The 57,671-nt window shown below is 56.0% G+C and carries 46 protein-coding genes (2 of these 46 cut by a window edge); 26 read left to right on the plus strand and 20 right to left on the minus strand.

Annotated elements, in window-relative coordinates; all coding sequences use genetic code 11:
• The 7 genes from LOC70_RS16625 to LOC70_RS16655 form a co-directional block, all read left to right on the plus strand.
• A protein-coding gene (locus LOC70_RS16625) for a M16 family metallopeptidase (protein WP_230255115.1) crosses the window boundary here: on the plus strand, positions 1-156 show its 3' portion. It extends 2,661 nt beyond the left edge of the window; the window shows 156 of its 2,817 coding nt (coding positions 2,662-2,817); the start codon falls outside the window, past its left edge; it ends in the stop codon at positions 154-156.
• A 262-nt stretch (positions 157-418) separates the two neighbouring features.
• On the plus strand, positions 419-1,585 hold the full coding sequence (gene gcvT, locus LOC70_RS16630) for a glycine cleavage system aminomethyltransferase GcvT (protein ID WP_230255116.1): 1,167 nt from the start codon (positions 419-421) through the stop codon (positions 1,583-1,585).
• Between the two features lie 108 nt (positions 1,586-1,693).
• Positions 1,694-2,092 (plus strand): glycine cleavage system protein GcvH, encoded by a 399-nt coding sequence (gene gcvH, locus LOC70_RS16635; protein WP_230255117.1) that lies wholly within the window; start codon positions 1,694-1,696, stop codon positions 2,090-2,092.
• Between the two features lie 4 nt (positions 2,093-2,096).
• On the plus strand, positions 2,097-3,500 hold the full coding sequence (gcvPA, locus tag LOC70_RS16640) for an aminomethyl-transferring glycine dehydrogenase subunit GcvPA (protein ID WP_230255118.1): 1,404 nt from the start codon (positions 2,097-2,099) through the stop codon (positions 3,498-3,500).
• A 33-nt stretch (positions 3,501-3,533) separates the two neighbouring features.
• Positions 3,534-5,036, plus strand: coding sequence for an aminomethyl-transferring glycine dehydrogenase subunit GcvPB (gene gcvPB, locus LOC70_RS16645; protein WP_230255119.1), 1,503 nt, complete (start codon positions 3,534-3,536; stop codon positions 5,034-5,036).
• The gene (locus tag LOC70_RS16650; RefSeq protein WP_230255120.1) at positions 5,033-5,887 is read left to right on the plus strand and encodes a lipoate--protein ligase family protein; all 855 of its coding nucleotides are present in this window, start codon (positions 5,033-5,035) and stop codon (positions 5,885-5,887) included. The genes gcvPB and LOC70_RS16650 overlap by 4 nt, the downstream gene beginning before the upstream one ends.
• Positions 5,888-6,080: 193 nt before the next feature.
• Entirely contained in the window at positions 6,081-7,040 is a 960-nt protein-coding gene (locus tag LOC70_RS16655; protein ID WP_230255121.1) for a hypothetical protein, read from the plus strand.
• 9 nt (positions 7,041-7,049) lie between these two features.
• Here LOC70_RS16655 and thiD read toward each other — a convergent pair whose 3' ends face one another.
• From thiD to LOC70_RS24510, 3 genes are all read right to left on the minus strand, one after another.
• Entirely contained in the window at positions 7,050-7,862 is an 813-nt protein-coding gene (thiD, locus tag LOC70_RS16660; protein WP_230255122.1) for a bifunctional hydroxymethylpyrimidine kinase/phosphomethylpyrimidine kinase, read from the minus strand.
• A gap of 51 nt (positions 7,863-7,913) precedes the next feature.
• Positions 7,914-9,371, minus strand: a complete 1,458-nt coding sequence (locus LOC70_RS16665) for a sigma-54-dependent transcriptional regulator (RefSeq protein WP_230255123.1) — start codon at positions 9,369-9,371, stop codon at positions 7,914-7,916.
• A 126-nt stretch (positions 9,372-9,497) separates the two neighbouring features.
• Positions 9,498-9,992 carry a carbon storage regulator gene (locus tag LOC70_RS24510; RefSeq protein ID WP_315857272.1) on the minus strand — a complete coding sequence of 165 codons (495 nt, stop codon included), beginning with the start codon at positions 9,990-9,992 and terminating at the stop codon, positions 9,498-9,500.
• 416 nt (positions 9,993-10,408) lie between these two features.
• On the opposite strand from LOC70_RS24510, the gene LOC70_RS16675 reads away from it, so the two are divergent.
• The 3 genes from LOC70_RS16675 (at position 10,409) to LOC70_RS16685 (ending at position 13,602) form a co-directional block, all read left to right on the plus strand.
• A complete protein-coding gene (locus LOC70_RS16675; RefSeq protein ID WP_230255124.1) occupies positions 10,409-11,251 on the plus strand; it encodes a hypothetical protein in 843 nt (280 codons plus the stop codon).
• A 100-nt stretch (positions 11,252-11,351) separates the two neighbouring features.
• A complete protein-coding gene (locus LOC70_RS16680) occupies positions 11,352-12,128 on the plus strand; it encodes a lysophospholipid acyltransferase family protein (RefSeq protein ID WP_230255125.1) in 777 nt (258 codons plus the stop codon).
• A gap of 184 nt (positions 12,129-12,312) precedes the next feature.
• Positions 12,313-13,602, plus strand: a complete 1,290-nt coding sequence (locus LOC70_RS16685) for a 6-phosphofructokinase (protein ID WP_230256179.1) — start codon at positions 12,313-12,315, stop codon at positions 13,600-13,602.
• A gap of 37 nt (positions 13,603-13,639) precedes the next feature.
• On the opposite strand, the gene mutM is transcribed toward LOC70_RS16685, so the two are convergent.
• Positions 13,640-14,521 carry a bifunctional DNA-formamidopyrimidine glycosylase/DNA-(apurinic or apyrimidinic site) lyase gene (mutM, locus tag LOC70_RS16690; protein WP_230255126.1) on the minus strand — a complete coding sequence of 294 codons (882 nt, stop codon included), beginning with the start codon at positions 14,519-14,521 and terminating at the stop codon, positions 13,640-13,642.
• A gap of 115 nt (positions 14,522-14,636) precedes the next feature.
• On the opposite strand from mutM, the gene LOC70_RS16695 reads away from it, so the two are divergent.
• The gene (locus tag LOC70_RS16695; RefSeq protein ID WP_230255127.1) at positions 14,637-15,923 is read left to right on the plus strand and encodes an acyltransferase family protein; all 1,287 of its coding nucleotides are present in this window, start codon (positions 14,637-14,639) and stop codon (positions 15,921-15,923) included.
• Positions 15,924-15,960: 37 nt separating this feature from the next.
• Here LOC70_RS16695 and LOC70_RS16700 read toward each other — a convergent pair whose 3' ends face one another.
• Positions 15,961-17,142 (minus strand): aminotransferase class V-fold PLP-dependent enzyme, encoded by a 1,182-nt coding sequence (locus LOC70_RS16700; protein ID WP_230255128.1) that lies wholly within the window; start codon positions 17,140-17,142, stop codon positions 15,961-15,963.
• Between the two features lie 135 nt (positions 17,143-17,277).
• Between LOC70_RS16700 and LOC70_RS16705 the strand changes: the two genes are divergently transcribed.
• The 3 genes from LOC70_RS16705 to LOC70_RS16715 all read left to right on the plus strand — a co-directional run bounded on the left by LOC70_RS16705 (position 17,278) and on the right by LOC70_RS16715 (position 19,866).
• Positions 17,278-17,985 (plus strand): alpha/beta hydrolase, encoded by a 708-nt coding sequence (locus tag LOC70_RS16705; RefSeq protein WP_230255129.1) that lies wholly within the window; start codon positions 17,278-17,280, stop codon positions 17,983-17,985.
• Between the two features lie 4 nt (positions 17,986-17,989).
• Positions 17,990-18,253, plus strand: a complete 264-nt coding sequence (locus tag LOC70_RS16710; protein WP_230255130.1) for an alpha/beta hydrolase family protein — start codon at positions 17,990-17,992, stop codon at positions 18,251-18,253.
• Between the two features lie 89 nt (positions 18,254-18,342).
• Positions 18,343-19,866, plus strand: a complete 1,524-nt coding sequence (locus LOC70_RS16715; RefSeq protein ID WP_230255131.1) for a sulfatase family protein — start codon at positions 18,343-18,345, stop codon at positions 19,864-19,866.
• Between the two features lie 26 nt (positions 19,867-19,892).
• On the opposite strand, the gene LOC70_RS16720 is transcribed toward LOC70_RS16715, so the two are convergent.
• The 4 genes from LOC70_RS16720 to LOC70_RS16735 form a co-directional block, all read right to left on the minus strand.
• Positions 19,893-20,369 carry a TadE/TadG family type IV pilus assembly protein gene (locus LOC70_RS16720; protein ID WP_230255132.1) on the minus strand — a complete coding sequence of 159 codons (477 nt, stop codon included), beginning with the start codon at positions 20,367-20,369 and terminating at the stop codon, positions 19,893-19,895.
• On the minus strand, positions 20,366-21,487 hold the full coding sequence (locus LOC70_RS16725; protein WP_230255133.1) for a vWA domain-containing protein: 1,122 nt from the start codon (positions 21,485-21,487) through the stop codon (positions 20,366-20,368). The genes LOC70_RS16720 and LOC70_RS16725 overlap by 4 nt, the downstream gene beginning before the upstream one ends.
• A gap of 66 nt (positions 21,488-21,553) precedes the next feature.
• Positions 21,554-22,018 (minus strand): TadE/TadG family type IV pilus assembly protein, encoded by a 465-nt coding sequence (locus tag LOC70_RS16730; RefSeq protein ID WP_230255134.1) that lies wholly within the window; start codon positions 22,016-22,018, stop codon positions 21,554-21,556.
• A gap of 9 nt (positions 22,019-22,027) precedes the next feature.
• Complete coding sequence (locus LOC70_RS16735; protein WP_230255135.1) at positions 22,028-22,528, minus strand: hypothetical protein; 501 nt, start codon at positions 22,526-22,528, stop codon at positions 22,028-22,030.
• Positions 22,529-22,810: 282 nt separating this feature from the next.
• On the opposite strand from LOC70_RS16735, the gene LOC70_RS16740 reads away from it, so the two are divergent.
• The 3 genes from LOC70_RS16740 (at position 22,811) to LOC70_RS16750 (ending at position 25,269) form a co-directional block, all read left to right on the plus strand.
• Positions 22,811-23,665, plus strand: coding sequence for a phytanoyl-CoA dioxygenase family protein (locus LOC70_RS16740; RefSeq protein WP_230255136.1), 855 nt, complete (start codon positions 22,811-22,813; stop codon positions 23,663-23,665).
• A gap of 216 nt (positions 23,666-23,881) precedes the next feature.
• Positions 23,882-24,739, plus strand: coding sequence for a methylenetetrahydrofolate reductase [NAD(P)H] (metF, locus tag LOC70_RS16745; protein WP_230255137.1), 858 nt, complete (start codon positions 23,882-23,884; stop codon positions 24,737-24,739).
• 338 nt (positions 24,740-25,077) lie between these two features.
• Entirely contained in the window at positions 25,078-25,269 is a 192-nt protein-coding gene (locus tag LOC70_RS16750; protein WP_230255138.1) for a hypothetical protein, read from the plus strand.
• 127 nt (positions 25,270-25,396) lie between these two features.
• On the opposite strand, the gene LOC70_RS16755 is transcribed toward LOC70_RS16750, so the two are convergent.
• From LOC70_RS16755 to LOC70_RS16775, 5 genes are all read right to left on the minus strand, one after another.
• A complete protein-coding gene (locus LOC70_RS16755; protein WP_230255139.1) occupies positions 25,397-27,472 on the minus strand; it encodes an outer membrane protein assembly factor BamB family protein in 2,076 nt (691 codons plus the stop codon).
• A gap of 162 nt (positions 27,473-27,634) precedes the next feature.
• Entirely contained in the window at positions 27,635-29,857 is a 2,223-nt protein-coding gene (locus LOC70_RS16760) for an outer membrane protein assembly factor BamB family protein (protein WP_315857306.1), read from the minus strand.
• Positions 29,858-30,174: 317 nt separating this feature from the next.
• Positions 30,175-30,537: a cupin domain-containing protein gene (locus LOC70_RS16765; RefSeq protein ID WP_230256180.1), complete on the minus strand. Its 363-nt coding sequence runs from the start codon at positions 30,535-30,537 to the stop codon at positions 30,175-30,177.
• A 501-nt stretch (positions 30,538-31,038) separates the two neighbouring features.
• Complete coding sequence (locus LOC70_RS16770) at positions 31,039-31,944, minus strand: hypothetical protein (RefSeq protein WP_230255141.1); 906 nt, start codon at positions 31,942-31,944, stop codon at positions 31,039-31,041.
• Positions 31,945-32,244: 300 nt separating this feature from the next.
• Positions 32,245-34,119, minus strand: coding sequence for a transglutaminase-like domain-containing protein (locus LOC70_RS16775; RefSeq protein ID WP_390889078.1), 1,875 nt, complete (start codon positions 34,117-34,119; stop codon positions 32,245-32,247).
• 516 nt (positions 34,120-34,635) lie between these two features.
• Here LOC70_RS16775 and LOC70_RS16780 point away from each other — a divergent pair.
• On the plus strand, positions 34,636-35,346 hold the full coding sequence (locus LOC70_RS16780) for a hypothetical protein (protein ID WP_230255143.1): 711 nt from the start codon (positions 34,636-34,638) through the stop codon (positions 35,344-35,346).
• 151 nt (positions 35,347-35,497) lie between these two features.
• Here the strand turns inward: LOC70_RS16780 and LOC70_RS16785 are convergent, their stop codons facing one another.
• Positions 35,498-36,298: a sensor histidine kinase gene (locus tag LOC70_RS16785; protein ID WP_230255144.1), complete on the minus strand. Its 801-nt coding sequence runs from the start codon at positions 36,296-36,298 to the stop codon at positions 35,498-35,500.
• 199 nt (positions 36,299-36,497) lie between these two features.
• On the opposite strand from LOC70_RS16785, the gene LOC70_RS16790 reads away from it, so the two are divergent.
• Both LOC70_RS16790 and LOC70_RS16795 read left to right on the plus strand, forming a co-directional pair.
• Positions 36,498-36,782, plus strand: coding sequence for a hypothetical protein (locus tag LOC70_RS16790; protein WP_230255145.1), 285 nt, complete (start codon positions 36,498-36,500; stop codon positions 36,780-36,782).
• 126 nt (positions 36,783-36,908) lie between these two features.
• Positions 36,909-37,964 carry an NAD-dependent epimerase/dehydratase family protein gene (locus tag LOC70_RS16795; protein ID WP_230255146.1) on the plus strand — a complete coding sequence of 352 codons (1,056 nt, stop codon included), beginning with the start codon at positions 36,909-36,911 and terminating at the stop codon, positions 37,962-37,964.
• Between the two features lie 131 nt (positions 37,965-38,095).
• Here the strand turns inward: LOC70_RS16795 and LOC70_RS16800 are convergent, their stop codons facing one another.
• The gene (locus tag LOC70_RS16800; RefSeq protein WP_230255147.1) at positions 38,096-39,673 is read right to left on the minus strand and encodes a sulfatase family protein; all 1,578 of its coding nucleotides are present in this window, start codon (positions 39,671-39,673) and stop codon (positions 38,096-38,098) included.
• Between the two features lie 554 nt (positions 39,674-40,227).
• On the opposite strand from LOC70_RS16800, the gene LOC70_RS16805 reads away from it, so the two are divergent.
• Together LOC70_RS16805 and LOC70_RS16810 are read left to right on the plus strand one after the other, a co-directional pair.
• A complete protein-coding gene (locus LOC70_RS16805; protein WP_230255148.1) occupies positions 40,228-41,412 on the plus strand; it encodes a ThuA domain-containing protein in 1,185 nt (394 codons plus the stop codon).
• A 386-nt stretch (positions 41,413-41,798) separates the two neighbouring features.
• The gene (locus LOC70_RS16810) at positions 41,799-44,240 is read left to right on the plus strand and encodes a PAS domain-containing protein (protein ID WP_230255149.1); all 2,442 of its coding nucleotides are present in this window, start codon (positions 41,799-41,801) and stop codon (positions 44,238-44,240) included.
• Between the two features lie 105 nt (positions 44,241-44,345).
• On the opposite strand, the gene LOC70_RS16815 is transcribed toward LOC70_RS16810, so the two are convergent.
• Positions 44,346-47,102: a hypothetical protein gene (locus LOC70_RS16815; RefSeq protein ID WP_230255150.1), complete on the minus strand. Its 2,757-nt coding sequence runs from the start codon at positions 47,100-47,102 to the stop codon at positions 44,346-44,348.
• Between the two features lie 328 nt (positions 47,103-47,430).
• On the opposite strand from LOC70_RS16815, the gene LOC70_RS16820 reads away from it, so the two are divergent.
• Positions 47,431-48,900, plus strand: coding sequence for a hypothetical protein (locus tag LOC70_RS16820; RefSeq protein ID WP_230255151.1), 1,470 nt, complete (start codon positions 47,431-47,433; stop codon positions 48,898-48,900).
• A gap of 148 nt (positions 48,901-49,048) precedes the next feature.
• Here the strand turns inward: LOC70_RS16820 and folD are convergent, their stop codons facing one another.
• The gene (gene folD / locus LOC70_RS16825) at positions 49,049-49,951 is read right to left on the minus strand and encodes a bifunctional methylenetetrahydrofolate dehydrogenase/methenyltetrahydrofolate cyclohydrolase FolD (protein WP_230256181.1); all 903 of its coding nucleotides are present in this window, start codon (positions 49,949-49,951) and stop codon (positions 49,049-49,051) included.
• A 132-nt stretch (positions 49,952-50,083) separates the two neighbouring features.
• Between folD and LOC70_RS16830 the strand changes: the two genes are divergently transcribed.
• A complete protein-coding gene (locus LOC70_RS16830) occupies positions 50,084-51,865 on the plus strand; it encodes an NADPH-dependent assimilatory sulfite reductase hemoprotein subunit (RefSeq protein ID WP_230255152.1) in 1,782 nt (593 codons plus the stop codon).
• A gap of 188 nt (positions 51,866-52,053) precedes the next feature.
• Here LOC70_RS16830 and LOC70_RS16835 read toward each other — a convergent pair whose 3' ends face one another.
• Positions 52,054-53,916, minus strand: coding sequence for a response regulator (locus LOC70_RS16835; protein ID WP_230255153.1), 1,863 nt, complete (start codon positions 53,914-53,916; stop codon positions 52,054-52,056).
• A gap of 721 nt (positions 53,917-54,637) precedes the next feature.
• Between LOC70_RS16835 and LOC70_RS16840 the strand changes: the two genes are divergently transcribed.
• Positions 54,638-54,784, plus strand: coding sequence for a hypothetical protein (locus LOC70_RS16840; RefSeq protein ID WP_230255154.1), 147 nt, complete (start codon positions 54,638-54,640; stop codon positions 54,782-54,784).
• Entirely contained in the window at positions 54,784-56,919 is a 2,136-nt protein-coding gene (locus LOC70_RS16845) for a hypothetical protein (protein WP_230255155.1), read from the plus strand. Before LOC70_RS16840 ends, LOC70_RS16845 begins: the two co-directional genes overlap by 1 nt.
• A 226-nt stretch (positions 56,920-57,145) precedes the next feature.
• Here the strand turns inward: LOC70_RS16845 and LOC70_RS16850 are convergent, their stop codons facing one another.
• On the minus strand, positions 57,146-57,671 hold the end of the coding sequence (locus LOC70_RS16850) for a cysteine desulfurase family protein (protein WP_230255156.1). It continues 608 nt past the right edge of the window; the window shows 526 of its 1,134 coding nt (coding positions 609-1,134); the start codon falls outside the window, past its right edge; it ends in the stop codon at positions 57,146-57,148.

A 57,671-nucleotide genomic window follows, 5' to 3' on the forward strand; every position in this document is an offset into this window, starting at 1 on the left:
GATCGCACGTTGGAGTTCGTCTCGCAATACGAAGCCCAGATCCAGGCTGCCACGGTGGAATCCGTGAATGCGGCTCTAAGAAAATATGTGGATCTCGATGGGCTGGTGATGGCCGTCGCGGGTGACTTTGCGGCGGTTGAACAGCCAGCAGAGTGAATTCCCCTCGAATGAGTTTGTGATCGATTCACAAAAAATCAACGAAGCCGGATTGGGCGGGTGCCAGGTCCGGCTATTGTCGTTTACACTCGGCACCAACATTGATCTTTTTCATCCGAGTGTTTCGTCCTTGTCCAGGGTACCGATAGGCCGCCAGCGCGCTGTTTAGCCGCCGGCGTGCCCCGTTCGCCGAACATGTTTCGGTTGAAAGAGGATCCCTCCCGATGAGGTTCGTTTTTGCCTGCGTTGTCGAGCGTGCATCATGACAACTTCATCCACCAACGATCCTGTGGGAACTCCCTCCGCCCCGGCGGACTGTCTGCAAACACCGTTGGATGCCTGGCATCGCCAAGCGGGAGCCAAGATGGTTCCCTTTGCCGGCTACTCGATGCCGATTCAATACGAAGGCATCGTCGCGGAACACCAAGCTTGTCGCACGAAAGCGGCCCTGTTCGATGTGTCGCACATGGGACGTTTGCGGTTTGATGGCGACCACGCGGCCGAATTTCTCGATCATGTTTTGACACGCCGTGTGACCGACATGGCTCCTGGCCAAGTTCGTTACGGCATGGTTTGCAATGCCGACGGCGGAATCCTGGACGATGTGCTGGTATCGTTCCTGCAAACTCCGTCAGAGCGACGATTTCATCTGCTGGTCGTCAACGCGTCGAACCGCGAAAAGATTTTGAAGTGGTTTGAGCCGCACTTGGCGGACTTCCCCACGGTGACGATGTCGGACCGGACGGAGTTGACGGCGATGATCGCCATCCAAGGTCCCAAAGCGGTGGAGATCTGCAAACGATTGTTCACCATCGATCCTTCGCGACTGAAGAACTACTCGGCGTTGGTCACGGACCAGTTTTCCAAGCCGGTCATTGTCAGCCGAACAGGTTACACCGGCGAAGACGGTTTGGAGTTGATCGTCCGCGCCGAAGAAGCCCCACGCATTTGGGAAAACGTTTTGCTCGCCGGTCGTGAAGTCGGCTTTGTGCCCGCAGGTTTGGGAGCCCGTGACACGCTTCGTATGGAAGCCGGCATGCCGCTCTACGGTCACGAGTTGGATGAAACCATTGACCCCATCACGGCCGGTTTGAAATTCGGATGCAATTTAAAAGATCGCCACTTCATTGGTGAAGAAGCGTTGCGAATGATTGCCGAGCAGGGCCCCACGCGACGTCGCATTGGATTGTTGCCACAGGGAAAACGTCCCGCACGCGAAGGTTGCCCCGTTTTGAACGCCGATGGCGAAACCATTGGTCAGGTCACCAGTGGTGGTCCCTCGCCGACGTTGGGCGTGCCGATTGCAATGGCCATCGTCGATGCAAAACACGCCGAAGACGTGACATTTCAAATCGACATTCGCGGCAAGACCGTGGAAGCGTTGCCCACCAAATTGCCGTTCTACAAACGACCTGCTGTCGCGAAGTAACGATCGGCAGAGCCGGTGCCGTGTGTCGGCGATTGGTCCGACGCAACTCGTTTTTGATCCAGACATCCACCCGTTTTTATACCTGTTATTTGTTCGTGAGGAGCCCCGATGGCACGAGACCCTTCGACCCTGCGTTATGCCGAGACCCATGAGTGGGTTGATGTTCAAGAAGATGGCGGCGACAAGATCGCAACGATTGGTATCTCCGCGTTTGCCGTCGAGCAACTCAATGACCTGGTCTACATGGACTTGCCCGAAGTCGGTCGCCAATTGGAAATCGGCGAAGAGTTCGGTGAAGTCGAATCCGTGAAAGCGGTCAGTCCGTTGTACAGTCCCGTCGCGGGCGAAGTGGTCGAGGTGCATTCGGATCTTCCCGACAACCTGGACAACTTGAACGAAGACGCGTTCGACTTTGGATGGATTCTGAAAGTGAAATTGTCAGCCGATTTGCCTGAATCGCTGATGGACTATGCCGCTTATCAAAAACAGTGTTCCGAAGCAGGTTGAACGAATGAGTTATCTCTTTCACACCGAAGATGATCGCCGGGAAATGTTGAAGTCCATCGGTGCGGAAAGCATCGATGAAATCATCAACGCTCAGGTCCCTGAAGAAGTTCGTTTGAAACGAGCCCTGGACCTGCCGCCGGCTTGCGATGAATTGACGCTCACCGCCGAGATGACGCGGTTGGCGACTCGCAACGCTTCCGCGGATTCGCACGTGTGCTTTCTTGGCGGCGGTGCCTACGACCACTTCATTCCCGCCGCGGTTGATGAAATCGCTTCGCGGGGTGAGTACTACACGTCGTACACACCGTACCAAGCCGAGGTGAGCCAAGGCAATCTTCAGGTGATGTTTGAGTACGAAACCTTGGTCACGCAGTTGACCGGTTTGGGAGTCAGCAACGCCAGCTTGTACGACGGTGGTTCGGCCGCCACGGAAGCGGTGTTGATGTCACTGGCCATGCAAAAAGGTCGCAAGAAGGTCATCACGTCCGATTTGGTTCACCCGCAGTATCGCGACATTTTGGTCGCTTACTTGGAGAACATCGACGCCGAGTTGGTGGTTGTGCCTTCGGATGAAAACGGCCATTCCAAGCCAATCATGGATGCGGTGGATGACCAAACGGCTTGCGTGCTGATCCAGCATCCAAACTTCGTCGGCGAACTGGAATCGGTCGCGGAGATCGCTGCGGCGGCAAAGCAGGCCGGCGCACTGACCATTCAGGTCTTTGATCCTGTCAGTCTCGGACGTTTGAAACGTCCCGGTGATATGGGTGTCGACATTGCGATCGCCGAAGGGCAAAGCCTGGGCAATCCGCTTGCCTATGGCGGGCCATACCTGGGCATCATGGCATGTCGCGAAGAATTGGTTCGACGTCTGCCCGGCCGCATTGCGGGACAAACCACCGACCGACGTGGAAAACGTTGCTGGGTGCTGACATTGCAAACTCGCGAGCAGCACATTCGTCGCGAGAAAGCGACCAGCAATATCTGCAGCAATCAAACCTTGTTGGCTTTGCGGGCAACGGTTCATCTGTCGTTGATGGGGCCGAAGGGACTGCAAGAAACGGCGGACCACTGCATCGCCAAGACGGCTTACGCGAAAGAAGTCTTGGCTCAATCGGATCGATTCGAAATCGTCGGCGACGGACCTTCGTTGAAAGAATTCGTGGTTCGCGATCAAGCAGCGGATGTTGCCGGTTTGCTCGCCCATGCTCGGGCTCATGGAGTCCTCGCCGGAATCGATTTGAATCCGATGTGTCCCGGTGGCAGCGAAGCTTCCCAAGCATCGATTGCATTGCCATCGCGCTACGAGAATTGTTTCCTCGTCGCGGTGACTGAAAAACGTTCTCGTGCGGAAATCGATCGTTGGGGCAAAGTCCTCTGCGAAGCTCCCGCGATGGCCACGGTTTGATTCAACGACGCTCTTTCTATTCAGTACGCGATCATGCGAAACCAACAAGCAACTCAACTTCTGTTTGAACTCAGCCGCGAAGGTCGTCGGGCTCATCGGCTCGGTGATTTGGACGTGCCGGCCGTGGATGCCAGTGACCTGTTCGACTCATCTGACTTGGCCGAGTCCGCACCGCCTTTGCCCGAATTGGCAGAAGGTGATGTGATCCGTCACTTCGTCGGATTGTCGACGTTGAACATGAGCGTCGACACGCACTTTTATCCATTGGGTTCGTGCACGATGAAGTACAACCCGAAACGCAACGAACGCATCGCGTCGTTGCCCGGGTTCTTGAATGTGCATCCAATGCAGGACGAGTCCGGGCTGCAGGGTTTGCTGCAGCTGTTGTATGAACTGCAAGGCATGTTCGCGGAGATCAGCGGTTTGCCCGGTGTTTCGATGCAACCAGCGGCGGGAGCACATGGCGAGTTGACCGCGTTGTTCGTCGCGGCGGCTTATTTCCGCGAGCAAGGTAGCGATCGAAACGTGGTTTTGACGGCTGACTCGGCTCACGGAACCAACCCAGCTAGCGCTCAAATGGCCGGTTTCAAGACCAAGACGGTGAAGAGCAACTCTGATGGTTTGGTCGATCTCGAAGACTTGAAAGCGAAGCTGGATGACAAGACCGCTGTTTTCATGTTGACCAACCCAAACACGTTGGGATTGTTTGATCGTCAGATCGCAGAGATCAATCGTTTGGTCCACGAAGCCGGAGCGTTGATCTATCTGGATGGCGCGAACATGAATGCGATTTTGGGCATCACCCGACCCGGTGACTTCGGTGCGGATTTGATGCACTACAACCCGCACAAGACTTTCTCAGGACCTCATGGCGGTGGCGGTCCTGGCGCGGGACCCATTTGCGTTCGCGATTTTCTGACCAAGTACCTGCCCGGTCCAATCGTTACGCGTACTGAGAACGATAGCGCGAGCGGCGACGAAGATCGGTACACGTATCATCTGACCCGGCCATCGGAGGACTCCATCGGTCGTGTTCGAAGCTTCTTCGGCAACGTCGGTGTTTTGGTTCGTGCTTATATCTATCTGCGGACCTATGGCGGTGACGGACTTCGCCACGTCAGCGAAGACGCGGTGTTGGGTGCGAACTATTTGCTCAGCAAAGTGAAGCACTTCCTGGATGTGCCGCATGGTGATCGCTGCATGCACGAGTTTGTGGCATCGGCAACTCGGTTGAAGAAAGAGAAGAAACTGTCGGCGATGGACATCGCCAAGCGAATTCTTGATTACGGTTTCCATGCACCGACGGTGTATTTCCCGTTGGTCGTCGATGAAGCCGTCATGGTGGAACCGACGGAGACCGAGAGCAAACAAACGTTGGATGCCTTTGTCGAGGCTCTGTTCCGAATCACGGAAGAAGGCGAAGAGTTGATCCACGAAGCTCCCCACTCGACTCGCATCAGCCGTCCTGACGATGTCACGGCAGCACGCCGTCCAATTCTGAAGTGGTCGGATGCGGCGGGTGAGTCCGCTTCGTGAGCGAAGGCGGGTTGATGGGCGGCGAATCCAACGCTGGGCGTTTGCGAGTCGGGCGGTTGATTGAGTGGCAGCATCATGGTGCCGCAGAAAACATGGCGACGGACGAGGCGTTGCTGCAGAGTGTGGCTGCGGGGGCACCGCCGACGCTTCGTTACTATGGCTGGAGTCGTCCGACGCTGTCACTTGGTTACTTTCAGTCCTTGAGCGAAGCGGAAGCCTGGGCGGCGACGAACCAAGTCACGCTTGGCGAGTCGGGCAACGTGGATCTCGTTCGTCGATCGACCGGAGGTGGTGCGATCTTGCATCACCAAGAACTGACCTTGTCGCTGACCTTGCCGGAAAACACCGCTGACACGGGAGCTCGCGAAGCGACGTACCGCGCGGTGCACACGGCCATCGCAGAGGAGCTGCATGTGATGGGAGTGGTGGCCAAACCCTATCGGACATTGGGCCGGAATCAGGTGTCGCGGTCGATCGATGACACGCCAGCGGAATCCAAGCGAAGACCGAGCGAACCGTTTTTGTGTTTTCAACGCCGGACGGATGAAGATCTAATCGTCAGCGGCTACAAGGTCCTGGGAAGTGCGCAGCGTCGGACCAAGGGTGCGTTGTTGCAGCACGGCAGTTTGCTATGGAGCGTGACGCCGCACGCCAATGTGTTGCCTGGATTGCAGGAGTTGTCCGGTCGAACGTTGTCGATGTCTCGCCTGATCAGTGGCTTGGCTGAACGACTTTCCAGTGTCTTGCAACTGGAATGGAAGCCAGGCGAACTGGATCGATCCGAAAAGGAGGCCGCTGATCAAATCGCCTCGCAGAAGTACGGCAACCAAGCTTGGACGGCAAAACGCTAGTTGTCGTTACTGCGTTGGATCAATGGTGGCTGATTAAAGATGTTGGCTGGTTCGAGATGTTGGCTTGGAGAGAACAGCATCTGATCGTCTGGGGGCATGCGAAAAGTTTGCGGTGGGTGGCGTCCCACGGCGATGGTTCGGGCCGCTAAACTGCGTGGAATCCCCCATCTGTTCCGAGAAGCAAGAGCGACCCATGGCGATTCAATTCAATTGTTCTTCGTGCAACGCGGTGTTGCGAGTCAGTGATGAGTCGGCGGGAAAGTCCGCTCGTTGTCCAACTTGTCAAAGCGTTCAGCCGATCCCCGCGGCTTCAACACCCATCACGCCGGCACCGGCGAGCGGGGAAGACCCATTTGGTGCTTTCAAGTCGGATTTCAATGATCCGGCGGCGGCTCCTTCGTCTAATCCGTACGCATCGCCGGTTTCAGGGGGCACAGCTCCCGCAGTCGCTTCAGGGGGCTATCAGCCGACGGCGGCTGATTTCGGCGAGGTGTTCTCGCATTCTTGGCAAGCTTTCAAACCCAACGTTTGGATTTTGGTCGGTGCGACTGTGATCGTGTTTGGGCTTTCGTTCGCCTTCAGTTTTGTCGGCGGAATCATCAATGCGGTGGCGGAGCAAAATAATCAAACCGAACTGTTTTTGGTTTCTGGTCTGATCAGTTTGTTGAGCAACTTGGTCAACATCTTTGTCGGAATCGGAATGGCGAGAATCTGTCTCGCTGCGGCTCGCTTCCAACCGACAAGCATTGGCATGCTGTTTGGCGGCGGGGATGTTTTCTTGCCCGTGCTTGGAGCCAGCATTCTGTTCGGGATCGGATTGGTGTTTGGCTTCTTGCTTCTGATCATCCCCGGACTGATTTTCTTGCTGTTGATGTGGCCCTATTACTACTTTGTCGTCGACCGTCAGTGTGGTGCCATTGAGTCGTTTTCGCGCGCGTTCGCCGTTGGCAAGCTGAATTGGTTGACGTCCATCGTGTTGGCGGTTGCGGCGATGGTCATCTCTCTGGCCGGCCTTCTGGCTCTCGGGATTGGATTGCTCTTCACAGGGCCGTTCATTGGTGTGTTGGCCGCAACCACCTACCTCATGATGAAGGGGGAACGTCCAATGCAGCCTGGAATGGGACAGCCAGGAGTGGGCCAGCCCGCGTTTTAGAGCTGATTTTTAATCGTCCACCACGGAGCTTCGCGAGTCTCCATTGCCGCGAAGTTCCAGCGGATTGATTCCGGCACCGATGACGGGTGCTGTTTGGATCGCTTGATGAACGAACTGCCGCGCGTGCACGATGGCATCCAGCAACGATCGCCCCAGCGACAAGTTCGCGGTGATGGCAGCCGATAGCACGCACCCGCTTCCATGAGTTCGATCGGTTTGCAATCGCGGCGATCGGAACAGCTCGACTTGATCCGCCGTGGCCAAGCAGTCCACGGATTCGTTCGCGAGATGTGCTTTGACCAGAACAGCACCGCGGGTCAGCGATTGAAGCGTTTGAGAGGCTCGGATCAGCTCGTCTTCATTTCGAATTCGACAGTCCAGTAACCGTTCCGCTTCCAATGAATTCGGAGTGACCAACGTCGCCAAAGGAAGCAGTCGTTTGGTCAATTGAGAGACCGCATCGTCATCAATGATGGCGTGCCCGTGTTTGCTGATCATCACGGGGTCGATGACGATTGGGCAAGTCACATCGGACAGGCAATCAGCAATGAGATCGATCATCTCAGCGGTGCCCAAGGCTCCTGTTTTGATCGCAGAGACCTTTAGGTCGCTGGTAACACTTCGCCATTGGGACAACACAAAGCTTGGCGGGATCGGATGAATCCCCTGCACACCTTGTGTGTTTTGCGCGGTGAGCAATGTCACCACACTGCAACCGTAGACGCCTTGGTTGTGGAATGTTTTCAGGTCAGCTTGCAGACCCGCGCCGCCGGAAGGATCGGAACCGGCGATGGTCAATGCGATGGGTGGAGATTTCGGCATGATGGCAATCGATGTTGAGCGGGCAAGCGCCACTCGATCGGCCGACTGGCATTAATGATTGGCGTATTGCAAACGAGGGTCATCGAGACCCAGACGTTTCATCTTTTTATAGAGCGTCGTGCGATTGATTTCGAGTTCATCGGCTGTGGCTGCTCGATTCCAATTGTGCCGACGCAGCGAATGAAGAATGATTTCGCGTTCAGGACCTTCGAGTGCTTCTCGCAGGCTGCATCCATCCAAGCTTGTCGGATTGAACGACGAAGTGCCATGGGACGCGGTCACGCCGGGCGAGTTGCCGACGCTGCCAATCGAAGCATGTTGGTTGGCCGACGTGCCCAAGACATCCGGCGGCAGGTCGTCTTTGCTGAGCACTCGGTCGGTGGCGAGCAGGACGGCGCGTTCAACCACGTTTTCAAGTTGCCGAACGTTGCCGGGCCAACCGTAGGATTGCAAGCACTTCATCGCTTCGCGGTCGAAGCCTTCCACTTCGCGTCCCGCGGTTTCGGCGGCTTCACGAAGGAAATGATCGACGAGAAGCGGAATGTCGCCCGGACGTTCGCGAAGGGCTGGCAAGACGATGTTGACCACGTTGATGCGGTAGAAGAGGTCTTGCCGGAAAGTACCTTCCGCGACGGCTTTATCCAAGTTTTCGTTGGTGGCGAGGATCACACGTGTGTCCACCGTCCGTGTGTCCATTCCACCCAAAGGTTCAAATTGGAATTCTTGCAGGACTCGTAGCAACTTGACTTGCATGGCCGGCGTTGCGGTGGCGATTTCATCCAGGAACAGCGTTCCGCCATCGGCCAGCTCAAATTTTCCCCGACGGTCCGAGTTGGCTCCGGTGTAAGCACCCGCGACGTGCCCGAACAGTTCGCTTTCGAGCAATGTATCGGGCAACGCACCACAAGCCACTTCGATGAAGGGGCCCGTGCGACGCTGGCAACGATTGTGGATCGCTCGGGCGATCATGCTTTTGCCCGTGCCGTTTTCTCCGGTGATCAAGATGGAGGCTTTGGCATCGGCCACGCTGTCGATCACATCAAAGATCTTCAGCATTCGATAGTCGTGGCTGAGGATGTTTTCTAAGCCACTGCGTTGATCGAGTTGTCGACGAAGCGTTTCATTTTCGGATTCGATCTTCTGCTGATTCATCGCGCGGTCGATGGCGAGCAACAACTCATCATCGATCACTGGTTTGGTCAGCACGTCCATCGCCCCCGCGCGGATCGCTTCCACGGCGGTATTGGGTGTCGCGTAGCCGGTCATCACCAAAACAGGCGTGGTGGGATAATGGCGTTTGATGTCCGCCACCAAAGTCATTCCATCATCGGGACCGAGACGCAGGTCCGTGATCACCAGCACAAAGCTGTGTTTCTTGAGTTGCTGGCGAGCATGATCGACGGTGGCTGCCAAGTGGATTTCAAAACCTTCGTCTGCAAGCCATTCACCTAGCGAGGTGGCCAAGTGTTGATCGTCGTCGACGAGAAGGATGGAAGCAGCGGGCGTCATGTCGCGAATCCGAAGCAAGGTGTTTCAAAAGGACTACTCCTTTTCCTAGGTCACGTTTGACGATGAGGCAAAAAAGAACACTTGTTGCTTTCGGGACGCATGACCGCCTGAGGCGTTGCGTCAAGGTCAGGGAGCGGTGAAATAACCAGCCAATGGACTGCGTTTCAGCGAGCCTTCGCCGGTACGACGATTGACTTTGCCGCTGAAGAGACTGAGCGAAGGCGTGGAGCCATCGTTAGAAGCGGTGCCGGTTGTTTCGGTTGTATCGACAACACGGCTGGATTCGTTGCTTGCCGGCAACATCTTGCGAACGCGATTGGACGCTTCTGTTGCACGAGTCTTGGTGGCAGGTTTGCGAGCTTTCTCGGGACGGTACGAAGCTTCCATTTCAGCAGTGGTCTGCAGTAAAGCTTGGCTAGCGTCTGCGTCCTGGTCGTCTTCCAGATCGAGGTCGATGATCATTTCCGTTTCTTTGGGTTCCAATTCCCCTCGGAGGACTCGAACGTCACGAGGAGCCGAGATGCCCAGTCGAACTTGGTTGTTGCGGACTTTGATGACCGTGATCTTGACGTTGTCACCGATCAGGATTTGTTCGTCGAGTTTGCGAGTCAGAACCAACATGGCAGTTTCCTTTGCCCTAGAGATGAGTCGTTTGGAGTGGCAGGCTCTTTGGCCCCCGGTTGTGATTGGCACTTATTGCAACGCCAGTGCCAAACTTTGATCTGAAAATGCAGGATGGCGTGTAAGTGAAGATGCTGCAGTGGTTTGCGTCTTTTTGACCTGTTTGCGGATGTCTCAGTGGTCGGCAGCAAGGGGAAGCCGTTACAAGGCTGCGTCAAGAATTACAAAACGATCTGGACGCCCCCCGTCCCGGTCGACTATTCCCTGTTCTAGGCACGGTTTCGCTGCCCAAACGGATACGGAATGGATTCGAGATGGTTTCAAAGATAGCCCGGAATGGTCGACCGCCGATGACTCGTCGGATGTCGCGTTCGGCTGCGCACCGAACAACCGTGTCGGAACGTGAAACATTGTCCGTGAAACTGGTGAGCAAATTGGTGGACGTCGTTCGGTCCGAATGGATGCAACGAATCGCGGTCACATGCATGGCGGTGTTGTTGCTGCAGACCGCCAGCGGGGCGATCGCACAAGATTTCCGATTGGCCAACCATCGAGAACCAACCCAAAGTCAAAACTCGACACCCGATTTTGCTCTCACGACCAAGATCTACTATGCCGGTGAGCGGAATCCAAACTCGGTGCACCTGAACATCTTCGATGATGGTGTCATCTACAGCATCCCCCAGACCGATTCGCGATTTTGGACGGTGTTTGACCTGAAGAAATCTCAGGTGGTGCTGCTGGACAAAAAAACGAAAACCCGTTGTTCCGTTTCCATGGATGCGTTGACTCGTCTGGCGGCTCAGGCCGATGCTGAGGTCACCGATCCGAAGCGTCGGGACCGTTTGGGAATGAACGCTCAGGTGAAAGATTTGGGCGGAAACCAGTTCGAGTTGAGCTACCCCGGCGTCAGCTACAAAGTACAAGGCGTTGTGCCACCATCGCCAGCGATGGCTGTTGCGAATGCACAGTTGGTCGATTGGGCTTGTCGATTGAATCTTGCTCGACCTCGTGGGTTACCACCGTTTGGAAGAATGCGGCTGAACGAGGAACTCTGGAAACGATCGTTGATTGGAACTCAGACTTCATTGACGATCGATCGCAATGGGATGGATGGGGAACCGGTGATGAAGGCGGTGTTGAACATCGAATCATCTTGGTCGCAAGGGCTCGATGACACTTCCCAGCGTTTGGTGGATCAGGCCGCCAGTTACAGCGTGATTTACCAGCAAGTGAGCTGGAAGGATTTTGCCGACTGAAGGTTGGTATGATTGGCGGAGCAGTTCACTAACCCAACTTTGTTGGGTGATGTTGGTTGTTCAGTTGGTATTGCGTCGTTTCACATTCTTTTTCTCTCCGATGAAAGTTCCCTCCATCGTGAATCCGGTCATCGGAGTTGGCATCGCCGCCGCATTCAAACTCATGCGGATGACGTTTCGCGTGCGTGTTCGCAACGACCAACGTGAAAGGTTGATGCGTCGAACGGGCAAGTCGCATGCGTTGGCAATCTTGCACGCTCATCAACTCGCTGCATTGTCGCTTTCAGCTCCCAGAGCCGGGGCGATGGTTTCTCGTTCGCGAGACGGCGATTTGCTATTGCCGTTGTTGAGGGCCAGCAACTGCGTGCCGATTCGCGGTAGCAGTGGGGCCGGTCAGAAAGGTGGTGCCACCGCTTTAACCACGCTGATTCGCCACGTCAAAAAAGGACATCCCGGCGTGATCGCGGTCGATGGCCCTCGCGGACCTCGAGGGGCGGTCCAGAAGGGAATCGCGATGTTAGCCATGAAAGCTGACGTCCCCATCATCCCGGTGGTGTTGATTCCAAGACGCCGATGGATTTTCCAGAAAGCCTGGGATCGGATGCAAATTCTGCTGCCTTTCACTTTGGTGGATGCGATGTTCGGCGATCCCATTTTCGCGGGGCCGGATGCTTCCATCGAAGAATTGACTGCCCAGGTGGAAGCAAGCCTGAAGGCCATGGAACTGCAGATGGATCCAGAGGAAGCTCGCAAAGGTGAACAGATGAATCAGGAGCGAGCCGCTCGTCGGAAATCGAAGACTCGGTCCGGCTCGGCGAATCATCAAGAAAAACCAGCCAGTTTCTCCGCCGAAAATGTGGTGAAAGAAGCCGCCTGAGCGAGGTTGGGGAAGCGGCGGGGGGAAGCGAACTGTCCCGCGGGTTGACCGGAATCGCCGGCATGAGAAGGGGGGCGGAGCCCGCAGCCGCCTTGGCGAAACGGGGTGGATGCTTAGAATCTTGGCTGATTCGATCGCACCGCGATTGTCATCGGAATCCCCCTTTTCATCAGGCAGTGTCACCGTGGCTGAGCTCGCTCATCACAATTTGGATATCAAACGCGTCGCGATTTTGTTCGCCGGCGGTCCCGCACCCGCCGCCAACGCGGTCATCAGCACGGCTGCGTTTTCATTCTTGGAGGAAGGGGCTCAGGTTTTCGGGATCAAGCACGGTTACAGCCGATTGGCCGAATACACCGCTGCCGGGCCTTTGCAAGAAGGCACCGACTACATCCGCTTCACGCATGATTCGCTCACGCACGCTCGCAGCAGCCGCGGAATCATGATCGGAACGGCTCGCACCAACCCCGGCAAACACGTCAGCAGCCCGGAACATTTGAAAGACGCTGAATTGGTCGCTCCTTTGCGTCGCGTCTATGAAGGTCTTTGTTCGTTGGAAGTTGATGCACTGATTTCCATCGGTGGCGATGACACCCTCAAGACCGCCAACAAGCTGAAGATGTTCCAGGACAATCTTCCGGGCGACGCTCGCCGGTTCCCCGTGGTTCATTTGCCGAAGACGATCGACAACGACTACTCGGGAATTGATTTCACATTTGGTTTCTTCACCGCGGTCGAGACGCTGGCCGAAGAGATTCGCAATCTGAACTACGACGCGGCGGCTGGTCGTGCGTACTTCCTGTGCGAAGCGATGGGACGCAGTGCCGGTTGGTTGGCATACGGTGCGGCAATCGCCGGCGAAGCCAGCATGGTGCTGAGCGTGGAAGACGTGACCGGCGCTTTGGCCGATGAAGAAGTCATCAATCAAGACACCGGCGAAACGCGAAAGATTATGGCGATGGATCGAGTCATCGATCGCATGGTCGACATGATGCTGGCTCGCGAACGCGAGGGCCGACAGTACGGAACCATCGTGATCGCCGAAGGCATGGCTGAGTATCTGCCATCGAAGTATCTCGAGGGAGTGACCCGTGACGATCACGGCCACATCAATATTTCCTTGGTCAACTTGTCCGCGATCATGTCTCGATTGTTGGCGGAACGTTACAACGAGCGTACCGGGCGAACTCGCAAGGTGAATGGTTTGCAGATGGGTTACGAATCCCGTTGTGCACCACCGCACGCCTACGACGTGATGCTAGGTTCGCAGTTGGGCGTGGGAGCGTACCGTGCGTTGGTCGAGGAAAAGCTCAACGGCGTGATGGTTTCGGTTTCGGGCCAATTCGATCTGCACTTCGTGCCGTTTGAAGAACTGGTGGACCCTCAAACCTTGGTCACCAAAGTCCGCTTCATCGAGCAAAAGTCGGACTTCCACCGATTGGCCCGGTTCTTGGAAACCTGCGTCGACAATTGATCGGCGATTTCTCTTCGCCGTCCAACGAGGCGAAGTATTAGACGATGCTTGGGTGCTTTCCGCTTTTGCGTTGGCACCCGGCACAGAAAAACGTTGACCGTTGAGCCTGAACGATGCGGCGAACCACGCCCGTTTCGCATCGCGGGCAGCTTTGGTGCTCGCGGTCATAAACCCGGTGCATGTTTTGGTATCCGCCGGGATCGTTCAACGCGTTTCGGTAGGTCCCGTCGCTGAGCGTGCTACCTTCGTGGGCGATGGCGTCCTGAAGCACCTCGCCGATTGCGGCGTGGATGCGCTGCCACTGAGGCTGGGTCAATCGATCGCATCGCGTTCGCGGATCGACACCCGCCAAGAATAGGATTTCCGCAGCGTACAGATTGCCGATCCCGGCAACGGCGGCTTGGTCCAACAACGCGACTTTGACGGGGCGGCGTGAGAGACCCAGATTCTGCTTGAGCTGATCGGCGGTGATGTGCAACGCGTCTGCTCCAAGCCGCTCATCGATCTTCACGCGGTATTCACGGTCGTTCATCCAGCGGATGGTGCCCAGACCTCTCCGGTCCCAGACCAAAAGTTCAGCGACGGAGTCGGTCGCGGAGCGTGCCACGCTCGAATTTTTGAACTGGATCCTCAGACGCAGATGGTCCGGATCAGGTGGGTCCGCGAGCAGCACCAAACCGGTCATTCGTGGTTCGATGACCAGTCTCGACGCATCGTCAAAGCACAGCATCACACGTTTTCCGCGTCGCTGGATGTCAGCGACCTGTCGGTCTCGCAAACGTCGTTGAAGCGTTGCGATCTTGGGTTCGATTGTGATCGGGCGGCAGTGGCAGGGAGGCACTTCGACGCGTTCGACGGTCCGACCGATGATTGGTCGGATCCCGCGGCACATCGTTTCGACTTCCGGTAACTCCGGCATTGGGGACTCAGGTGGAGAGGCGTGGCAGGACAGAAGTGTTCCAGGTTACGTATTGGGCCCGGCTTGAGGTCGGTTCGTCTGGCGATGAGAGCCTGAAATCCTGTATGCAACGAGGATGCACGCGACTCACCTTCGATTGCAGCAAGCGGATTCCGCTGAGAATTCCTCGCGACAGGACAGCCTGATCGGTTTGGACGCCGTTCGGGGATGGGCTGCCGTTGCGGTGGTGGTTCTGCATGCCTGTGTGCCATATTCGAATCCAAATATGCCCGGTCTGACCTGGGCGACCACGGACACGCCGCACGCGGGATTGACCGCGTTGATGTGGGCGATCGAGATCGTCATCATGCCGATCTTTCTCGTCATGGCGGGATTCCTGGCGTTCCGAAGTATGGCGTCTCGTGGTCCGTGGAGCACGTTGAAATCACGCACGCGTCGATTGGGATGGCCTTTTTTGTTAGCGGTCGTGTTTCTGATCCCCGTTGATTTTTATGCTTGGATGTTGGGGTGGTTAGCCGATGGCGAGATCACTCCGCGTCAAATGAGGTCGCTCAAATTCGCGGATGGACAAGACCAAAACCTGTGGGGCTTTTCGCATCTTTGGTTCTTGCAGTACCTGATCCTTTACATCGCGGTGCTGGCAGTCGGATGGAAATGGCTGCTGCGGACGGAGCCGACTCGCGCATTGCGTTTCGGGATCCCTGTTCTCTTCGCGATCGGCGTCGCGGTATTGTCATTTCGCCCTGAAGTGGTGTGGGGATTCCAACACGCATTTTTTCCAGTGCCGTCCAAGTGGTTGTACAGCGGCGTCGCGTTTGGCATGGGCGTTTTGATTGCTTACGCGGATGCCGATCTGCGAGGGATCAAGCGGTTTGCGATGCGGGCCTGGTGTCCCAGTCTGATCTTGTGCGGAGCAGCCACCGTCCTAGGAATCTGGGTATTGAATGCACGACCAGTCGTCGACGGGGAAATGCGGTCGCCCTTTCCTGTCCAAGCCGGTGCTTCAGCCAAGTTTTGCTTGGCGTTCTTGACCGTCGCCAGTGCCACCACCGTGTCGTTGTCCTTGGTCGGATTGGCTTGTCAGTTTGTCCGCCGTTTGGGACCGCTGACACAACGGTTGGCCACCGCGTCGTTCGCGATTTACCTCTTGCATCATCCAATTTTGGCGTTGTTTCATGTCGCAGCAAAACATGGTTTTCCTGCAGTTTCGCCGGTCGTGAAGATGTTGGTCGGGACGGTCATCGCTGTCCTGGTCCCTGCCGCGATGCAGTGGTGTTTCAACCAAGTCATGATGCGAAGGCAGGCTCGCGCGGCCGAGAAAGAGAACGTTGCCGGTAATTCCATTCTGACCATGCCGGCGTCGGACTTTGGGGTGTCAGAAGGTCGACGGAAAGCCGGGTAGCGGCACCAGATCGTGAAGGCGGCGATTCACTTCAAGTTCAGGTCAGCTCCGCCACCGCATCCGCCAACCGTTCGTATTGCTCGATCGAGTTGTAGGCTTGAGCGGAAATTCGCAAGCAGACATTCTCTTCGTCGAATCGAAAGATTGGTAGCTCAAGACGATGTTTCGCGCGAAGCGTTTGTCGGATCGCTAGGATCTCTGCGTTGGAGTGGTTCTTCCATGCTGGAATGGGAATGGTTGCGAGGCTTCCCAGCATCGATTCAGGAGCCGGTTCCGCGAGAGCCAGACGGTCCAACAAGAGTCGCCGGGCTTGGACGACCAAATCGTGGTTTCGTTTGATCAGCCCGTCCAACCGGTTGCTCTCTCGTGACGGAAAAAGATTCGCGAGGAAATCAATGGCGGTGGGCAAAGCGATCAGGGGCGATGGGTCAAAGGTCCCCGGCCAATTGAACTGACTTTGGAATGGCGTTGGACCAAAACCCTCTAAGTTTGCCCCGTGGCTGATGATAGATGGCAAGACTTCCGATTGGTGTTCGGCGGCGACGTGGAGAAAGCCGGATACCTTCGGGCCACACCACCATTTGTGATGATTCGCGGTGTAGTAGTCCGCATTGAGTTCCGACAAGTTCAGCGGGAGCATTCCTGGGGCGTGGGCACCATCGACCATGACTCGGGTGCCGTTGGAATGGGCGATGTCAACGAGTTCAGCGATCGGGAAAACGATCCCGGTGGGGCTGGTCACATGATCCAACAACATCCACTTGGTGTTTGGTGTGAGCTGTGTTCGGATTGCGTCGAGGACTTCATCCGGATGTCGAATCGGAAACGGCACCTGAGCGTTCAGCACGCTTGCTCCGGCCGACCTCGCGGCTTCTTGCACCGCGTTGATGCATGCGTTGTAGCCATGGTTGGTGACCAGGATTTGATCGTCAGCTGAAAGAGGAAGTGAGCGTATAACGGCGTTGACACCTTCGGTGGCATTTCGAACGAACGCGATGTCATTAGGAGAGGCATTCACCTCTTTGCCCACGACCTGTCGGACTCGATCCAGCTTCGGCAGCAGAGATCGTTCGGGGGCGAGGAATTCGATCGGATCGTTTTCCAACTGCCTCTGCCAATGATGTTGCTCTTCGAAAACACAGCGAGGCGTCGCGCCGAACGAGCCATGATTCAGAAAGTCGAGGTCCTTGCGAATCAGCCAGGCGTTGGAGTCAGTCAATTTTGATTTCCGATGCGAGAGAGTGAATGCCAAGTGGCAATGATTGAGTTGTTCGTGTTACGCCGATGGTATGCAGGTTGTCCCGTCAACGAGGCTTCAAGGCTTCGGTTATGATGACCTGCAAATGGCATTTTGGTGATCTGCTTTGCGAACGATTGGCTGAGTGAACCGAAAGCGGCGGAGGTGGTGATGCTCGTTCATACAGAACTAAAACCCATCGTGTTGGGTCGACGACTATGGATCAGTTGTTTGATTGTGGTGTTCGTGAGCTTTGTTCAGAAGGCCTGTTTGGCTGACGAGTCGTCACCCGCTGTACATCGCGACTTGGTCTACGCGAAGCTGCCTCAGCGAGAGCTGAAACTCGATTTGGTCGTGCCCCAATCCGAGACCAAACCGCCATTGGTGGTTTGGATCCATGGTGGTGGTTGGCGAAATGGCTCTCGCAAGAATCCACGCTTGGATGCCCTGACTCAGCATGGATTCGCCTTGGCCAGCATCAGCTATCGATTTTCGCAAGAAGCGATTTTTCCGGCTCAGATTCATGACTGCAAAGCTGCGATTCGTTGGTTGCGAGCCAATGCGGACCGCTATGGAGTTGATGCCGACTGGATCGCCGTGGCGGGCAGCTCGGCGGGAGGCCACCTGGCTTTGTTGCTGGGAACTTCCGGTGACGTGGACGAGTTGGAAGGCGAGATTGGTGGCAATCTGCGGCAATCGTCCCGTGTGCAGGCGGTGATCGACTTCTTCGGGCCGTCCGATTTTGTTTTGCGAGGAAAGACGCAACCGGAACGAGCCTACTCGGACCTGTCGGGAAGTTATGCGTTGCTTGGGGGGGCAGAATGACACGGTGCCCGAGCAGATGGAGCGATTGGCGAGTCCGATTTCCTATGTGTCATCCGATGATCCACCGCTGCTGATCTTGCATGGAACCAACGACAAGACAGTGCTCATGGATCAGAGCGAACGGATGGTTCAGGCATACGAGAAAGAGCGTCTCTCCGCCGAATTGATTGAAGTTGCTGGTGCGGGACACGGCGGCGTCCGTTTCTTCCAAGGCAAATTGATGGAGAAAGTGATCGGGTTTTTACTCGAACACCGACCTGAGAGATGAGTTGAAGCGTGCGATGAGTTCATCCTTGGGGGATGAAATCGAAAGTGGTGTTTGCGAGCGGTTGTTGGAACCAAAGGAAAAAAATCGTGATGCGTTGGATTGAAGTGTGGATGGTGTGTCTTGTTGCCTCCAGTTTTCTGCTCACAGAGCAGGACAACGCTTTGCTGGCACAGGAACCCAAGCGTCCCAATGTCGTTTTGGTCATGGCGGATGACATGGGTTATGCGCAGACCAGCTACTACGGGCACTCGTTGCTGCGGACACCTGAGTTGGATCGGCTGGCACGCGGTGGTTTGCGACTGGACCAGTTCTATGCTGCTTCGGCGGTGTGCTCTCCGACACGAGCGAGCGTTCTGACCGGACGGTCTCCGGAGCGAACGGGGGTTCCATCGCATGGTCATGCATTGCGTCTTCAAGAACGCAGCGTTGCTGTTGCAATTCGAGAAGCGGGCTACGTGACAGGGCACTTTGGAAAGTGGCACTTGGATGGGTTGCGAGGCCCCGGTGTGCCTATTTTGGCGTCGGATCGTTTTCACCCAGGACGGTTTGGTTTCGATGTTTGGTTGTCCGTGACAAACTTCTTTGATCGAGATCCGATTTTGAGTCGACGCGGCAAATTCGAGGGATTTCAAGGGGACTCCTCGGAGGTCATCGTTGAAGAAATGCTCGATTTCGCGAAACGTTCGGTGCGTTCCAAGCAACCGTTTTTTGCGGTGGTTTGGTATGGAACTCCTCATTTGCCGTTCCGTGCTTCGCCGGAGGATATTCAGTCTCTCGTCGATGCTGGTGAAGATGCGGATGACAAACTGGCTCGGCAGCAATTGGTCGATCGTTTGGATCAGGCGTCGCTGAACCAGTGCGGCGAGTTGGTGGCAATGGATCGAAGTCTGGGAACGCTGCGGGAAGGTTTGTCGAAGCTGGGGGCGTTGGAGCAAACGCTGATCTGGTTCTGCAGTGACAATGGTGGGCTTGCCCAAGTGAAGCCATCATCGACGGCTCCGCTTCGTGGGCACAAGTCACAACTTTATGAAGGTGGACTCCGCGTGCCTTGCGTTGTTCACTGGCCGGAGGTTGTGCGACCCAATCGCATCAGTCGCTTTCCGGCTTGCACGACCGATATCGCACCCACATTGTTGGATTTGCTGCAGTTGCCGGAGCAGTCATTGCTTTCGCCGACGGATGGAATCAGCCTCGCATCGTTGTTGACCGAGCGAGATTGGGAAGAGACCTCAGAGAGAAACGAACCCATCGGCTTCCGATTCCGAGGAGGTTCAGCTGTCGTGGACAATCAGTGGAAGCTGCTGCGATTGCCGAAGAAGAAGGCGGGCAAGCCCCAACAGGAACTCTATCATCTTGGGAAAGACATTGGCGAAACGACCAACCTGGCGAAGAAACACCCCGAGGTGCTGGATCGATTGAGCGGATGGTTGGACGACTGGAATCAATCCGTGGCTCAGAGCATCGCTGGGAAAGACTATTCCGAAGGTCACGTGGATCCTAACCACCCCAGTCCGAAATTTTGGACTGAAGAAGAGAACTACGAACCCTTCTTTGATGAGTGGCGGCAACGTCCCGAGTACGAAGAACGTCTGCGAGAGAAGGCTTCGTCTTAGTTCGACAACGGTTCCGCAATGAGCGTTCAACGCCCTTCGCGTCGCATCGTCAATTCACGCTCGATCGTGCGGCCCAAGAAGTAGTTGGCTGGGAGATAGGTGTTTCGATCCAGTGGGACGCTGACTCGAACGGTGACTTCTTCCGTGTCGTCGGTGATATTCGCAGGCCGCACTTCCAATGCGTAGTCGTTGACGCCGACGGTTCCCATGATGCGGTCAGCTTCCGCCTGAATTTCAGCATTCGTTCCGCCGGGGATGATTCCGACCCGTGCTCCTTCGTACACCGCGTTGTCGATGGTATGTCGGATCATCGACACTCGCATGAATTCGAAACCTGCGTAGAAAAACAAAAACAGCAGCGGGACAACGATGGCAAATTCCACCGCCACGACACCTCGTCGAGCATCGTTTCTACGTGATCGTTTCAAACCGAAGGTTGTGGATTGCATGGAAGGAGCGATGTTGGGGAAGTAGCGAACGATATGGGGCCGGAGATAACTCATTCAGTCAACACCGTGCCGAGTGTCAGAGCGATTTCACGATAGATTTCGCGGAGTTGCTCACCGTTGGTGGCGTGGAAGTGTCGGCCGCCACCGATGGTTGCCACTTCACGCATGCGTGCGATGTCGGCACCCGCCCCGAAGGTGATCGTATGAATGGTGACATCGTCGGCGGCCAAAGAAGTTGCGACGGTGCGAGGTTCTGGGCCGCGGTTGTGACGACCATCGGTCATCACGATCATGGTGCGTTCAACAAATTCAGGTGGACGACCGCGTCGAGCGATTTGCTGGCCAGCTTGCATGCCTCGCGAGATACTGGTGAAGCCGCCGGTTCGCAAACGTCCCATCGCGTCGGTGATTTCGGCAAAGTTCTCCGTCAGTTGAACGTCCTCGGAGGCTCGGTCGTTGTACGATGCCAGACCGATTTGCTCTTCCACCGGCGTGGTGGCGAGCAGGTCGGTGAAGATCTGGATCGCGGCTCGCAAATCGGCGAAACGACTGCCGGACATGGACCCGCTGCGGTCGACCACGAGCGTAACATCGCGTTCGACGTACGTCGCCGTTGCGAAGGCTTCTGGTTCAAAGATGGATGTGCCGGTGATGTTGCCGAAGAACAGCGGGACTGGACCCGACAAAGAACCCGTCGTGCGTTGCCCGTTCACGCGAACGCCGTTGAACGGTGCTTGACCACCGGTGAATGCGTATTTCCCATCCGGTTGGCGTTCGCTGCGTCCGAATTGAAAGTCGCCATCGCCCAGCAACAGCGGTTGTCCGTTGACTAGGTTTGCTCGCGCGATCTGTTGGCCACGTCGGATGGCAGCGTTACGATCCAGAGTGTCTGCGAGCGTGGTGGCAGCGGCGTTGGCGGCCGCGTCGGTTGACGCTCGAAGTTCCGTTCGGGAAAGGTGCATCTGAGCGATGTCGATCGAAAACGCGACGATGATCAAGAAGAGGAACATCATGATGGCGATGAGTACCAGCATGGCTCCTCGACGTGAGTTCGCTTTTTTCGCCGACGTGATGTTTTGCCCATGATCCACCACATCGCGGCACGACCAAGATTGGCGTTTGGTTTCATTCATCAACTGCGATGCCTGGCTGAAGTGGGCGAGGGAATGCATGACGCGGATCCGAGGGGGGCGGGCGATGGAAGGAATGATTCACCAGTGGTGTTGCTCACCGAAGGCTCACTGCTTGAGCATGACCGTTTGGACGGTGATTTGACGGTCCGTCAAGAAACGACCAAGTAGCGGGCTGTTGTTGGCACTGGACGCCGTGACGGAGGTGATGACTTCGGCAGCACGATCCGCATCGAGTGATTCGCCATTGGGGAATTCGATTCGGTAACCAACGATGCCGCGTGAGTCCAAGACCGCTCGGGCACGTGCTTCAGCGTCGGCGTTGCTGCGGCCGTCGCGAATGGCTTCCCGAGTGGATTCGTAAGCGGCCACATTGAGGGACTGCTTCAGGAAGATCATGCTGGACGCTTCAATGGAACCGAAGACGAGTAGCAACAAGACCGGCAAGCAAACGGCGAACTCTACAGCGGCAACGCCTGATCGCTGTTCTCGCGAGCGAACGTTGCGCGAATTGCAACCATGGATGGATGGTCGCCGGCGGAACGGATCGCGGATGGATTGTCTGTTAACCATGGGAAGCAATCACGCGGAGGTGGAGGGAGCATCGTCCGTTGCGGCGGAGTCTGTCTCCGTTTGCAAGCCAACACGCTGAGTCATTCGATTGAACGAATCAGCGACGTCTTTCCAAAAGTCGTTGTTGCGGAACGACAGTTTTTTAACCGGGCGTCCTTCCGCCGCGTTGACGATTTCGGTTCGCAATCGCATGATCGGTCCGGCGAATCGATTGGTTAGCTTGAGAGTGTCCAAAACGAATGCGGGAAGCAGTGCCATCGAGATTAAAAAGAATGGCAAGAATCGGCGAACGCAATCTTCGAACGACTGTTGCCAACTGAGGTCGGGTTGTTCAAACAATCGCAGCCACAGCAACAATGCGATGGAGTTGCAGACGAACAGAATCAGCCAGTGCGAAGCGATCTTCTTAACCACACCATACTGGACGGTGCGATCAACCACGGTGGTGGAGCGATCCTTGTGTGCAACGGGCGAACTTGCTGCGACGGGCGAATTGGCTGCGATGGACATGGTGCATACCGTTCGGACGGTGGAGGTGCGGACAATGCAGGTGACATGCAACCGCACAGAGCACAACGGTTGCGAACAAACCTAGTTCGCGCTGCCCCGGCGGTGGCGACATCCACCCAGCTCTTCTTCTCCTCTCGCAGAAAATCCATCGACTATGACGGTCGTGCCGGTTGTGTCAGCCAACGCCCATCGAATGGTTGGGTTGAATCGGCAATTCGGCTGACGGACAATGGAGGCATCCTCATCCCGACCAAGGCACGCCAACCAAGGCCAGTTGCTTCCATGAATAATTCAAACTCCAGCGACACGCAGTTCGCAATCATCCCCGATCGGCAATCCATCGAAACGGTTCAGCGAGACATTCGTTTTTTTCCAACCCAGAATGATTCGCCGACACTGTTGAGCCGTGATCAGGTGGCGGCCTGGAACCTCGATGGTTACTTGGGACCGTTGGATGTGTTGGATGCGGATGAAGCCATCTCACTGCGTGATTACTTTGATCAACTTTTGGCCGACACCATGGCGGAAGGCAAAGACAGCTACTCCATCAGTAGCGCGCACCTGAAGCACGCGCGGGTGTGGGACTTGCTGCAGCATCCAAAGCTCGTGAGTTATGTCTCGGATTTGCTCGGTGAGAATGTGATTGGTTGGGGATCCCATTTCTTTTGCAAGATGCCAGGGGATGGCAAGCGAGTCGATTGGCATCAGGACTGCAGTTACTGGCCACTGACTCCCACGAAGGCCGTCACCGTGTGGTTGGCGATTGACGACGCGGATCTCGACAACGGTGGCATGGAAGTCTTCACAGGTTCGCATCAGCATGGACTGATTGATTTCGATATGACTGAATCCGATTCGGGCAACGTTTTGGACCAAGTCGTCCATGAGCCGGAAAAGTACGGTCAGCATCGCTTCACGCCGGTGCGGGCGGGGCAAGTGTCAATCCATAGCGATTTGCTGGTCCATGGGTCGGCACCCAACCAAAGTGATCGACGTCGATGTGGTTTGACGCTTCGGTATTGCCCCGCCGATGTCACGGCGTATTTGGGATGGGAGAAGAAAGGCGTGATAGTGGCAGGCAGCGCGGATTCTGAAAAATGGCCCGGCGCGGAACGACCGGCGTCGCTTGCGAATTGAATTCGAAGTTCGTCGGACGCGGTTTACGAAGCCAGCGGCGGTTGATGGTGCTTGCGAAAAAACGGTAAAGAAGTGGCGTGGGCGGGCGATGGATGATGGTCTCGCGTTTTCGGATCCGCTGGCGGTGTCTATACTGGTCCATCCCCTTTTGAGTCGCGTGATCGCGAAGTGCCGCCCGAATTTCGCGGTGGCAGAAACCCTTTTTGATGTTGTTTTATGACTCTGGCATCCCTTTATCAGTCCAACGAATGTGCCGTTTCGTTTGAGCTTTTTCCGCCGAAAACGCCCGAAGGAGTGGACCTGCTTTGCAAGAATGTGGAGCGGTTGATGCAGTTCGGCCCGAAGTACTTCACCTGCACTTACGGAGCGGGCGGATCCAGCCGGGGAACGACGTTGGAAGTGCTGAAAAAGGTGAAGGAGATCACCCGGTTGCCCGTTGCTTCTCACCTCACTTGCGTCGGATCGACGGTGGAAGATTTGACCGGGTATCTGCAACAGGCCAAAGAACAAGGCGTGGATTACATCGTCGCTCTCCGTGGAGACCCGCCCAAGGGCACCGACCAGTTCGAGAAAACGGAGGGCGGACTGAAGTATGCCAACGAGTTGGTCGAGTTGATCCGTGAAAAATTTGGTGACCTCGGGATTGCCGTGGCCGGCTATCCCGAAACGCATCAAGAGGCGGTCGACTTTGACACGGATTTGGCCAATCTAAAACGCAAGGTGGACGCGGGAGCGGACATCGTGATCACGCAGTTGTTCTACGACAACACTGACTTTTACCGGTTCCGAGATGCGTGTGATGCGATCGGAATCAATGTCCCCATCGTTCCCGGCGTCTTGCCGGTGACCAACTTCAAACAGGCACAACGAATCGCTTCGATGTGCAAGGCGTCGATCCCGGACGCATTGCAATCGGCCATGACCGAGAACGATGATCCGCAACATCAATTTCGCGTTGGGGTGGATCATGCTCGAGAGCAGACCATCGATCTTCTGAAGAACGGTGTGCCTGGTATTCACTACTACGTTCTAAATAAGAGCGAAGCGGCCGCCGAGCTGCTGGACGGTTTATAGATGGCCGACGCGTCTTCCTGAGGTTGATCGGAATGGCTTGAATGAAGCGGATTGGTCACACGACGTAAGCCGTGCACCGACCGAGCGGCCAAGGCGTGCATTGATTATGCTTCATTCTAAAAAGCTCGCTTTGGTTAGCGGGGCTTCATGTCGCTTTGTCGGCGAATAGTGTTGCCATCCGTTTCTTTGGCGTCTTGTGTATCCTCACAACCGGAACCATCGGTCGGTGGGTTGTGGTCAATTGACGCTTTTGACCGATCAGAAGAGGCTGCGAACGTCGAAAACGTGTGTGCAGAGCTAAGCTTTTGTGTCCACACCCTTTCGAACGAGACGGCACTATGTTCGCTCCCATTCCAATCCAGCCACAGATTTTCACCGTTCACGGTCTGACCTATCGGGTTGCCCCGGTGACTCAGAAGAGCGAGAACGAAGACCCGCAAGTTTCGCGACGACGCGAAGAGCGAGGTCGGAAGCAATCTCGCGATGAGCGTTCTGATTCCGATGATCAGCACATCGATCGCGAAGCCTAGACAGCGCAATCGGTCGGACGTTTGGGAACTGCGAACGTCGCGCGAGCAGCTGTTTGCTTGAGCACAAAAAACGGCGAGACCGTTTGGCCTCGCCGTTGCGAAGAATTTGTCGTTTTGGGGCACTCGATCAGCGAGGGATTCCAATCGCGAAAAGTTTGTCTTTCGTGCTGATGAAGATTGTCTCGTCCGCAGCGACGGGCGTGCTGTAAACGCTGGTTCCCATGTTGATCTCTTCGATGGGCTCGTTGTTTTCGGCTCCCAGTTCAAAGACGCAAACGTCGCCGTCTTCGTCACCGATGTAGACCTTGCCGTCCGCGATCAGGGGGCTGCCCCAGCTTTGGGCGAACATGTCGTAGGTGAAGTGAACGATTGGTGTGCCATCGTCATTGCCTTTGGCATCCAAGCAGTGCACCAGTCCAGAAAAGTCTGCGATGTAAAGCAGGTCGTCTTTGATCGCGACTGTTCCACAACTGCGGTGCATTTCTTCTTCGAAGTCGATCTCGCCATCGTCGTTTTGATCGGCGAGCGAGTAGTGCCAAACAACGGCTGAGTTCGGATTGTCGACCGCAGTCTCACCAAGTTCCGGTTCGACCGCTTGGATTCGCTTGTGAGCGATGGGCTCTCGCGAATTGCCTTCCATTTTGACGGCTAGTTGAGGTGAAACGTCGCCGCGTTTGGTCGGGTCGATGCACCACAGGTGGCCTTCACCTTCGCCATGTTCCGGGTCTTGACCGACGGCGACATACACCAAGCCATCGTAAGCAACGGGGGTCGCGATCAGGTTATTGCGAGTTCCTTCGCCACCGAGAATCCATTTCGATTCTTTTGGGTTGCAGTCGAATTTCCAAAGCAGTTCACCCTTGCCATCTTTTCCGCCGTCAGCTTTGAAGCTGTAGAGCCAGCCATCACCACCGCAGAAGAGAACTTGAGGAACGCCGCCGAGCACCTCGATCGAAGGCGACGACCATTGGCCGTGCAGGATGTTGGTGCCGGGCGATTGGTCGGTCCAGAGGACTTCGCCCGTGTTCTTGTTCATGCAAATGAAGCTGGGGGCGGTGGGAGCGGGCAAGTTGATATGGGATTCGTCCAGCCCGTTGCTGGTGTTGACGAACAGCAAATCGCCGTAGCTGGTCACGCTGCAGGAGCACATGTTGTGTTGGCTGACGCCGAGTTCCTGCATCATGTTGAAGACCCAGATGACATCCGCGTCTTGTTTGTCTTCGACGCCGAGGTTCTTGAAGATGGAGATGCGTGGGCCGAGTTGTTTGATGGCCAGCGTTCGTTGCACGCCACCAAATTTGCCGTCGGCAGTCCAGGATTTGTTTTCGGCGAGCGTTTTGATCTCAACACTGCCTTCTGCTTCACTACCCGCGTCGGCCAGGACCTTTTTCAAAGCATCGGTCAGCTCACCTCGGTTCAGAGCGGACAATGAGTCTTCGTAGTCACTGCCTTCGCCGCTGTTTTGCAGATCGGCAACGCGAGCGGCTTCGTTCTTCACAGGGCCATCATCTTCGCCGTCGTGGAAACCCTTCGTATCGAGACAACGGACTTCGCCACGGCTGGTGACGAACCAAAGACGTTCGCCTTCGACGAGCGGGGCACAGCAGATGCCTTGAAGCGGCCAATCGTGCACACGACCGGTGATCAGTTTTTCGCTGCTGTGTTGCCAAAGGAAGCTGCCGTCTTCTTGGTCGAAGGCCAGTAAGCAGCCCAGGTCAACATTGTTGGGATAACGTTTGAGGTAGCCATTGCCGTTGTTGGTCCCGACGTAGACCTGTCCACCCGCAACGACCGGGTTACCGTAAGTTTGGCTGCCGAGACTGGAGAACCAGCGGACGTTCTCGGCTTTGGAGCCATCCCATTCGCCACTTCGACGGTCAAATTTGCCGATGTTCCATGACTCGGGAAGGTTCTTGGCATTGGGGACGTTGTTGCGAACGCGGGTACCGCCCCACTGAGGCCATTCTTCACCAGATTCGATGACCTTGGAGGGTTCGATGAATTCCTCCACATCCGCCGAGGCCGAGACATCGGACTTCGAAGTGTCAACATCCGCGACAACGGTTTCGTTGGCGGCGGCGACCAAGGTTGCGGTGCCCAAAGGAACAGGCGGCTGGCAACCACTAAGTAAAACGGTGGTCAACGTGCCCAGCATCGCGGAGCCGATCATCAAGCACCAAGCAGAAAATTCAGAGCGAGCCATGATTGTTTTTAAAGGAGGAGGGGCGTTGGAGGGTTGGGGCTTGAACACCATCAATTTTGAAGTGGCGAACTTGAGTTTGCGATCTTCGATGGGTTCAGCGGTTGGAACGGAGCTATCCAGCTATCACGAGGGATGGCTATCAATTGAGATGGCTCCGTCGCATCATTCGTTGGGTGTCACTTCCAAGTTGTCGATGTAAAGTTCCGCGACTTTGGCGTTGCCATAGAGACCGGGGCTGGCGGACATGACGGGGCTTTTGTCTTCCGCCGTCACCGTCCAATCGCTCGGTTCCGTTTCGCCGCGTGGCCAGACCTTTCCTTTCAGAATGGCGACCGCGTCATCGCCGGTGCCCTGCACTTCCGCGCGGAACTTCATGCGGTACCACTGGCCTTCCTTCCATGGGAAGTCAACGGTTTGAGCCATTCGCAATTGAGGCGACCAGGATCGGATCTGAAGTTGTTGGCTGTTGCCCATCAAATCCAACACGTAACCGTGTGCGGTCAGGCCGATGTCCGGCAATTGATCGTTGTTGCGGTCACCGCGCACGTCAGCGGCGATGGTGTAATTCGTGAGATCACTGCTACCCATCCAGGCACGGCTACGCGCACCTTTGGGAATCGTGTTGACCTTCACCAGAGCGGGCGAGCCATCGACCGGGCGAATCACGTGACGATAACGAGCACCCACCCAGGACAATGGAGGATCCGAAAGTTTGTCGAAGTCGAACGCCCATGGCAGATCAGGGACGATTCGCACGCGAGTGTTGCCAACGACGTCGCCAACTTTGGCGATGATGGTGGCGGCTGTGTGAGCCGCGTCGGCATTTGCGGTGAAGACGTTGCCGCTGATCGAACCGGGGCCTTCCACGCTGTATGAAACGGCGGAATCAGCCGGGTCGGCCAAGCGTTGCCCCAAGCGATTGAATAGGCGGACCGACAATTCCATCGTTTGTCCGGGACGCAGCAAAGCTTCGGCGGGAGTGACCAGAAGCTGAGCTGGTTCGGGATTCTCTTCGACAGCGGTTTCGCCCAGCATTTGTTCGGCAAGGACTTCGGCTTTTTGGGTCGAGCTTTCTTGCCCGACGCAGTAGAGCGCTGACGATCCTTGGAAATACAGTTTGCCGCCGGCCAGGATGGGCGACGAGTGGAAGGCTTCGTTGCGGATTCGGCCTTTGCTGAGGAACTCGACGCCGTCCTCGGTCATCTCCAAAATCGCCCAGCGACCATTTTCGGTCAGCACATAGAGCTTTTGATCCGCGACGAGCAGCGAAGGCCATTGCTTGCGGTCGCCGATGGCGATTCGCTCGGCAATCAGATCACCGGTTTCCGTGTCGATGACCCAAAGCTTGCAGCGGTCGTCCACCACGTACAACCGATTGTCGACAACGACGGGAGCACTGCGGCCGACCACCAACTCCTCGAGTTTCCAGACTTCACGGACGTATGTTTCGTCCCCGGTTCCGCCGACTTCCATCGCGGCGACGGCACCCATGGAGCTGCCGGTGACATTCTCTTCACTGTGGCTGGCGTAGACGCGATTTCCATCGACCAATGGGGTGGCGAACAATCCGCGGCGTGAAAGGGTTTGGTGCCACAGAGGTTTTCCGGTGCGAGGTTGGAAACCCCAAACGGCCCCGTCTCCTGCGCCGAGGATCAATTGCCGTTGGCCTTCGATGGTGGTCAGCGTGGGGGCCGAATACGTTGTGTCGTTGGGCAGGTCTTTCGTGCCGCTGAACCAGACGACTTCGCCGGTCAATTTGTCCATGGCGATCAAGCGGTGGTTCGGCTTGGCGGCTTCACCCCAGTTGATAATGATGCCGCTGATGATCACGAGATCCTCGTGAATTACAGGAAAGTTGGTGCGACCACCGTAGGTCGATAGCATCCCAAATTGCTCGTGCAGCGGTTTGCTCCAGACCGTTTCGCCGGTTTCGCCGTTGATGCACAGGAACAAATCGCAGACGCCCAAGGCGTATACGTTGCCGCTTTCGGGATCCGCGACGACGCTGCTCCAACCGACTCGCGTGTCAGGGACGTCCGACATCCAGACGTTGAAGCTGTTTTCCCAAAGGGTTTCACCGGTTTCCGCGTCCAGGCAGACGACTTTCTCGCCCTCGGTCGACGTACCAGGGTTGGAACGCATGAGTGTGTACAAACGTCCATTCATCACGACAGGCGTGCTGCGAGACCCGATGTCTTCGCGTTTCCACAGCAAATTGCTGCCTTCGCCGCCATCCGCGTCCCAGTCTTCGACCAGATTTTCGGCTTCTGCCGTGCCGTTGAAATGTGGGCCCCGCCAATAGGTCCAGTCGGCGGAGCCATTTTCCTGGGCGAAGAGCGAAGGGCACGATGCCGCCGAACAGACGACAAAGGCGAGCACTAACATCGAACGAGCCAAGACTCGCAAATGGTGAGCAGCGATGGGGGTGGTCCTGAGAATGCGTGGCGAGGTGATGGGGCGTCGTAACGGCGCGAACATCAAGCAATCCGGTGGGTGGGGGCAAAGGTGGGGAAGGAGAGGAAAGACAGAATAGTCCGAATCCTCTGGTTGAAATGATTTTAGCGTGGACGCACCCGTCGAGGGCAGACCCCGCTTTGTATGAAGTTTGCAAAACTTGACCAACGCCGCGAAAACGGTGTCTCGAATTCCGTGTTCTCGACCGGGTCAGTTGGGAGAAGGCGAATCCGCCGGTGTTCGACGAATCAATTGCGACTTTCACCGGGAAAATGCTCGTCACGCGAGTCGAACTCGGGTGTGCAAACGATCAGCACTTCCATCTCGCCGATTGCTCGGTGAGTGACGCCCGGCGGAATCAGGATGGATTTCAAAGGCTGTACCGGGTGTCGAACCCCGTCCAATTCAATGGCCGCATCGGGATCGCACTTTAAGATCACGTAAATTTCGGTGTGTTCGCGATGGAAATGTGCTCGCGCGTCTTGGCTGATCTGGGTGAAATGCAACGTGCCGGGGAAATCATCCGAATCCGCGAAAGCGCGGCGTGCGATTCCGCAGGGGCAGTCGACCGGATCAATCGCCCGCAGATCGACGATCTCTGGTGTGCGCAGATGCGGAACTCCGTCCGCGGAACCGTTTGATGGGGAGGCGGAAATCGAATTTGCTGCGGTGAAGTTTGGTTTCACATCGGTACGTTTCACGGCCCAGTGCCCCTCGTTTTGAGCGTGGTTCCCGCCCGGAGGTGGGTGAAAGTGGTGGTCTGCAACGATTGCATGCATCGTAGCGTGGGTTTGTTCGGGACAACCCGAACCCACCGAATAACCGGTTCAAAATTTCGTAAGCCGCAAACGTTAACAAGCTGCCGAAAAACGCCCAAACCACTGCATTGATCGAGGGTAGTCGCCGATACGTTTGTTGTCCGACTGACCTAAGCCGGTCGGTGACGCTCCCGGCGTCGCCTTCCAACACGGCTCTGACAGCCGGACAGACCCAGAAGTGCCGACAGCGGATGTCTGCACTTGGCAGAAAGTTCCTTCATCCACGGTTGTCTTCACCACACCGTCGCCAGCGACGCTGGCCAGAATCGAAATGGATTTCAGGACTGAACGAAGTCAGCGGGCTGGGTGCTCGCACCTGGTTCGGTTTGTGTTCTGAAGTCGCATCCTCGGGACTTGATCGTCGGCGACTTCGTCCGACGACCGTGTCCCCAAGGACACCGATTCAACGGTGAGGTTGCACGATCGCGAGTGACGGATCACTGCCGACAACTTCCCGCAACAATCTCGAGAGGGAGAATAATCTCCGATGAAGCGGACAATTTTAACACTGACGATGATCGTGGCGAGCTCGGTTTGTACGCAAAGCTTCGGCTTTGACTTGCTGGACCGCATGCTCGGCATGAAAGGCTGCGGCAGCTCCACGGCTTGCTGTGAAGCTCCTGTTTGTGAGCCTACTTGTGGCTTGGAAGCACCTTGCGGTGGCTGTGACAGCGACTGCGGATGTGCACCTGCTTGCGAACCCGACTGCGGTTGCGAAGCACCTTGTGGCGGTTGCGACAGCGGATGTGGCTTGCTGAAAGGCAAGTTGCTGAGCGGATGCAATAGCTGCGAACCAGCTTGCGGTTGCGAAGTTGCTGATTGCGGCTGTGCACCTGCTTGCGAAACCGCATGCGAGCCAGCTTGCGGTTGCGAAATCGCTGCTTGCGAACCTTCTTGCTGCGACAGCGGATGCTCGATCGGCAAGGGTGGTTTGTTGAGCAAGTTGTTCGGCGGCAAAGGCTGCAACAGCTGCTGCGAAGCTCCTTGTGAAATCGCCTGCGAGCCAGCTTGCGGTTGCGAAGTTGCTGACTGCGGCTGTGCACCTGCTTGCGAAACCGTATGCGAACCAGCTTGTGGTTGCGAAATCGCTGCTTGCGAACCTTCTTGCTGCGACAGCGGATGCTGCTCGGTTGGCAAGGGTGGCTTGCTGAAGAAACTGTTCGGCAACTTGGGTTGCAAGAAGAGCGGCTGCTGCGACATGGGTTGCGACGCTGCACCTTGCGACACCGGATGCGGATGTGGAACGACCTACGCAGCACCTACCGCTGCTCCAGTCGAAGCTCCTCAAGCTGCTCCAATGCCACCAGCACCGATCGTTGATCCAAGTGCAAGCATTTCCCGTAATCGTCGCGTCATTCAGGCCAGTGCCAGCTACGTTCGCTGAGTGACTCGTTCACCCAGAAAACAGTAGACCACTGCGTCACACAGACGTGACTTCAAACGCCTCGGCGAAGGGTAACCTTCCCCGGGGCGTTTTTCGTGCGCTCAGGACAGTCCGCGTCACACGCCGCGAACGATCGCGTAGATGCTGATCTGCATTCGCGAAAGCTTGCTGATGTAGTCTTCCATCAACTCGATTGGCTGCACCTGGTGCATGTCCGAGATTTCAATCGCCAAACAGTCCGGCAGGGTTTCGCCGCCACGCACGGGATCCAGCGACAACCAATGGTCGTCCGCTTTGGCCATCACCCAAGCGTGGTAAACGAAGCGGTTGCCTTTGGGAAGGCTTCGGCGGGTTTGAAAAGGCAGCGACGGGTCCGGCGTCGCCGAAATCGTTTCGGCACCTTGGTGACGAATGCCCAAGACAAGTCGACATGGTATTTTTGCAGATCGAAGCAGCGCCATCAGCAAGAGTGATTGTTCCGTGCTGTCCGCCGCCGACGAATCGGCGATCTCACTTGCTGCACGCATTCCTTTGGAAAGCGGAGTGAACGACATCAGCGAATGCACTGTGCGATTCATTTCCATCACGCGTTCGGCGGTCGAGAAATTGGCTCCTCCTGCAGTGGCGTTGGCGATCCGGCGAACGGAGGCTGAGCGGAAGTCGATCAGCGAGGTGGACGCCAAATCATTGGGCGACTCGTCGGTCTGCAACTGATCGAAACGGTCGCGAAGTTTGGATTTTGGCACGGCGACTCGTGACACGATCAGCTTTTGCTGCAATTCGTTCTTGCCCCGTTGCAGGTATTGCCGCGGGGCGAGGGCAGCCTGATCAGTGAATGCTTGGTTCTCGCTTTCCGTTTTGTCCGCAGCGCTAGTCGAGTCAGCATCATTCGGGTCAGGAACGGTCTCCGGTGCAGGTGGTTTGGCCCACACGATCTTGTAGCCAACTTGTTGCAGGTCGCCTTTCAGCAGGCTCTCTTCGGTCTCGATGGGTTTGCCTGGAACCTGCAGCGAGATCGGAGCGTCCTGTTGAAGGAATTCGCGACCCAGCAATTCGTACTGCGTTTCGGTGCAACCGTAAGAGAAGCGTTGCTCATTGGACACGTGGTAGAGCTGAACGTCGCCATTGTCGTCGAACCAATAAACGGATTCCCGTTGACGCTCAGGACCCAGTGACAACAAACACGAAGCTTCCTGCAGCACCACTTCTTGGAAACCCTCTCGCGTGAGGACCGATGGAGACGCCAACGAGTTGTGCTGCAATCGTAGGTTGGCGACTTCTCCCAGGATCGGAAGCAGCACTTTGGCTTGTCGGACTTCACCTTCTTGCAGGGGCTTTCGCCGCAATGTTTGGTAAACGTGCAGCGGGCCACCCAACGGAGAATCAATTCGCAGCGTTTTGCGTTTGGTGGTGATCAGGCGATCGTCGTCGAACCGCACTTCATTCGCGGTGACTTCGATGTTGCGATGGAACTCGATGGGCCCGCGTCGAAACGTGCAGTCCACCTTTTTCAAATTGCCATCGGCGTCATGCCAAAAGGTCTGTTGGTTGGACTCGAGGATTTGCAGCATGCCTCGATAGGTCAGCCCGCGTTCTTCCAAGTCGACACGGATTTGATCATCGGTGTCGCGAGTCGATTTGGCGTGGATCCCGCCAAGGATTGTCGAACGCAAGCTGTGGATCTGCCAAGATTCCCATTCGTCGGCCAAGCGAGGGTCTCTCTCGACCGGCGATCCATTGTTCGTGCTCGTTCCCGTTGTTGATGAAAGCGTCCGCGAGGTTTCTGAGTTCCCGTTGACACCGCCACCGCCCAAGTCGGCTGTGTCGAACGCTTGTTCGGGCGTCGATGGGCGCGCCGAGTTGCGTGACTGGGATGTCAGTGTGGAGGAAGTTTCGGATTGCCAGGGGGCCGGTTTCTCGAACGTCTGGATGTCGTATCGATCGGGGAAGTCACAGCCGGCCAAACCAGCGACGATGCAAAGCCCGAGCAAAACGGGGGATCGACCAGAGCCGCCGCAATGTGGCGAACGATTCAACGATATCGACTCGCACATTCTGGATCGAATGGCGGAAACGGCCGAGACGAATGCCGAGAGAAAAGATGCTGTTCGATCCATCTTGAACCAGCCGCGGGGAAGCGATGCAAAAGAGCGGACCAAGACGCGAACAGTGCGACCTTGGCCTGAACCACCAATGTCGACTCCGCAGGGATCGTGTCAAGCTCTATCGCATTTGGGCGACGCGGTTCCTGAGCGGCCAAAGTCGTGGTTTTCGCAGTGAAAACCAGGGTCGAAATGGGCCGGTTGAGGAGGTTGTGACGGTGGGGCCGGTTGGGTGATCGGCAACGCAGGCTTTCAGCGAGTTTTGAGCGGTTTGCGGTGACTTGGAGGGACGTTGTTCAGACGTGACCTAGTTTTGAGTGTTCGCCAGTCGCAACGGTGAACCGGCTCAGGCAACTTTTTCTCCCTGGCGTCGTTATCACACACGCGTCGAAAATTACCAATCAAATGGGCTTTCTCAAACGCATCCTTCGTCCAACGGCACAGGACGATGCCATTCCAACATCCGCTCCTGGCAGCTTCGAACGTCTGACCGACGAAGAACTGCAGGTCCACATGGGAATCAAAACCTATGGGATGTTTGAATTGACCGACGCCATTCGACCATCCTACGACGTCCAAATTTCGCCTCGCCAAGGATTCCGGTACGACAAATACGTCGACGAATCCACCGGAGCGACCACCCCGGTGATCATGGCGGCTGCTTCCAAGCCCGTCCTGATGGACCTGTTCATGGATCTGATCGATCAGTTGGGAACCGTGGTCGACGTGGTTTTGGAAACCAGCCACCACAGTTCGTCACAGCATGAAGATCTGTACCGCGAGCACATCGATGTGCCCGTGCTGAAGAGCATCCTGATGGAATTCGAGGACGTGTTGCTCAACGACGGTTGCACCGGCATCGCCATCATCAACACAGCCAAGCAGCAAGAAATCCAATTGGATGAACACAAGTTGTTGATCGCTTATGGAACCCCGCTGGACGGATTCCGTCAAACGCTGATCAACTCCGATGTTTATCCAGATGATTCCATGCGTTTCATCACGGAAGCCGAACATGTGCACAGCAGCAGCGAACGTCTTTATGACCAGTTCCAGCAGCTGAAAACTCGACTGGGCGTCGAAGACGAACACGACCCAGAATGCGAAGCTTGGTGAATCAAGCTCGCAGTTGAACGAACGAAGTCGCCGTGTTCAGGCAAGTGCGCGGCGTGAGTTGGCAAACGCATTGATCGCGTTGGTCGAGAAAAGCCCGTCTTTTGTCGAGGCTGTTTCGATGAAGCTTCACCGAGCGTCCGCAAGCTTTGGATCAGGCGGCTGCTCGTTGAGAAGCGGAGGCCGGGAAGCGGATGATGAACGCGGTTCCTCGTCCGACCGAGCTTTCGACGCGGACACGTCCTTTGTGTTCATCAATGATGTCTTTGCAGGCAGCCAGCCCCAGTCCCGTTCCGCCTTTGCCCGTTTCATCGGGACCTGACTTGGTGGAGAAATACGGATCGAAGATTTTGGGCAGCACGTCTTCTGGAATGCCTTTGCCGGAATCTCGAACGGTCAATTCGATTTGCTGGATTCCTTCTTCGCCGGTTTCGACGCCGGTCACGCGAATCCAGAGCGTTCCGCATTCACCGATCGCCTGACGCGAATTGGTCAGCAGGTTCAGTAGCAGGCGTTGAATTTGGTTACCGCTGCCGTGAACCGTCGCCGTGTCAACCAAGTCCGTTTCCACGCTGATTCGGTACTTCTGCATTTCACGTTGCATCAGCACCAAAGTTTCACGGACCAGACCGCTTAAATCGACGGGGCCCATCGCGTCGCTGCGGTTGCGGGCTTGCGCCAGAATCGTGTTGGTGATTTGGGCGGCACGCTCAGAAGCTTCAAGGATCTTTGTCAGTGCCTTGTCGCGGCTGGCTTTGTCCTCATTTCGCAAACCCAACTTGGCGTAGTTGATGACGGTCATCAGCACGTTGTTGAATTCGTGCGTTGCCGTGCCGGTCAGCTCACCCAACGTGGCCATGCCCTGCAAACGCTTCACTTGATCACGCAGCATCGCCACCTCATTGGCTTGCGAGTCGGCGGTGGCTGTCGTGTTGGATGAAGCTGGCTGAGACATGGCTGGATTCAGGAGTCCGCTGGAAAGAGGTTGCGTGTTTGATCTATCGGAACAACCCGAATCGTTGATAAATCCAGAACCGCTGGCCCGCAAACCTTACCTGCCACAGCTCATTTGACCTGGGCGTCGTTCGCGTTCGCGGTACACCAGCCCCGACGAAGTCACCGGGGCCCGCGAAGTTCGAAGGAGATGGCTGGTTATGGATCATTTTGACGACGAGAACGTGCTGGATCGTCTGAAGCGAATGACTCGCATCGCACGCCAAAACGGATTCGAAATCCGAGGCGAACCGCTGGATGGAACCGGCTGCACCTGGTGCGAAATTCGCGGCAAACGGATCCTATTCCTGGATCTGACGCAGACCGCTGCGGAGCAAGCCCTGGCCATCGCGGAAATCTTGGAAACCACCCGGTTGATCCGACCCAACGCCCCCGTCGCGGCCTCCACCCGCTCCGAAATTCGCGGCGTGAAACAAGTCGCCTGAACCCAATCGCTTTTTCGCGGGGTGTGGTTTCAGTGAAAAACCTCGGCTGCGGTTTTGGCTGTCCATTTGCGAATTACAATCAGACGCGGTTTTTTGATGATTGTCTCCAAGTGGATTTGACTTCCGATGCGTGTGATTGTGACTGGTTCCAGTGGGCTGATTGGCTCGGCTGCTGTTCGACACTGGGATGCCCTGGGTGACGAAGTCATCGGGATCGACAACGACATGCGGGCCACGTTCTTTGGTCCCGACGGAAGCACGAAATGGAATCAATCGCGTCTGGAAAAAGAGACGTCGAACTTCCGCACCGTTGCGTTGGACATTCGCGACCGCGAAGGCGTGTTGGATCTTTTTAAGAATGAAACACCTGATCTGGTGATTCACTGCGCGGCCCAGCCCTCCCATGACAAAGCCGCAGCGATTCCGTTTTTGGATTTCGAGGTGAATGCCAACGGCACGCTCAATCTGCTGGAAGGGACGCGGCAACACGCTCCTGATGCTGTGTTTTGCCACATGAGCACCAACAAGGTGTACGGCGACGCTCCCAATGAGTTGCCTCTGGACGAATTGGAAACGCGTTGGGAATACGCTCGGAAAGAGGACTACAACGGAATCGATGAGTCCTGCCGCATCGACCAAACCATGCACTCGTTGTTCGGCGCGTCCAAAACTGCGGCGGACGTGCTGGCTCAGGAATACGGCAAGTACTTCGGGTTGAAAACAGGAGTTTTCCGAGGTGGTTGCTTGACGGGTGCCAGCCATAGCGGTGTGGAATTGCACGGCTTTCTGAGTTATCTCGTTCACGTGGCGGTGACGGGCAAGCCGTACACGATCTTTGGCTACAAAGGCAAACAAGTTCGCGACCAAATCGAGTGCAGCGACGTGGTCAAAGCCTTTGAAGCGTTCTCCAAAAATCCACGCCCGGGTGAGGTCTACAACATTGGCGGAGGACGTGAGAACGCGGCGAGCGTATTGGAGAGCATTCAAAAGATCGAAGAACTCTCCGGCCACAAAGTCAATTGGACGCTGGGCGACGACAACCGCAAAGGCGACCACATTTGCTACATCAGCGATCTGTCCAAGCTGCGTCGTGACTATCCCGATTGGGACATTCGAGTTTCGCTCGACGAAATCCTCCGTCAGATGATCGCAAGCGAAGAAAGCAAGTTGGCGACCGCGTAGCGATCCGTTTCGATTTCAAAAACTCAAACAAAAAGCCGCCCGTCGGAGGCTTCCGTTGGGCGGCTTATTTGATTGGCATGTGCTTGATCGATCGCATTTGTGTCGTCGATCGAACTGGTTGGCTGGCTGGCTCAGCGACTGCGGCCGGCGTCCAGGAGCCGTTGAAGTTCTTGCTTCATTTGCTCCGCACGTTTGGGTTCCGTCTTGCTCAGATCGTTCTGTTCCGCCGGATCTACTTCAAGATTGTACAAGGTGTACTGCGGAACTTGTTTGCGAGTCATCGAGAGATCGAAGTTGTAGGACTTCTTGTTGTCGTGACGCACCAGTTTCCAATCGCCAACTCGATAGCCGTAGTTCCCGAGTTTGCCGTTGTCTTGCTGAACCAAGTGTTCGCGGCCCTGGGCTCCCGATTGGTTCATCAACGCACCGAGAACGTTTTGGCTGTCCAGGCACGCGTCTGCTGGCAAATCTTGTCCGACCATTGCGGCGAGACTGGCCGCGAAGTCGATGGTGCAAACCATTTCGTCGCTGACACCAACGGGAATGGTTCCCGGCATGCGAGTGATAAACGGCGTTCGCGTTCCGCCTTCGTAAACGGTGTATTTGCCGCCTTGATAAATGCCATTGGGATCGTGGTCGCCAAGTTTTTCGTTGGCGTCGTCTTTGTAGCCATCATCGAGCACCGGCCCGTTGTCGCTGCAAAACACCAACATGGTTTTCTCGGTGAGTCCGTTCTCTTCGAGCGAACTCATCAGCTCACCCACACACCAATCCAGTTCGGCGATCGCATCGCCGCGCGGGCCAAGACCTGTGCTGCCTTGGAATCGTTCGTGGACCACGCGAGGGACATGCAAGTCGTGCGACGCGAAAAAGAGGAAGAAGGGTTCGTCTTTGTGGTTGGCAATCCAGTTTTTGGATTCGGCAACCCAACGATCCGAGAGGTCCTCGTCACGGAATCGAGCGGCGTGACCGCCGGTGTAGAACCCGATCCGGCTGATTCCATTGTGGATGGTTGAATTGTGTCCGTGTGACCAATCCATCTTCAACGTGTCACGGTGCGTGATTCCGGTGGGGTGATCGTCCGATGGTTTTTTGTTGCCCACCCAAAGCGGATCTGCCGGGTCCAAATTCTCGACTTCGTGATCCTTGACATACACTTGAGGAACACGGTCGTTGGTGGTCGGCAGCAACACGCAATGGTCAAAGCCGATCTCCAACGGGCCTGGTTTGAGTTCCCCATTCCAATCGGGGCCTTTCGACTTTTCGCCCAAGCCGAGGTGCCATTTGCCGATCACCGCCGTGGCGTAGCCAGCATCTTGAAGCAAGCTGGCGGTCGTCGTTGTTCCCGCGGGGATCAGTGCGGGGCTGTTGGGCGGTGCGATGCCGGTGCCAGGGACTCGAAACGCGTAGGTTCCGGTCAAAAAGGAATAGCGGGTTGGCGTGCAGGTGGATGCGGAGCAGTAACCGCTGGTGAAGCGGCAACCTTCGGATGCCATTCGGTCGATGTTTGGCGTTTCCAATCCTTTGGCTCCGTAGCAACCGATGTCGCCGTAGCCGAGGTCGTCCGCCATGACGATGACAACGTTGGGACGTTGCTCCTTGGCTGACGAAATACTGGGCAACAGCAAGCATGAGCCAACAACCGCGATGCAGATGGTCGACGTCAAACGCCAAGCGGAATTTAGTGACGAGTCAAAGAGCTTTGACATGGATTGATTCATCTTCAGAGGAGGTGGGGAAAGTTGGTGGGAACTGGATGAAAGTGATGACCGAGGCCGAGAGAGATGTGGCTCAGCCGACTGAAAGCGTTGCGTTGGAAGTTGCCGGCTGCAACGTATCAGGGCATCCAACGGCGACCCGGCATTGTACTTGGTTCGGATGCTTCAGATATGGGTTGTCGCGAAGTGGAAGCAACCGGATCCCCCACAAAGATGCGGTTTTGTCTATAGAAACAATCGCTTCGCACGGAAGAATTCGGAGGGTTAGGAACGGATGATCGTTGAACGCGGCAACGAATGGTTCGCATGAAAACAGCCGGTGAAGTCCGCAAAATACCGGGTGAGGGAATGCGTCACGTGGCAGCGGGTTTGCGTCGGTTCGGTTGCGGTTGCGTAGGAATTGGCGAAAGCGTTCGACTTCGTCGCGCGAGTGCGATGGAGATGGATTAAATTCGCAGGGACTCCGCAAGGAATGATCACAAAATGGAGCGAACAACTGATTGGTTCGTCCTACCCCGCCATCCCACCTCCTGTTCGATTGATCTATGAAAACTTGGTTCCCACTGGCAGCCATCGCGTTTTTCTTGACGCCGTTTGGAATGCCGAATGTCACCGTCGCCGACGAATCTTCCTCCTCCCCACTGGTTTACGAGGGTGAGGAAGGAATCGGCAAAGGCAAGCACATCGTGTTCATCGCCAACGATCACGAGTACCGCTCGGAGCAATCCTGTCCGACGCTGGCAAAGATTTTGGCAAAGCATCACGGGTTTCGCTGCACCGTGTTGTTCGGCATCAACGAGCAAGGCGAGATCCAAGCGGGTGATGCTCCCGTCCCCGGCATGGAAGCTTTGAAAGACGCCGATCTGTTGTTCTTCTTCACTCGATTCATGAAGCTTCCCGACGAACAGGTTGATTTGTTGGTCGACTACTTCGAGCGCGGCGGCCCTGTTGTCGGTGCTCGGACGTCGACTCACTGCTTCAACGGTCAACAAGGCAAATGGGCGAAGCTGAATTTCAACTACGAAGGCGACGACTACCTCGGCGGCTTGGGAGAACAGATCTTCGGCAACACGTGGCACTCCAAACGAGGACAAAGCCACTACGGCGGAAACCACAGTTCAAGCAGTCGTATCACCGCGCTCTCGTCGGCGAAGGATCATCCCATTCTGTCTGGTGTTGGCATAATGCACGCTTACAGCGGTGCTTACAAATCACAACCGCCAACGGGATCGACTCCGCTGGTCGAAGTCCAGGTGTTGAACACGTTCGAACCCAGCGACGATGTGAACGAGGATAAACCCAAGGTTTCGGCGGGGTGGACCACGGACCACTACGTCGCACCCTCGGGCGAGAAGAAAGACGCCCGAGTCGCTTACTTCTCATTTGGCGCCGGCGAAGACTTGCTCGACGAAGACACGCGACGGTGTTTCGCGAATGCTTGCTTGTGGGCACTCGGGATGGAAGATCAGATCCAAGCTGATTTGGACATGAGTTTGGTGGGATCGTTTGTTCCCACACCGTTCACAACCGGTGCGTTGTATCGAGATGGAGTCAAACCATCTGAATTGAGCGGATGGGAGAGCGAAATCATGCCGACGGATCATCCCCTGGGCGGCATGGAAAAACAGAAGATGGTTCGGAAAGTTCGCACCGCGTTGAAGGCTCGTCCGGAGTTAAAGGAACACGTGGCTGAGAAGTATCCCGATCTTTATGGCGATCTCGCCGATTGACGCAAAACGATCCTGACGCACTTCAGTCGAGGTTGAACGACTGATTTGCGGAGATCCGCAGTTTGCAGCACGGCCATGAGCGATGAAAACCATTGCTCATGGTCGTTTTTTGTGGGTGACTGGATGCGCCCAATTTAGCCGCGTTAAGGCGCTGCTCGGAACTGGTTTCGTGAAATCACTCGGTCAATTGTGATCATTGGCGAAATACTAATTTTGGTGATTGTCGTCTTTGAGATTGAGCTTTACTGTACTGGTTGACATCAGACTGATTGTTTTTAAACCAGCCGATCGTGTGGTGTCTTGCTCTGCGGTCCGCTACCCGGTGGAAGTTGTCGCCTCTCGCTGCGACGGTTTCACTCTACTAGGTGATTTGTATTCTCACTCGCATGAAGCATTCGTTTCTGCCACTCCTTGCGATCATGGATGTTGATCTGCGGTTGATGACCGTCAACATCGCATTTGCGCAGGAGTACGCCGGGACGTTGCGGGTATCATCTGGTTCGCCGTCGGGCGAAGGTAACCATGAGTCCTCTTTGACCGACGCTTTCATTGGTCGACCAATTCAAGAGGTCTTGTCGGGTGATTGTTTCGAGGTAATGCGTCCGCACTTCGAGCTAGCGATCAGCGGTGAGCGAACAACGCAATTGATCACGGATACCGATTCGGGGTCGATTGTTTATCGGGAAGTGAGCTACGACCCGCAGTATCAAGACGGCGCGGTCACCGGCGTCATTGTGGTCGCCGTCGACGTTACGGAAGACCGGCTCCGCGAATCAGAGCTCCACGAATCAAACGAGTTTGCGCGAGCCTTTTTGGAAAGCAGTCCGGACTGTGTGAAAGTGCTCGACGATCAAGGGCAATTGCTTTCGATGAACGTCAAGGGCATGTGCTTGATGGAGATCGAGGATTTCGAGCCGTACTACCAGCGGCCCTGGTGGAGCTATTGGCCGGAGCAGTCCCAGCCTTTCGTCAGGCGAGCGATTGCGGATGCGAAAGAGTTTGGCGAGGGGAGCTTCGAAGCCGAGTGCGCAACGGCAAAGGGGAATCCGAAATGGTGGGACGTGATCGTCACACCCATTCGCAATGACACTGGTGAGGTCAAGCACTTTGTAGCCGTTTCGAGAGACATCACCGTCAAACGATTGCACAAGGAAGAACTAAGAGAACGCGAGGAGCAACTGCGGCGAGTGATCGACAACATGAACTCGTTCGTTGGCATCATTCGCTGCGACGGAAGGTTGATGGAGGCAAACCAAGCCGCCGTCGATGCGGGTGGTGTGCAGCGGGATCAGGTGATTGGTGCGTTGTTTTGGGAAACACCTTGGTGGTCGCATGATGCTCAAGTCGCTGAGCAGATGAAGTCGGCGTTTGAAGCGGCTTGCAAAGGAGAACCTTCGCGATTTGATGTGTCGTATTGCAGCTTTGAGTCAGTGGCTCGGATGGTCGACATCTCGTTCGTTCCGGTGAAGGACGAATTGGGCGAATTTTCCTCGGTCATCGTTTCTGGATTTGACGTGACCGATCGATACGACTTTGAACAATCGTTGAGAAAAGCGACGGACGCGGCCGAGCAGGCCAATCGAGCAAAGAGCCAATTCTTGGCAAGTATGTCGCACGAGATACGGACTCCGATGACGTCGATCCTGGGTTATTCCGAGTTGATTTTGGACAAGCAGATCGATGAGGAAACCAGAAGTTATGTCTCGACAATCCAACGCAACGGCGACTTTCTGCTGGGGCTGATCAACGACATTCTGGATTTGTCGAAGATCGAAGCCGATCGGATGGAACTCTATGAAGAGTCCTTTGACCTGGTGAATTTGGTCGAAGACGTTCGCGAAATCATGCAGGTCCGGGCTCGGGAAAAGAATCTCGAGTTACGGGTTCAGTACTGTGGCGATCCTCCTCGATGGATCAAAGCGGACGCCAAACGGCTGCGGCAAATCTTGGTCAACTTGGTCGGCAATGCGGTCAAGTTCACTCATCGAGGCCATGTGCGTGTGCAAGTGCACTATGAGCAAGCTCCTGAAGAATTGGACGGTAAGGAATTGGATGGTGATGTCCAGCAATTGAGATTTGACATCGTCGACACTGGCATTGGCATTTCAGAGGAACGTTTGGGCAAGCTCTTTCAACCGTTTTCGCAGGGCGATCCGACCGTGGTCAGGAACTTTGGTGGGACCGGTTTGGGCTTGGTGATCAGTCAACGTCTGGCCGCAATGCTGGGCGGCGAGATTCAGGTTCGCAGCAAGGATGGCGAGGGCAGTTGCTTCTCGTTTCGAATGCGAGCGATTGCTGTGACTGAAACATCCGATGACGATTTGGGCGGGGCCGATACCATTGCTGCAGAAGCAATCAATCGGGTGGATGAACCTCAGCCGGTGATGGTCGGATCGATTGCGAATCGTGTCGTCGGTTCCCAAGAGTTGCAATGCAATGTGTTGGTGGCGGACGATCGGCGAGACATTCGTTTCTTGTTGAATCGAATTTTGTCGCAAGCGGGGGCCACGGTCGATGAGGTCGAAGACGGGCAGCAAGCGGTCCACTGGGTAACCCACAAAATGGAATCGGGCGGCATGCCGGATTTGGTGGTGTTGGACATGCAGATGCCAAACCTGGATGGTTTTGAAGCCACTCGAACTCTGCGAAGGATTGGCTACACCGGAGCGATCATTGCTTTGACCGCTGACGCGATGGATGGTGATCGTCGCCGATGCCTGGAGTGTGGCTGCGACGAATACATGAGCAAGCCGGTCGACTCAGCCACCTTGCTCGAGAAGGTGACTCGTTTGGTCGTTGACCCCTCGCCGGACAAACCGGCGGTGTAGCGAACTCAAGTTCGTTGTCGCCGGAATGATTGTCGCCGGATGAGATGGCATCGGCTCATCGGGCGACCTGTGGATCAAATCTCAAAGAATCAAAACCCGTGTGACTCAAAACCCGTAGATCGGTTGTTTGGGTTGTTCCTTCAGCGGCATGCCACATCCTGGTGTGGGGCACAACGCGTTGGAGGTTTGAATCCCACAATCGTCGATCAATCCGCCCTCGGATGTACCGACTAAGCCGAGCAAATAATCTGGCTCGATTGGGCCGGGATCGATCCAAAGTCCATCGGGCGTCAGTTCCATCGTTCCTAGGTCGAGGTCCAAGCTGCGACGCACGACTTCGAAGTTCACGAAGATATCCAACAGTGAGTTCTGAGAATTCAGCAAGTCGCTCAAAGCTGAAATCGTATCGCGAGCCGCGGTTGGGCCGCTGTTCAAACTGCGAGCGTCTCGGAAGGCTCGGATGTCCTCGTTGAGTTCCAGTTGGTTGGCGGCGATGCGAACCGATTGTCGTCCGAGTTCAAAGTTGACGCGGTTGGCCTGCAATTGACGAATGCTTGCCCGCAAGCCCTGCCAGACACTGTCTTCGAAGTTGTAATACGATCGTTTGGCTTGTTCGTATTCAATCAAACCTTGTCGGTAGGTGTTTCTTTCTTGCAAGCGAGTGATCGGAGCGTCCCAACGCAAACCGACTCGGATGGCGGTGTTGTCATTGTTAGGTAGGTTCGTCACGGCGTCGCGAGTGAAGCCGCCTGAAACCACCACGTCCAAGTCACTTTCCAAATCGTCCGCGAAGAACTCGATGCGACGGAAGGTGTCGACCAAGGCCGCACGAGCATTCGCCCAGTCCCGGCGATTGACGCGAGCGATCTGCAAAGCTTCTTCGGGGCTGATTTCTACCTCGGGAAGCACCAGCGATTCGACGCGAGCGCGGGCTTGGATCAGCTGCAGTGCGAGAACGTCGTCACCCAGAGCCGCCAAAAGGTCTTGGCTGGCAAGAATTACATCGTTGCGGACTTCGGCGGCGATTTTGACTCGGTCGGTTGAGTTCGGACCGGTGGTCAAGAAGGTATCGATACGCTGGTTCAGCTTCGCGACCGCCTGTCGGTAACCATCCAGTCGACCGGAGATTTCTTTGAATTGGGTGCCAAGTTCTTCGCCAAGTTCCAAAATGGGGTCGAGGTCAAAGATGGACTCGTCAACCGTTTCAATTCCCAGCAGCGAACAAACGGTGGCTTGTTCCTCGCGGTAAAGAGCAAGGAGCGACTCTGTTTGCTCACGTCGTTCGGGAATCATCGTGTTCAGTTGTTCCAAGTCGGCCTCGACTCGCGGGAGATCTTCGTCGATCAGTGCGCGAGTGAAGTCTTCAAGTGGTTCAATGGATTGACGCAGTCGTTTGACCAGTGCAACCGTTTCATCATTCCACTCCAGTTTGATTTCCGGCAACCCGGTTTCTGGATTGAGTGTGCTCTCGCTCGACTCCAACAATTCAATGTTGAGTTCGCCGGTTGCCAAACGAACTTCGATCAACTCTTCGCGGCGGCTGCGGAGTGTGCGGTCGATCAGTTCGAACCGTTCCAACATCGGGTCGTTGATTTGCACGCAGATGTAGGGTGGCAAACCGAGGTCGCGAAGGAATGAGTCGACCGAGTTTTGGTAGCCAACACGTCGTGAAACCAATGAGCTTTGGGAGTTCAGCAAGGCCGAACGAGCCTGAGCGATTTGAAGCCGCTGGCGAATGATGGCTTCGGGATCGTCGGGAATGGTGGTTAGCAGTTCGATCAGCGTGTTGTCGAGGATCACCAGGTTTTCGCCCAAGCGAGCGATGTTCTCTTCCAGGTTGCGAATCTGCAGTTGGTCTTGGAGCAATCCGATGAACCCGCCCGCTTGTGGAACACCGCCACCGCTGAAGCCGCCAAGGTTCGCGAAACCAGAATCAAATCCGGTGAAGGCACCCGTGTTGGCCGCGAACGTACCGCCGGAGCGGCTGACGCTGCTGTCGTTGTTGCGGCCGGTGACGATCTCTAGATAGAAGCCGCGGCGGAAACGTTCGAAGTTGCGGACGTTGGCCAGCAGTCGACGCTCGGAGAGCGTGAGCAGTTCCATGATCCGGTCACGACCGGCCCCGCGAAGCAGCGGTTGCAACAGCGTGAAATCGATCAATGTGCTGGTGGCTCGGGTGTCCGTTCCACTGAGGTTCCAAACGACTTCGTTGGCGAAGTTGACAACGAGGTTTGCACCCGTGGTGAAGTTGCGGGTGAGGGCCGCGTCGCCTCCCAGTGCGACAATCGAATCCGAATCACGCAAAGCACCAAAACGCCGGTCGTTGTGAGCGTAGCTGGCACCCAATCCCGCGAAGTACTGCGTGTCGAATTGGAACCGTTGGCTGGAGACGTCCAGAGCCGACAAATACAGCTGTTCAAGTTGTCGCTGGTAATCAGGGGAGTGCAGCAAAGCGATTTGGACCGCGTTCTCCGCGTTCAGTTCCAGAATGCCGTCTTCGTTAAGTGGCAAGAACTGCCACCAATCCGGGCTTTCGGCGGTGTTGGTCAGGCCCGCGGCTTCCCACATCGGGTACCCGCGTCGCCCGTCGACGCACTGCATGTACCGGTAGGACGCCGGGTCATCCAGCGGCATCGGTTGGAAGTCCAGGTCGAACGGGTTGTACATTCGGCTGCGACGATCCAGCTCGATCCGCAGCGGATGATCCACCGGACGGGCCACGTGAGACGCTTTTTCGTCCATCAAAGCGTAAGCCTCGTTATCGGCTTGCTTGCGATAATGAGTCCGATTGCATCCGACCGAGGTCGACAGGAGGCCGAGTCCGGATAGTATCCAAATGAACAGTTTTTTGTGCTGGGTCACAGTCGGTTCGCCTTCAAGGACCTGGGATGCGAGGCACCGGCTGGATTGCGGGGATCCGCCGGCGCGAGCGTTCTCACAGGTTGATTTCGGACGATCCGACGGACCGTCTTAACCGTCAGTGCGGTTCGAACCGGACGAACTGGCGCAACGTGAGCACCGTCGTAACGGATGTTCCGGTTGTGCCGGTCACTCGGTTGTTCTCAGGCGTCAGCGGGGACCGGATCGGAAAAGTTGACGAAAATTCTGCAAGCCGACGTGGGACTGGATTAAGCTAACGCGTCAAGGATCCTCTCTTGGTAGTTCTGCCGCTTCTCAATCTATTTCTCTGATGCAGTACGTACTTCTCCTCGTTCTGATTGTCGTGGTGATCGCACAGGCCATTTTGGTCTGGAAAGCGGCTCCGAATTGGCGGTGGTATCAGATCACGCCGGTCATCATCACGACGATTTTGGCCGTGATTTTCGTGTTTCCGGTCGCTGGCGCCCTGAAAAGCCGCTCTGCGTGGCACAAAGTCAAAGAGGAGTTGGAAACACGATTGGCGACGGTCGAAGCCGAGCAATTGCAGTTGCGCTATGGCGACCCCAACGACCCGATGTCGGGGGAAGGTGTTCTGCCAATGGCCCAGAAATTGTCCAAGTTAGCAACCGAAGCCGGCCGCCGCTGGCGCGGTTTGCGTTTGGCCAACGCAGATTTCACCAACGGCGGACAGGTTGTTTTGGCCGCTCCGCAAACAGCGGATCCGGTCGATGGCATCCCGCAGGACGACGTCGGCGAGGAGGGCGAAGAAGAAGCCGCTCCCCTGCCGTTGATCCCGGATGGATTGGTGGTTTACGGATTCGCCGAGGGGCCGCAGCCAAATTTGAACGTGCCCGTGCCAATTTTCTACTTGGGCGAGTATCGCGTGACGGCGACGTCGCCCACTCAGGTGACACTGCAGCCAACCGCACCTCTGTTGCCGCAGCAGCGTCAGGCCATCGAAGGGCGACAAGCGGTCAGTTGGTCGATCTATGAGTTGCTACCGTTGGACGGCCACGAGCCTTTCATCGCGGAGGGCAGCGTCGCGGACGACAACAACGTCTTCGGGCGTGTCGACGATGAGCTGGTCAATCGCCTGCTGAACCGACCGTTGTCCGCTCAATCCAAAGCGGAATATTTGCGAGATGGCACGCGTTCATTGCCGGATGACGAGCCGTTGACCAAATGGGTCAAAATTGAATTTACCAAAAATCACTCCATCGTCGTCGACAGTCCCGATCAACGTGGTGCGTTGGACGGCGGGTTTTTTGACGGAAGTGGGCGTGCGGTCGACAGCCGGTTGCAGCAGGGTGCCGAAGGAAAGGTCAAGTTTTCAAAGGGCGATTTGCTGATCGTGAAGGAAGAGGCCGCCGATGCGTTGATCGATGAAGACGTCGCTCGCTTGATCGATACCTACTACATCCGTCCGCTGAATGATTACCGATTTGTCTTGCGGCGAATTCGATTGCGGTTGGCGGAGCTGAACACTCGCACGCAAGAACTGACTTACGAAAACGAAGTGCTGCAGCGTGCCATCGATGCGACCGTGAAGATGACCGCTTCGGGACAAGCCGAGAAATTGCAGCTCGAACAGGACTATGCCCAGTTCGAGGAAGAACGCAAAGCTCTTGAAAGCTACAACGACAACTTGGCGTCCGAGTTGAAGACGACTCGAGAAAAGCTAGTGAAACTCTATCGCAGCAATCAGCAACTGGAACGAGAACTGGCGTCGTTCCATCAAGAGATTTCTGACTCGGCGAACTCTTTCGCATCGACTCGCTGAGGGGCGATCAGCTTGCGGATTGATGTCGATCAAAACCAGCATCGCAGCGATCGGTGGTGATGACCGCGAGGCAACGCCACGGCGAGTCGTTCATTGACGTTGTGGCGGGAGATGCCTTGACGGTTGAGCGTTGTTTGCCGACTGAGTGCTAGTTTCCGGCCGCCTGCATCTTTGCTGCCATCAGTGTGTTGTGAAGCAGCATCGCAATGGTCAAAGGGCCGACGCCTCCTGGAACAGGCGTGATCGCTGAAGCGACGTTTTCCGCCTCTGCAAATGCAACGTCGCCGACCAAACGGTCGTCGACGCGATTGATTCCGACATCGATGACCACGGCACCTTCGCGGATCATTTCGCCACGGATCATCTCCGGGCGGCCAACGGCGGCGATCAGGATATCAGCCGAGCGGCAGACCTCCGCCAAGTCTTGCGTGCGGCTATGAGCGAGCGTCACCGTGGCGTTGGCGGTCTCGGGTCCGCAGGTGCTGTCTTTCTGAGCGAGCATCATTGCCATGGGTTTGCCGACGATATCGCTGCGACCAACCACGACCACGTGCTTGCCGCTGGTGCTGATGTTCGTGCGGCTGAGCAGTTGAACGATCCCGTGTGGGGTGCACGGCAAGAATCGCGGCCGGCCCTGCATTAACAAACCCACGTTCACCGGTGAGAATGCATCGACGTCTTTGATTGGATCGATCGCGTCCAAGACCGCTCGTTCATCGATTCCGGTGCCGCCCGCTTCGGGGCTTGGCAGAGGCAGTTGAACCAGAATGCCGCTGACGGCGGGATCTGCGTTCAGCTCCGCGACTTTCGCTAGCAATTCGGCCTGCGTCGTGCTCGCGGGCAGACGGTCCAAACGGCTGGCGATTCCGGCTTTTTCGCAGGCTCGTTCCTTGTTTCGCACGTAGACCTGGCTGGCCGGGTCTTCTCCAACCAGGATCGCCGCCAATTGTGGGGGGGCGTTTCCAGCGGCAACAAACGATTCAACATCGGCAGCAACTTCGCTTCGAATTTCCGCGGCAATTTTCTTGCCGTCCAGTCGCGTAGCGGGCATCCCCAAGCCTTGATTTGGCGGAAGTCGACGCGGGGTCGACATGGTGAAAAATTGGATTAATCGGTATAAATGGCCGAGAACGAAATATCGGCCGCCTTTGGTCGACGCAAATCACACAGGATTTTTGACTCGATGTCTACCGACGCTTCCTCCACGAACGCTCCCCAAACCGACGCAACTGCGAAGCCAGTGAAGCTGAGCCCGGTTGAGAAGATCAAACAAGAGAGCCAGTTCCTGTCGGGCACGATTGGAGAGCAATTGGCGGATCCAGTGGACCACTTCGACAATTCGAATATTCAATTGTTGAAGTTTCACGGCACCTACCAGCAAGACGATCGCGACAAGCGAAAAGAGCTGAAGAAATCGGGCGGCGGCAAGGCGTACTCGATGATGATCCGCTGCCGAATTCCGGGTGGCCGGCTCAGTTCGCACCAAATGGTCGCGCACTTGGACATGTGTGATGAACTGGGTGATTCGACGCTAAAGATCACGACTCGCCAAACGTTGCAATTGCATGGAATTCTGAAGAGCGATCTGCGTGAGACGATCCGCCGCATCAACGAGGTCGAATTGTCGACCTTGGCCGCTTGCGGTGACGTCAACCGAAACATCATGTGCTGCCCCGCAAAGCGAGTTGGTGGCATCCATTCGCAGTTGAACGAATTCACGGACGAGCTCACGGAAGCTCTGGCACCGCAAACGCCGGCTTATCACGAACTTTGGATCACCGATCCAGACACCGGCGAAAAGAGTTTGGCAGGTGGCGGCGAACCGGAAGCGACCAGCGCTCCGGTGATTGACGAACCGCTGTATGGACCGACCTACTTGCCGCGAAAGTTCAAAATTGGGATCGCACTTCCCGACGACAACTGCATCGACATCTACACGCAGGACCTCGGTTTCCTCGCGGTGATCCGTGATGGAAACATCATTGGTTACAACGTCAGTGTTGGTGGCGGGATGGGACGCACACCAAGTGCGGCGAAGACCTTCCCCGCACTCGCCAAGCGGATGGCCTTTGTCACTCCGGAACAAGCGATCGATGTCGCCAAAGCGGTCATCATTGTTCAGCGTGACAACGGCAACCGGAGCGATCGCAAAGTCGCTCGTTTGAAGTACTTGGTCGCGGACTGGGGCGTCGAAAAATTCCGTGCGGAGGTTGAGAAAGTCTTCGGCGGACCTCTTCAGGATTGCACCGAGGACGACGTCCACGAATTCGACGATCACATGGGATGGCAGGAACAAGGCGACGGCAAATTGTCGTATGGCTTGAACGTCGAAAACGGACGCTTGTACGACAATGAGCAAACGCAACTGAAAGCGGCCATTCGTGAAGTCTGTGGCCACTTCAATCGTGAAATTCGATTGACCAGCCATCAAAGCATGATCTTCTGCGATATCGATCCGTCTGAGAAAGAAGAGTTGACCGCGATTCTGCAGAAGCATGGCGTTCGCACGACGGAGGAAACCAGCACGGTCCGTCGTTGGTCCATCGCTTGCGTCGCACTTCCAACTTGCGGTTTGGCAATCACTGAATCCGAGCGGCGATTGCCCAGCATCATCGATTCGATCGAAGAACCGTTGGCAAAATTGGGGCTCAGCAACGAGCGATTCACCATCCGGATGACCGGATGCCCGAACGGTTGTGCCCGACCTTACAACGCCGACTTGGCATTGGTGGGGCGCGCGGTTGGGAAGTACACCCTGTTCGCGGGTGGCGGCTGGTTAGGGAACCGACTGGCGTACATCTACAAAGATCAAGTGCCCGATGCAGAGGTGGCTGCTGAGCTGACCGGCATCTTTGCCGCCTTCAAAGCCAATCGCGAAGAAGGCGAATCGCTGGGAACATTCTGCGACCGAGTCGGTGCTGAAAAACTCGCTGAGTTGGCCGAAGCGGCGCCGATGCCTGCTTGATCGACAGCAGCATTCGCTTGATAGAAACATCAATCGCCACGTCTTGGATGACGTGGCGATTTTCGTTGGGTACTGGTTGTTGAAGGAGATTTGATCGAGCCAGTAGCCGCCATCAAGCATTGCCGTTCCGATACTCCAATCGCTGCCTTCGCTTCGCCGGTTGCCTTCGCTTCAACTGTTGATCGTGCTCAGCACATCGAATCGGTTCTGTGAGATCCGCCGGATGCGGCGGGGTCGCCACCTTCGTCGTCGTCGGAACTGCTGGCATCCTCGCCCGGAGGATTTTGAACGTTGGGGTTGGCTTCGATCACCGTTTTCAAAACATCGATCAGTTGATCCAAACGGAAAGGCTTGAACAGCACGGCCTTAGGATGCAAACCGTTCTGCTTGGCCTTCACGATCGAGTGTCCCGGGTCGTAGCCGAAGCCAGTCATCAAGATCATCGGAACGTGCGACATGACTTTCTCCAGACGCAGCATCAGCTGATACCCGCTGTAGTCAGGAAGTTTGATGTCGCTGATGATCGCGTCGTAGCTATCGTCGCCGGCACTCCGCCGGACCATGAGCACGGCTTCGTCGCCTTCGTGAGCGGTTTCCACCACACAACCATAACGCTCGAGAAGTTGGTGGGCGTCTTCGCGAACCTGTTTGTCTTCGTCGACCACCAAGATGCGTCGCCCACGCAGAATCGCGTTCTGGTCCTTCTTTTCGTCGGCTGGAACGGCTTCCAGCGGAGTCATCTTCTGACCGATCTGTTGGATCGTTCGTTTGATGTCTCGCGTGTTCTGCAGGATGCGACGCAGTCGGTCCATCACTTCTGGACTGTGTCCGATGTAGCCTTCCATCACATGAACCGCGTCGTTCAAGATCGCGTCCACCGGCAATGCGACCGCACTGTGGATTGCGTCGCAGCTTTGCTGGGCGGTGTTGGCTTTTTGAGCGACCAGCAATTCCAGAGTGTTCAGTGCGAATGCGATGTCTCGCGCGAAGATTTCCAGGAATTGAAGGTCGCTGTCGCTGAAGGCAGCCACGTCGGGGCTTTCGACGTTGATGGTTCCCAGAACTTGATCGTGTAGCACCAAAGGAACTGTCAAAGAACTTCTGGCGTCGGCAACACCCGGGATGAACAGCGGGTCGTTTTGCACATCATGGCAAACGTAGCTGACGCCGCTGGCAGCAACGTAACCCGTGATGCCGTTCTCGCGGGGATGAGCCGACAGCCGACGATCCGAAGCCTCTTCGTCAATTCCAACGCTCAGCAGCGGAATCAGGTTGCCCGTGGTTTGTTCCAGAACACGAATCTCGATGACTTCGAAATTCAGCAAGTCGCGGAGGTAGTGTTGGATGTTGTCTTTGAGCAAATCGATCCGGTCGTCCACTTCCATCATGAAGATTTCATTGGGACGCAAGTCGGCCAATTCGCGGCCGGCTTGGTGAATCGCGGCGAGCTTCTGTTGCTGCAAGATCTCGTCGGTGATCTCGCCCACCGTCACGATCAGGTTGCGAGGTGACTCGGCGGAGCGAACCGGAGCGGCGTGGACCTGGAAGTATTGATTGTCCAAGCTGTGCAGTGTGGAGCTGCTCTCGTCACCGGTGGCCAGAGCCGTGTGGAAGGGGCAAAAGTCCGGACCCATGATTTCAGGGTTGTGCAGCAGTTCGTAAAACGTCATCCCCAATGGCGTGCCGGCGGGACGGCCCGCCCATTCCAGCAATCGATGGTTGGCCCAGATCACTCGCAGGTCAGCGTCCAGCAACGCGACACCCTCGGGCATGTCGCGCAGCATCAGCCCGCTTTGCATCATCCCGCGAATTTCGGAGGTTTGCGGCAGGCTGGATCGATCCATCCAAATGCCGTCGACGTCTTCTTCCTCCAGCAACGGAAATGCGTCAACGATGGATTCGCAGATCACCCATTCAATCGTGCTGGGGTCCAGCGGAGGTGGAGCGGTCGCATCGCCACTTCCAGACCGGCTCATGTTGAGCAGAGACTCCGGGATGGAGGCCAAGTCCGGGGGCGAGTTCGGGACGCCGACACAGATGATCTTTGGCATGGATCCTAACTCCCCGTTGCAATCTAGCCCCGATTCGATCTCGACAGTTCGCGGGTTTCGGCGAACCGTGCTCTTGTAACGTCGTCTTTCAGGTTCCGTTTGGGAACCACGTACAGGAAATTTTTACAGATTTCCTCGGGGTTTTATTTTTCGCTTCAACATTCTACGCGACCAGCTAGGAATCGGCCCAACTCTTGGCGCGAAGCGTTTGTCCGGGCGCTGTTTGGATCAACGGCTGACCTCTGACCCGGCCTCGGTCGAGCTGTTGACGTCCACGTCGAGTGATTGCGAGCCATGCGTTCGCGACGTTTGCGTGCACAGTCTGATGGCGCTTCGCAGCGAGCACCGTTCGAGTCGCCATCGGTTGTTTCTGTGAGGAACTTGAGCGTTTTTCAAAAAAGTCGCCCAGCTTGATGCGCGTTTGATGGCAGTTTCTCGCTTACTCAAACTGCATCGGTCCTGGAAAGATGAAGTTTCTGGGATGACTGAACAAAAACTAAGCTTTCTCGGGGCGAATGATTCACCTCATTGTTGACACTGCTTACCTGGTACCTACATTTTGGGGTGACGGGCGTCGTTCGCCCAAAGTACGCAGCCGTTAAAGCTTTCCCGTGTTTCTTCTGTTGCCTCACAGGCTGTGAGCATTTTGGAGGTTTTTTGATGAGATCGAACGTATTACGGATGTTTCTTGGACTGACAGCGGCGATGCTTTTCGCTGTCAATGTCTACGCAGGATGCGGAGATTGTGGTGGCTGCGCAAACGGTGGCGGATGTGTCGCTGATGCCGGTGGTGCCACTGTTGTTGGTGGAGGATACGCAGGTTCTGACGCGTGTGCTCCAGCCGTTTCCTACCAAACGCAGACGGTAATGCGTTCGCAGTACGTGACTGAAACTCGGATGGTTCCGACGACCACGTACCAACGTCAAACGCAAACCCGCATGCGTAGTGTGACCAAGCAGGTCGCTCGCGTTGAATCACGCTCGCAAGAGTACACGGTCAACGTGCCTCAAACTCAAACTCGTACGGAAACCTACGACGTTCAAGTCGCAGTTCCTTACACCGAAGAAGAAACCTACACCGTTCAGGTTCCTGTCACGACCGAAGTCGAACAGTCCTACCAAGTGTCGGTTCCTTACACCGAGAACGTCGAGCAGTCGTACCAGGTGTGCGTGCCTTACACTGAGCAAGTTGAGCAAACTTACACGGTTCAGGTTCCTGTCACTGAGACCAAGACTCAGACTTACACGGTCAACGTGCCTTACACCGAGCAAGTGGAGCAAACTTACACGGTACAAGTTCCTGTTCAACAAACTCGCGAAGAGTCGTACCAAGTGTGCGTGCCTTACACCGAGAACGTTGAGCAAACTTACACCGTTCAAGTTCCTGTCACGAGCACGCAAACTCAGACTTACCAAGTTTGTGTTCCTTACACCGAAACTTTGACTCAAACCTATTCGGTTCAGGTTCCCGTCACGGAAACGAAGACGCAGACCTACACGGTCAACGTGCCTTACACCGAAGAAGTTGAGCAAACTTACACGGTCAGCGTTCCTGTGACTGAGCAAGTTGCACAAAGCTACACCGTTCAGGTCCCTTACACCGAGCAAGTGGAGCAAAGCTACACCGTTCGCGTTCCTGTGACCGAAACCAAGACCGCTTATCGCACCGTTTCGAAGTGCGTTCCTGTGACCACGATGAAGACGGTCACCAAGGACTTGGGCGGATACGAGTGCCAAGCTGTTGCAGCTGGTGGTGCTTACGGTGATGGCGCTGGCGTCTACGCTGCTGGTTCGGGCTGTGGCTCGTCTTCGGCTTGTGGCGGATGTGCAAGCAGCTGCGGATCGTGTGCACCTTGCACCAGCGGATGTGGTTCGTCGGCTTGTGGTGGCGGATGCGGAAGCGTCGCTGCTGCTGGTGCTGCAGCCGGATCGGCTTGTGCTCCTGCCGTGACCTACCGTCGCGTTTACGTGCCGAACTTGGTCACCGAAGAAGTGCCTGTTACTTCGTACCAGCGTCAAACGGAACAAGTTCCTTACACCTACAACGTGACCAGCTACACCACGCAGACTCAAACTCGCATGGTTCCTGTCACCAAGTGCCGTACCGAGACTCGTGAGCGTATGGTCAACGTGACCAAGTACCAAAACGAAACTCGTACCCGTACGGTTAAGGTTCAAAAGACTCGTCCCGAAGAGCGTACTCGTGAGTACACCGTCACGAGCTACAAGACCGAAACTCGCACCCGCGAAGTTCCTGTCCAAAAGACTCGCTTGGAAACTCGCACCCGCGAAATTCCTGTGACGACCATGAAGACTGAAACTCGTACTCGTACGGTTCCTGTCCAAAAGACTCGTATGGAAACCCGTACTCGTACGGTTCCTTACACGACGATGACGACCGAAGAGCGTACCCGTACGGTTACTGTTCAGAAGTGCCGTCAAGAAGAGCGTACTCGTGAATACAACGTCACGAGCTACAAGACCGAAACTCGCACGAAGTCGGTTCCTGTGACCAAGACTCGTATCGAGACTCGTACTCGTTCGATCCCAGTCCAGAAGACCCGCATGGAAACTCGCACTCGCATGGTTCCTCAAACGACCATGACGACTGAAGAGCGTACTCGTACGGTCAACAAGACTCGTATGGAAACTCAACAGCGTACTCGCGAAGTTTCGTACACGGTCAACGTTCCTGAAACTCGTACCCGCACCTACAACGTGACTGTCTATGACACCGTCACCGAAGAAGTGCCAGAAACCTACAGCGTTTGCGTTCCTGTTCAAACGATGAAGGAAGTTCAAGTTCAGGTCTGCAAGCAAGTCCCAACCACTGTTCAAGTTCCTGTTTACGGTGCTGGTGCTGCTGGCGTTTCGACCGGTGCTGGTTGCACCTCTTGCGGTGGCGCGGCTGCTGTCAGCTATGAAGCTGCTCCAGTCGTCGAAGCAGCTCCTGCTGCTCCCGTCATGCAAACCGGTGCTGGTTGCACCAACTGCGGTCAGTGAGCTTTGACTCGATTCTCAACGGGTGACGGACCGTCACCCGGCGAGTTTTGACAAACCAAAAACGGCTCGCGTTCCTTTGGAATGCGAGCCGTTTTCTTTTGGGTGCAAAGCATTGCTGACTTCCCCGCCAAGCAATGGACGGTCAGCCTTGGCTTCGGCTGGCGATTCGCACGGTACCCGTACCAAGACTCAAGCGTGTTATCTAACCGCGGACATCTCGAGGCGTTCAGTCGGACGCTTCGGTCAGCAGGTTCACCGCACGATCGATCTGGTCTCGGCTGGTGGTCCAACCCACCGAGACGCGAATGCAGCGGCCAATTTGTTTGTCGGTGCAGCCGATGGCCCGCAGCACACGGGTCATTTCGTCTGGTGGGGATTCTGATTGGGCTGAAGCCAGCACCAAATGTCGTGCGGCTTTTTGAATGCGTTTTGCTTCGACCGGCATTTGAACGGTGACCGTATTCGGTAGGCCGTCGTTATGCTCTGCAAAAATGGTGACGTTGTCTCCGAGATTGGTTCGCAGCCCGTCAATCAGACGCGAGCGAAGCTCACGCAGCGTCTCATGAGCATCATTGATGCATTTACCGGCCATGGATGCGGCACACCCGAAACCAACGATGGCGGGAACGTTTTCGCTGCCCGCCCGAAGTCCCATTTCTCGGCTCTCGCCAAACAAAATCGGTTTCAGTTCCAACCCTCGGCGGACAAATAACGCACCGCTGCCTTTGGGGCCGTACATCTTGTGAGCACTG

The sequence above is a fragment of the Rhodopirellula halodulae genome (assembly GCF_020966775.1).
In the GTDB taxonomy this organism is placed as follows: domain Bacteria; phylum Planctomycetota; class Planctomycetia; order Pirellulales; family Pirellulaceae; genus Rhodopirellula; species Rhodopirellula halodulae.

Bases quoted from the DNA above. Each gene is read 5' to 3' on its own strand.
- gcvT (WP_230255116.1), top strand. From the start codon at position 419: ATGACAACTTCATCCACCAACGATCCTGTGGGAACTCCCTCCGCCCCG.
- gcvH (WP_230255117.1), top strand. From the start codon at position 1,694: ATGGCACGAGACCCTTCGACCCTGCGTTATGCCGAGACCCATGAGTGG.
- gcvPA (WP_230255118.1), top strand. From the start codon at position 2,097: ATGAGTTATCTCTTTCACACCGAAGATGATCGCCGGGAAATGTTGAAG.
- gcvPB (WP_230255119.1), top strand. From the start codon at position 3,534: ATGCGAAACCAACAAGCAACTCAACTTCTGTTTGAACTCAGCCGCGAA.
- LOC70_RS16655 (WP_230255121.1), top strand. From the start codon at position 6,081: ATGGCGATTCAATTCAATTGTTCTTCGTGCAACGCGGTGTTGCGAGTC.
- thiD (WP_230255122.1), bottom strand. From the start codon at position 7,862: ATGCCGAAATCTCCACCCATCGCATTGACCATCGCCGGTTCCGATCCT.
- LOC70_RS16665 (WP_230255123.1), bottom strand. From the start codon at position 9,371: ATGACGCCCGCTGCTTCCATCCTTCTCGTCGACGACGATCAACACTTG.
- LOC70_RS24510 (WP_315857272.1), bottom strand. From the start codon at position 9,992: ATGTTGGTTCTGACTCGCAAACTCGACGAACAAATCCTGATCGGTGAC.
- LOC70_RS16680 (WP_230255125.1), top strand. From the start codon at position 11,352: ATGAAAGTTCCCTCCATCGTGAATCCGGTCATCGGAGTTGGCATCGCC.
- mutM (WP_230255126.1), bottom strand. From the start codon at position 14,521: ATGCCGGAGTTACCGGAAGTCGAAACGATGTGCCGCGGGATCCGACCA.
- LOC70_RS16695 (WP_230255127.1), top strand. From the start codon at position 14,637: ATGCACGCGACTCACCTTCGATTGCAGCAAGCGGATTCCGCTGAGAAT.
- LOC70_RS16715 (WP_230255131.1), top strand. From the start codon at position 18,343: ATGCGTTGGATTGAAGTGTGGATGGTGTGTCTTGTTGCCTCCAGTTTT.
- LOC70_RS16720 (WP_230255132.1), bottom strand. From the start codon at position 20,369: ATGAGTTATCTCCGGCCCCATATCGTTCGCTACTTCCCCAACATCGCT.
- LOC70_RS16725 (WP_230255133.1), bottom strand. From the start codon at position 21,487: ATGCATTCCCTCGCCCACTTCAGCCAGGCATCGCAGTTGATGAATGAA.
- LOC70_RS16730 (WP_230255134.1), bottom strand. From the start codon at position 22,018: ATGGTTAACAGACAATCCATCCGCGATCCGTTCCGCCGGCGACCATCC.
- LOC70_RS16735 (WP_230255135.1), bottom strand. From the start codon at position 22,528: ATGTCCATCGCAGCCAATTCGCCCGTCGCAGCAAGTTCGCCCGTTGCA.
- LOC70_RS16740 (WP_230255136.1), top strand. From the start codon at position 22,811: ATGAATAATTCAAACTCCAGCGACACGCAGTTCGCAATCATCCCCGAT.
- metF (WP_230255137.1), top strand. From the start codon at position 23,882: ATGACTCTGGCATCCCTTTATCAGTCCAACGAATGTGCCGTTTCGTTT.
- LOC70_RS16750 (WP_230255138.1), top strand. From the start codon at position 25,078: ATGTTCGCTCCCATTCCAATCCAGCCACAGATTTTCACCGTTCACGGT.
- LOC70_RS16755 (WP_230255139.1), bottom strand. From the start codon at position 27,472: ATGGCTCGCTCTGAATTTTCTGCTTGGTGCTTGATGATCGGCTCCGCG.
- LOC70_RS16760 (WP_315857306.1), bottom strand. From the start codon at position 29,857: ATGTTAGTGCTCGCCTTTGTCGTCTGTTCGGCGGCATCGTGCCCTTCG.
- LOC70_RS16770 (WP_230255141.1), bottom strand. From the start codon at position 31,944: ATGTCGCAGCAGCCGCTCTTCTTGCAACCCAAGTTGCCGAACAGTTTC.
- LOC70_RS16780 (WP_230255143.1), top strand. From the start codon at position 34,636: ATGGGCTTTCTCAAACGCATCCTTCGTCCAACGGCACAGGACGATGCC.
- LOC70_RS16785 (WP_230255144.1), bottom strand. From the start codon at position 36,298: ATGTCTCAGCCAGCTTCATCCAACACGACAGCCACCGCCGACTCGCAA.
- LOC70_RS16790 (WP_230255145.1), top strand. From the start codon at position 36,498: ATGGATCATTTTGACGACGAGAACGTGCTGGATCGTCTGAAGCGAATG.
- LOC70_RS16795 (WP_230255146.1), top strand. From the start codon at position 36,909: ATGCGTGTGATTGTGACTGGTTCCAGTGGGCTGATTGGCTCGGCTGCT.
- LOC70_RS16800 (WP_230255147.1), bottom strand. From the start codon at position 39,673: ATGTCAAAGCTCTTTGACTCGTCACTAAATTCCGCTTGGCGTTTGACG.
- LOC70_RS16805 (WP_230255148.1), top strand. From the start codon at position 40,228: ATGAAAACTTGGTTCCCACTGGCAGCCATCGCGTTTTTCTTGACGCCG.
- LOC70_RS16810 (WP_230255149.1), top strand. From the start codon at position 41,799: ATGAAGCATTCGTTTCTGCCACTCCTTGCGATCATGGATGTTGATCTG.
- LOC70_RS16820 (WP_230255151.1), top strand. From the start codon at position 47,431: ATGCAGTACGTACTTCTCCTCGTTCTGATTGTCGTGGTGATCGCACAG.
- folD (WP_230256181.1), bottom strand. From the start codon at position 49,951: ATGCCCGCTACGCGACTGGACGGCAAGAAAATTGCCGCGGAAATTCGA.
- LOC70_RS16830 (WP_230255152.1), top strand. From the start codon at position 50,084: ATGTCTACCGACGCTTCCTCCACGAACGCTCCCCAAACCGACGCAACT.
- LOC70_RS16835 (WP_230255153.1), bottom strand. From the start codon at position 53,916: ATGCCAAAGATCATCTGTGTCGGCGTCCCGAACTCGCCCCCGGACTTG.
- LOC70_RS16840 (WP_230255154.1), top strand. From the start codon at position 54,638: ATGTCTACGCAGGATGCGGAGATTGTGGTGGCTGCGCAAACGGTGGCG.
- LOC70_RS16845 (WP_230255155.1), top strand. From the start codon at position 54,784: ATGCGTTCGCAGTACGTGACTGAAACTCGGATGGTTCCGACGACCACG.